The following is a 55001-nucleotide window of genomic DNA, read 5'->3' as shown; positions in this document are numbered from 1 at the left end:
GTGGCGGCGGCCACCGGGATGGGCACCGCGGCCACCCTGCGCCGCCACTTCAACCGCACCGTCGGGGTGCCGCCGGACGCCTACCGCCGGACGTTCAGGGCCGGGGGTGAGCGCCCCGGCGCCGGCCGGAAGGGGGCCGGGCCGGACCGGGCCTGATTCCCGGGGCGGGCGGGCCTGTTGTGCCGCCGGTAGGGTGCCGGGAGACTGCAGCGAGAGGGGCACCGGCGTGGGCGGCAGGTACAGGGACATCGAGGTCGCGGACATGCCCCCGCGCTCGCGGCGATTCTCGGGGTGATGCTCTTCGCGACCCTCTTCGCGGTGCTGTGGTACCTGTGGCGGCTCGATCACACGAGGCCGAGGGACCCGCGTGCCCGCGCGCGGGCCGAGCGGCGCAGGCAGAGCCGGAGGCGGCAGCGGAAGCTGCGTGCCCGGCGCGAGGCCCTGCAGCGCAGGGCCGCCCGCCGGGACGAGGCCGCCTGAGCCGGGCGCGGGTTCCGCCGCGGGCCCCGCGGTGCGGCCGCCGTGGGGGCGGTGGGGCCGGTCCCCCTCGCGCGGGTTCGGGCGGGTGCCGCGGGGAGGCCGGAGCCGTCGGCTCACGGGCCAGGCCGGCCGTGGGTGGTCGGGCGTGCGGAGCCGGGGGGTGTGGGGACGGCTCCCGCACGGCCGGGTCCTCGCCGGTCGGGTCCTCGCCGGTCGGGTCCTCGCCGGTCGGGTCCTCGCGGCCGGTCCTCCCGGTCGGGTCGTCGGGTCAGATCGTGCGGAAGAGGCCGGCGGCGGACCGGACGTCGGTGAGGTCCTCGATGGAGCGGAGGTTGTCGCACAGGACCTCGAGGACCGAGCCGGCCGCGGCGGCGTGCGCGGCGCCGACGGCCACGCCGAAGACCCGGAAGCCCAGCAGGCGCTTGGTGTCCCTCCAGCCGCGCATCCACTCCTCGGTGACGCCGCACTCGTCGTCGGTGATCAGCACGATGTCGCCGCCCGTGCGGGAGGCGCCGCCGCACTCCTCCCGCAGCAGTTCGCCGGCCGCGGTCAGCGGCGTCTCGTAGCTGGTGCCGCCGCCGAGGAAGGTCTCCGCGAACTCCAGGACCCGCTCGATCCCGGCGGGCCCGGCGGCCGGGAAGCGGAACACCCGGAGGCGGCCGGCGGAGGAGAACAGGATGCCCACGAAGTCGCGCTTGGCGGCGCGGGCCTGATCCAGCAGCGCCAGGGCGCAGGACTTGGCCCACGCCTCCCGGGTGACGCCGCCGGGCCCGGCCTCGTACATGGAGTGCGAGGTGTCCACGCACGCGATGACGGCTCCCCTGCCGGTGGGCTGCTCTCCCCTGCTGTCGTAGAGCATCAGCTCCCCGGCGGCGTGGCGCGCGGCGAACACCGCGCGGGCCCCGGGCAGTCCCAGGCCGGTCAGCTCGGAGGGAATGAGGCGGGAGAGGTCGTTGCCGAGGGTGACGCCGATCAGTTCCCCGGTGGCGTTCTCCACCTTGCGGGCGCGTTCCCCGCCGGCCATCTGCCGGAAGCGGCCGATGAGTTCGGCCCACCGGGCGAGGCGGCCCGAGCGGAGCCGTTCGGCGAGTTCGGCGCGGCGGCCGAACGGCATCCGCTGCAACTCGCCGTGCCCCACGCCCCATGCCCGCATCAGCGCCGCCTCCTCCCGCACGGCCTCGGCGGCCCGGGCGGCCGCGCCGCGCGCCTCGGCGCGGAGGGCGGAGGCCGCCGTCGCGAGGGCCCCGGCGGCGCCCTCCGGCGCGTTCCCTGCGGTGTTCCCCGCGGCCTGCGCGGCGTTGCCCTCCGCTTCTTCCGCGGCGCTCGCCGCGTCGTGGGCGGCCTGCGGGGCGTGCGTGGACTGCCGGGCCCGTTCCGGTTCCGGGTGGAGGCGCCGCAGCAGCCGGCGCAGGGCGGCGGCCTGGGCGAGTACGGCCATGGCGGCGGCGTAGGGGTCGCCCGCCGTCTCCCGGCGCAGCGCGGCGAACTCGGGTGACTCCACGAGGGCGGTGACGATCCGGTGGTTGACCAGCAGGGCGGGGTCCATCTCCGCTCGTTCGCGCAGCCGCGGGCGGCTCTGGTAGGCGGCCAGGAAGGCGTCGGCCAGCAGGTCGCCGGCGTGGGGCCAGCGCCCGTTCAGCTCCTCGGCCACCTCCCGCAGCCCGGCCGACTGTTCCAGGGTGTCGCGCCACGTGATCCGGTCGAAGCGGTCCGCGGCCACCGCCGCCGGCTCCCCTGACCTGCCCGGTGTCGTGCCCATGCGCCTCTCCCCCGGTCTCAGAGCTGGGCCTGCACCATGCTCGCGTCCATGCCGAGGGCCTCGGTGAGGACGCGGGCGCGCACGGCGCGCTGGCGGCCGGTGACGCGGTCGATGGCGGCGGTCGAGCGGCCGGCCAGCGCGGCCTCCTCGCGCAGCTGCTCCAGCCGCTTCCCCGCCATGGCGAGCCTGTGGTGGGCCTTCTTGATGACCCACTCGCTCAGCGCCTCGCGTGACTGCCCGGCCATGGCGTCGAGTTGGGCTTCCAGTTCCTCGATGGTGTCGGCCAGGTCGAGCGCCTCCCTGGCGTCGGGGTTGACCAGGTGCAGCACCTCGCGCTCGACGGCCGGGCGCTGTGCCGGGGAGTCCCACAGCACGTGCGTCAGGACCTGCAGGTCGGTCTCGGCGACCGCCTGCCGTCCGTCGAGGTGGGCGGATGCCTGGAGCAGGCCCACCGCCTGGCGCCAGCGGCGGTCGGAGGCGATCAGTTCCCGGCGGCGGAGGGCGGCCCGCAGCGTGCAGACCGCGTCCACGATCGGGTCGGGCACGTCGACGGCGGGGACGGCCCGGGTCACGGCGTGCCGCAGGTCGGCCAGGTCCACCGTGGTCCTCTTCGGTGCCGCCCGGGGCCCGACGGCGGAGCGGACCAGGGCGGCGAAGTTGGCGGGGTCCTCCAGGTAGCCGACCTCGATCCGCACCAGCAGCCGGTCGTAGATGGCGGCCGCGTCCTCCTCGCCCGGGAGTTCGTTGCTCGCGGTGATGGCCCCGATCAGCGGGCAGCGGATCGGCTGCCCGCCGCTTTCCGGGTGGTAGATCCGCTCGTTGAGGTAGCCGAGCGTCTCGTTGAGCGCCGCCGTGGAGCACTTGAAGATCTCGTCGATGAACGCGATGTGCGCGGTCGTGGCGCGGCCGTCGTAGACCTGGCGGTACTCGCCCCTGGCCAGCGCGGCGACGTCGATGGGGCCGAACATCCGCGTCGGCGCGGTGAATTTCGACAGGAGGATCTCCCAGTAGGCCGCGCCCTCGACCCGGCCCGCGAGTTCCCTGGCCATTTCGGACTTGGCGGTGCCCGGCGGGCCGAGGAGCAGCGAGTGCTGCCCCGCCAGCAGCGTCACCAGCAGCGTCCGCACCACGTCGGCGCGTTCGTAGAAGCGCTCGGACAGTTCTTCGCCGATCGCCCGCAGCCTGGCGGCCGTTTCCTTCGGGTCCGTCACGTCCGCCGGGCCCCGCCCGTCCGGCGTGTCCGGTGTGTCCATCTCCAGCCCCCTGTCCGCGGCGATCCGTTGGGCCGTGCGGCGGCCCGTGTCCCCCCGAAGCTAGACGAAGCGGTGCGCGCGCCGCGCACCGGCCGCTCGTGGCTCCCGGCTTCCGGCGCCCGGCCGGCGCCGGTGGCGGCCGCCTTGTGAATTACCCGAACACGTGGCTAGGTTGCTTTCCCCTCGTCCGATTCTCACCGGGGTGACAACGGCCATGCGGCACCGGCACAAGACCTTCCAGGCGATCGAGGTCGGCGACGGCGGCGACGGGCGGTGGGCCGCCCACGCCCGGGCCCTGTGGCCGGAGATGGCGGGCCTGCTGACCGAGGAGGGCCGCACCCGGCAGGGTGCGGACCGGGTCCGGGCGCTGTTTCGTGCGCACATGCCGGAACTGGTCCCGGTCCTGGAACGCCTGGCCGGCCGGCTCGGCCGGCCCGGGGCGGAAGCCTTCCTCACCCACGCGGCGCTGCGGCCGTTCTCCCCGGCCTGCACCCAGATCGGCGACGGGGGCACGCTGCTGCGCAACTACGACTTCCCGCCGGAGCAGTGCGAGGGCACCATCGTCTCCTCCTGCTTCCTGCGCCCCGTGATCGGGATGCAGGACGTGCTGTGGGGCCTGCTCGACGGGATGAACGACGCCGGTCTCGCGGTGTCGCTCACCTACGGCGGACGTTCCGTTTACGGACGTGGCTTCGCCATTCTTCTCATCGTGCGCTACCTGCTGGAGACGTGCGGCACCGTCGACGAGGCGCTCGGCAGGCTGCGGTCCCTGCCGGTCGCCGTCCCCCAGAACCTCACCCTCGTCGATGCCGCGAAGGCGGTGACGGTGTTCGTGGGGCCGGACATGCCGCCGACGGTGGCGCCTGATGCCTGCGCGGCCAATCACCAGCACCTGCCGGTGACCGAGGAGCAGGAGCGGGCCTCGCGGACGCAGGAGCGGCTGCGCGCCATCCGCGCCGCGGGGGCGGACGTGGCGGCGATGCTGAGGCCGCCGCTGTATCGCCCCCTCGACGCGCAGGGGCTGGGAACGCTCTACACGGCGCACTACCGGCCCGCCGAGGGCCTGGTGACGTACCACTGGCCCGGTGCCTCCTGGCAGCAGTCCTTCGGCGACTTCGCACCCGGGTCCCGCACCGTGGCCCTGGGGCGGGCCGGCTGAGCGGCGGTGCGGTCTCCCGCCCGGCCCGGCGCGGAGATCCGGCAGGCACGTGCATCCCCCGGCGGCGGGCGGGCCGTTCCCCGGCCCCCGGCCCGGCCGCAGGCGCCGGGGGGGCGGCGGCGCGTGGGGCCGTTCAGTGGGGAATCACCCAGTCCGGTAGCCAGGTTCCGGCGGCGTCCCGGTCTGCCGTCGTGGCGGCGAGGTGGGCGCGGAGGGTGGCCAGGGCCGGGTGGGGGTTGTCGCGGTGCCACAGCAGCGAGTGCGGGTAGACGGGGGTCGGGCCGGTCACCGGGATGCGGCGCAGGCCGTGGCCGGCGGGCCAGATGAGGCGGGTGTGCTCGCCCATGAAGGTGGCCAGGGCGGGGGTGTCGCAGATGGTGTCGAGGAGGGCGTCGGAGCCGAAGTTGGGTCCGGTCGCCTCGATGGTGAGGCCGAACGCGGCGACGAGGTCCTCGTAGTACGCGGCCCACTCGGTGCCGGGGGCGATGCCGGGCATCCAGATCCGGTGCCCGGCGAGCTGCGCCAGGGTCACCGACCCGGCGCCCGCCAGCGCGTGGGCGGGGCCGGTGAGGAGCTGGAGCGGCTCGTCGAGCACCCGGCAGGACTCGATGTCCTCGGGGAGGGGCCGTCCCGGCGCGGCGACGGCGCGGAAGGTGGCGTCGATCGCGCCGGAGCGAAGGGCGGTGAGGGCGGTCTCGATGTCGAAGAGCATCATCACGTCGAGGTCGATCTCGGGGTGTGCGCGGTGGAAGCCGCGCAGCAGGCCCGACTGCGCGCTGCGCGAGGCGATCACGTCGACGCGCAGCGGGCGGCTGCCGGGGCGCACGGAGGCGCCGGCACGCTCGGCGGCGCGCAGCAGCTCGCGCGCGTGGGGCAGGAACGCCTGCCCGTCGATGGTGAGTTCGGCGCCGCGTGGGGTGCGGGTGAACAGCCGGACCCCCAGGCCGCGTTCGAGTGCGCCGATGCGTTTGGAGACGGCCTGCTGGGTGAGCGACAGGTCGGTGGCGGCGCGCTGGAACTGGCCCGCCTCCGCGACGGCGACGAAGGTGCGTACCGCTTCGAGATCCACGCCTGCCCACCCTAGTGAACAACCGGGAGTTGTGGAGTTCCGGCGGATCGGTTCTCTGACCTGCCGCTGTCCTGGCCGCTTTCCTCTCACCGGTCAACGCCGGTTTGTTCGGCTGGGGGCCACAAGGGGGCGCCCGGCATGTGGGGCAGGAGACGGCCGGGCCGGGAGGTCCGTCACGACAAGGCGGATGCACCCTCCCGCTCGGGTTCCCCGGATGCCGGGCGGGCAGGGCCTCCGGCCGGGGCGGCGGCACGCAGCGCCGCTTCGACCCGGCGGTTGCCGGTCAGGGACGCCGTGACGGCCGTCATCGCCAGCAGGAGGACGGCGGCGGCGTACAGCGGGGTGCGGATGTCGTAGGCGGTGGCCAGCCAGCCGCCGAGGAAGGCCCCGACGGGGGCGGCGCACATGGCCAGCATGCGGGAGGTGGAGGCGACCCGGCCCATGAGGTGGGCCGGCACGATCGCCTGCCGGAGGGAGGGCCCCAGGACCATCGTGGCGCCCATGCCGGCTCCGCAGGCGGCGAGCGCCAGCCCGGCCGGGTACGGGTTCGGGGCGGCGGCCAGGCCCAGGATGGCCAGCCCCTCGACCGCGGCCGTGCAGGTCAGTGCGGTGCCGGTGCCAAGTCGCCGGCCCAGGGGGGAGGCGATGCCGGCACCGAGCAGCCCGCCGGTGGCCTCCGCGGTGAGGAGCAGGCCGAACCCGTAGGTGCCGATGCCGAGGCGGTCGTGTGCGAAGAGGGCGAGGACGGTCTCCACGGCGAGGAAGGCGATGTTCCCGACCGCGGGGCGGAGCGCGAGCCCGAGCAGCAGCCGGTCCCGGAAAACGTACGAGGCCCCGGCCCTCGCCTGCCGGAGCAGCGACTCGCGGGCCTCGGGCACGGGCCGGGGCACCGCGGGCAGCGTGCGTACGAGGAGCGCGGAGAGCAGGAACGACGCCGCGTCGGCGAGCAGCGGCACCGCCCTCCCGAGCGCGAGCAGCGCGCTGCCGGCGGGCGGCCCGGCGAAGCCCGACATGGCGGTCTGGGCGCCGCGCAGGCGGGAGTTGGCGCGCTCCAGGAGCGTGGGGTCGCGGCCGGGCAGATCCGGCAGGCAGGCCGTGGCGGCGGTGTCGAAGAAGAGTCCGCCGAGGCCGTGCACGAAGGCGACGGCGGCGAGCAGCGGAATGCTCAGCGCGTCGAGCGCGTCCGCTGCCGCGGGTATCGCGAGCAGCGCCGCGCGCGCCGCGTCCATGACCCACAGGGTGCGCCGGCGGTCCCAGCGGTCCACCAGCGCGCCACCGAGCACCCCGAAGAGCAGCCACGGCAGCGTCCCGGCGGCGGTGACGGCGGCGAGCGCCATCGGGTCCCGCGTCAGCGTCAACGCGAGCAGCGGCAGCGCGGCATGCGACACCCCGTCACCGAGCGAGGACACCGTCTGCGCGGTCCACAGCCGTCCGAACCCGGCCGGCAGCCTCCGGCTGCCCGAGGTCATCTGGCGCTCCCCTCGGCCTGCCCGCCCGGTGCCGGGTGGAACAGTGCGAAGACGAGCGACGCGTCGGGCAGCGAGGGATCGGACAGCTTTTGGTACTCGTCCGCCAGGGCCTGCAACCGCGCCGCCAGCTGCGTGAACTGCTCCGCGGTGAGGCGCAGATGGGCCATCCGTACGTGCCGTTCTTTCCTCGGCGACGCCTCCAGGTCCGCCAGCGCATGGCGCATCAGCACATCCGGTCCTCCCTCACCGGGGTCCGGCAGCGAGATCGACCGGGCGGCCAGCGCGTAGTACCGCTCGGTGACCCCCCGCACCTTCCGCGTCCGAACCACCTTCACCAGGCCGGCCCGCTCCAGCAGCCGTACGTGATAGCTGGAACTCCCCTTCGCCAGGCCGACTTTCGCGGCGATCTGCGTGATCGTCGCGGGCTCGAAGCGGAGCGCGGCCATGATCCGGTGGCGCGTGAGGTTGGAGACGGCGCGCAGCTGCTCGCCGGTGGTGACGTGGAACGTCTCCGGAAGATCGTCGGTGGGCATGCGGGCAATGGTCAACGACTCTTGACCATTGCGCAAGGGGGTTTCGCCCGGTGACCGCGAGCCCCGCGGCGCGCGTGCGGCCCGCCCCGGCGGCCGGAGATCCGAGGGAGTGCCCGTCGTGCCCCCGTCACCGGCGGCCTTCCGGCGGCCGTGCCGCCCCTCGCCGCGCCGCGGCGATCGCGGCGGGCGGCAGCTGGCGTCCGGCTCAGCGGGCGTCCGGCTCGGCGGGGCCGGCCGGGGACGCGGCGCCGGAGGCGAGGAGGGCGCGGACGCGGCTGGGGGTGTGGCCGAGTTCGCCGCGCATGACCCGGGTGAGGTGGGCCTGGTCGCTGAAGCCGAGGCCGACCGCGAGCGCGGCGAGGTCGGTCTCGCCTTGGTCGATGCGGGTCAGCGCGCGGCTGATCCGCACGCGATTGCGGTAGCGGCTCACGGACATGCCCACGTGGTGGCGGAACGTGCGGCTGAGGTGGGAGGGGGAGGTCCCCAGCAGGCGGGCCAGCGCCACCAGGCCGGCGCCGCCTTGCCCGTCGGCGAGGATCGCCTCCCTGGCGCGCTCGGCCAGTTCTTCCCGTCCCGGGGTGGGCGTGTCCCCGGGCTGCGTGCGGAGGGCCAGCCGCAGCAGGTTCAGGACGGCCTCGGCGGCGGCGCCGTCGGGATCCTCCGCGCCGGTGCGCAGGAGCAGGCGGTGGGCCAGTTCGAGCCGTGCGTCCGTGCGGACGGCGGGAGTGCGGGCGGCCTCCAGGCCGGCCGTCAGCGCCTCGCCGAGGAAGGTGACCGACGTGCACACGTCGCCGCCCGCGGGGTGGGCGAACCGTATCTCCTCCCCCGGGCGGTGGAGGTAGCCGGTGGTGGGGTCGGCCGTGACGCGCCGTCCCTGGCAGTCGACGCGGAACCGGCCCTGCCTGACCAGGATGATCTGCGCGTCGGCTGCGGTCTCGGGAGCGGACCAGCGGGCATGGTCGTCCGCGCACTCGACCGCGCGGATCACGAAGTGCGGGCTTTCGACGACCTTTTTCACGGTACGCGCCACGCGGCCTTGTCTATCAGCCCCGCCCGCGGTCCGCATATTTCTTCAAGACCCGGCAGGCACGCACGGCCGATGCTCTGACGCGTGCCCGCTCCCGCTCCCAGGTCCGGTGGCCTCTGCCGCCCGGTCCGGCCCGCTCTCCGGGGTGCCCGGACGCCTGGGCGGCGGGCGGGCACGCCGCTCGGCCCTGCGGCCGGGTCCTCGTGCCCGGACCTGCCGCAGGACCGGCTCCCCGCGCTGGAAACCGACGTGGAAAGCCCCGCCGCCATGACCGACGAGAAGTCGCCCTCCGCCGCGCCGCGCGGCATGCTCACCGTTCTCCTGATCGCCCAGCTCATGGCGAACATGGACAATTCGATCACCACGGTGGCGACGGAGACCCTCAGGGAGGATCTGCACGCCACCGGATCGGTGATCCAGTTCGTGATCTCCGGGTTCACGCTGGCGTTCGCCGTGCTGGTGGTCACCGGCGCCCGGCTGGGCGGCCACTACGGTCACCGCAGGATCTTCCTGGCCGGCCTGGCCGGATTCACCGCGACCTCCCTGGCGTGCGGGCTGGCCCCGGGAGCGGTCGTGCTGGTCGCCGGGCGGGGGCTGCAGGGCGGGTTCGCCGCGCTGATGGTGCCGCAGGTGCTGTCCTTCATCCACCTCGGCTACCGGGGCCGGGCCCGCGCCCGGGCGGTCGGCCTCTACTCGATGATCCTGGCACTGGGCGTGGCGTCCGGGCAGATCATCGGCGGGCTGATCGTCGGGATCGACGTTCTCGGGTCGGGCTGGCGGGCGGCATTCCTGGTGAACGTGCCGGTCGGCCTCGTGCTGTTCGGGGTCGCGCGGCGCATCCTGCCGCACGCTTCGACCGGGGGCAGCGAGCGGCTGGACGTCGCCGGGGTGGCGATCCTCGGGCTGAGCATGACGGCGTTCACCGCGCCGCTCGTGGTCGGCCCCGGCCACGGGTGGCCCTGGGGCGCGTGGGCGGTGCTGGCGGCGGGGGCGGCGGGACTGGCGGCGTTCCTCTGGTACGAGCGGCGGCTGGCGGCGTCGGCGCGGCGCCCCCTGCTCGACCTCGGGCTGCTGCGGACGCGCGGCATCCGCCCGGGGCTGCTGGCCTGCTGCGTGCTGAACTTCGGCTACGCCGGTGTGGTGTTCACGGTCACGCTGTACCTTCAGGGCACGCTGCACTACGGGCCGCTGGAGGCCGGGGTGGCCTTCGTGCCGTATCCGGCCGGATTCGCGACCGTCAGCCTGACCTGGGCGAGGCTTCCCGAGCGGGTGCAGCGGCTGCTGCCGGCCGCCGGGCCGCTGGGCTTCGCCCTCGCGCTGAGCGCGTTTCTGCTGAGCGTGCAGGACGGGTGGCCGGCCGTGGCGGCGATCGCGCTGTTCGCCGTGGCGGGTGCGGGGCAGGCCGCCGGGTACAGCCCGCTGGTCGCGCGGATCTCCGACCGGGTCAGGGCGGAGCACGCCTCCGACCTGTCGGCGGCGCTGTCGACCGGGACGCTGTTGTCGAGCGTGCTGAGCATCGCCGTGACCGGTGGCGTCTTCCTCGCCTGGTCGGATCGGGGAGCGGACGGCGCGCGCACCGGGCTGAACCTGGCGCTGTGCCTGCTGATCGTGCTGCTCCTGGTCGCCGCGGCCTGCGCCGCGCGCGCCGTCATGGTGCTGGGGCGGGGGGCGCCGGGAGGCGGGGACGGAGCGGTGGCCGCCGCGCCGGACGCCGGGGAGGCCAGGGGGACGAGGGAGGCCGGGGAGGTCGGGGAGCGGGTGTGAGGGGCGGGCGCCTCTCGGGGCCCCGCGGGCGCCGGGCGCGGTCAGATGCGCCAGGAGCGGATGCGGTCGGCGGCGGCGTAGATGTCGGCATGGCCGCCCAGGACGTCGCGGGCGAGGTCGACCAGGGCGCCGTAGGGCGGGTCGATGCCTTCGCCGGAGAGGTGCATGTAGGCGACGGCCGTGGCGCAGGCGAACCGCACGTTGGCGGCCGGCAGCGGCCTGAGCAGCGCGAGGGTGTGCAGCAGGGCGGCGGCGCGCCAGGCCGCGTCGGAGTCGGTGCCAAGGCGGGGCGGGTCGACGCGGTGGCGGGCCACGGCGGCGACCAGCGCGGAGAAGTCGGCGACCGTGGGCTGCTTGGGCAGGACCTCTTCGTGGCGCTGGAGCAGCCAGGGCACGTCGATGTGGATCACGGGCGGCATGGGTCAGGCGGCCTGGGTCCCGGAGGCGTCCGGCAGCCGCTCGTCGTCGGGGAACGCGGCGGCGAACTCGTCCGCGTGCGCGGTGAAGAAGCGGCGGAAGACGTCGGCGCCTTCCTTCAGCGCGCGGTGGCGCTCGATGTCGGCGGTGGTGGCCTCGCGGACCAGGGCCTTGAGGGTCACCCCGCGCTCGGTGGCGATGGCGCGGAGCGCTTCGAGCTCCGCCTCGCTGAATTCCACATTGAGAGCCGGCATGGCCCCCACCCTAGCGGCTCGGTACCCCGTGGCCAATACCCGCAGGTCAGTGAGCCCATGGCGAGGTACCGGGCAGGTCCGCGGCGAGCCGGGCGAACGCCCCGGCCGCATCCACCGCGCCGCGCCGGGCCCGGCCCGTGCAACCTGCCCGCGCACGCCGGCCGGTACCGCGCCCGCGCGGACGTGACGTGCGTCCCGTTCGCCGGCGCCCCGCCGTACGCGTGGGGGCCGGGCCGGCGCTCCAGCGGCGGAACGGAACGCCTGCGGCGGGCGGGCGACTTGGGCGTAGCACAATGGCGCGAGGGAGGGCGCCGGGGCGGCCGGCGCCCGGGACGACGCGGGAGTGCTGGGCACATGGCGAACCGATGGGCCGGGGTGACCGTCGACTGTCTCGACGTGGAGCGGATGGCGCGCTTTTGGGGCACGCTGCTCGACCGCAGGCCGGGGCCGTCCGAGCCGGGCTGGATCTACCTCGGGCATCGCGACGACCCGCAGCCCCGCCTCGTCTTCCAGCCCGTCACCGAGCCGAAGCGCGGCAAGGTACGCCTCCACCTCGACGTCGTCGTCGACGACATCGACGAGGGCATCGCCCAGGTTCTCGCGCTGGGCGGCCGGTCCACCGGGGAGAGGCACGAGTACGAGGAGGGCGTGGTCGTCGTGATGGCCGATCCCGAGGGGCACGAGTTCTGCCTGACGCAGTACTTCTGACCGGCGGACGCCTCCCGCACCGCGGCCGCGGGGCGCGCGGGCCCGGCGCGCGGGCGGGCTCCGCGCCTTGCGTGCGCCGGGGAGCCGCCGGCGTTGCGGATCGTGTGCCGGGGCACCTGCGGGGTGGTGGCGTAGCGGGAGAGGTGCGGGGTGGTCATGGGCGTGCTCCGTGGTGATCGTCGGCTCGGGCGACCGTGGAACGTCACGCGAAGGTGACGTCGGGACAGTGGGGCGGAGCGGGCGGGCGGCGCGGCACCGAGTCAGCCGGTGCCGCGCCACGCTTCCCCCTGCCCGCCGCGTTTCCCCCGAGGCGGGCGGCAGCAGAAGCCTCACCCGGCGAAGGGCGCCGGTGCAATGCCCGCCCACGTCCGGGACTGTCCGGGACAGCGCCGGCCGGCGGCAGGCCTGGTCAGGGCCGGTCTCCGCGGCGAGCGATTCCGGCCGCGCTCTTGGGGCCGGTGCTCGCCGTGGCGCGGCGTCAGCGGGCGGTGGCGGGGGGCGGGGGCGCGGTGGTGGAGCGGACGACGAGTTCGGTGGCGAGTTCCACGCGCGGGACGTCGAGGCGGTCGCCGCGGGAGAGCCGCCGGAGGGCGCGGAAGGCGACCGCGCCCATCTCGCGCAGCGGCTGGCGGACGGTGGTCAGCCGGGTCGCGGGCAGCCGGGTGGCGGGCAGGTCGTCCAGGCCGACCATGCTGACGTCCTGGGGAACCCGCAGCCCGAGCCCGCGCAGTGCCTCCCTGGCGCCCAGCGCCATCTCGTCACAGGAGGCGAACACGGCGGTCGGGGGCTGCGGCAGGGCCATGAGCCGGCGGCAGGCCTCCAGGCTGGAGCGCGGGTCGGCGTTGGCGTAGTCGGCGCCGACCGTGAGGCGGTCCTCGACGGGGAGCCCGGCGGTGCGCAGCGCCTCTCGGTAACCGGCCTGGCGGGCCGTGTTGCAGGGCAGCCTCGGGGGGCCGGCGATGAAGCCGATCCGCCGGTGGCCCAGCCGCAGCAGGTGTTCGGTGGCCGTCCGGCCCGCCGCCCAGTTGGTCGCGCCCACGCTCGGCAGTTCCGCGCCGGACCAGCCGACCAAGTCCACCATCACCAACGGGACGCCCAGGCGGCGCAGTTCACCGTGGAGGGCGGGGTCGAGGCCCCAGGTGGCGAGGATGACGCCGCTCGGCGCGCGGCGGCGCAGGCCGGCGAGCCACTGCCGCCGGTCGGGGCCGGTCGTCTCGTAGGGGACGACGGAGACGGCGGTGCCGATGCCGGCGGGGGCGGCGGTCCGCTCCACGCCGCGCAGGATCTCCCCCGCGTGCGGGCCGAGTTGGTGGAAGACCACCTCGACCAGCGCCGCCCGGCCGCGGCGGGTGCCCGCGCGGGGGCGGTAGCCGTGGCGCCGCAGCAGCTCCTGCACCCGTTCCCTGGTCTGCCGCCCGACGTCGGCACGGCCGTTGACCACGCGGGAGACGGTGGCCACCGACACGCCCGCCTCGCGGGCGATCGCCGTGATCGTCACCTTGGTGTGCGCCATCGCTCCCCCGGTTCTTCGCTGCGGTGCTCGGCCGGCGCGAGCAGGGCCGCCCGCGTCGAGGTCGCCCTTCACGGTGCTGGACCAATCCCCCGGGGTCAACTCGATGCCGGGGAAATCCTCGTGGGGCCGCAGCGCGGGTGGCGGGCGGCTGGGCCGGTGGCGCCCCGGCACGCGGCCCGGAATGGGGGGCGTGCCGGGGGCCTTCGGGCGGCGGTGCGCCGCCGGCCGGTCGGCCCCGGCGCCGGGGTGGTCGGCCCCGGCGCCGGGGTGCGCAGGGCGCCGGGGCCCGGGGTCAGCAGGGGCAGGAACAGGTGGTGACCTGCACGTCGTCGATCACCGGTCCGTAGGCGCTGTTCGCCGTGGTGCTGGCGAAGCCGAGCGTGGTGGTGGCGGTGGTGGCCACGAAGGTCGCCTGCCGCTTGATGTAGCCCATGTCGGTGTACGTCTTGCCGGTGACGTCGAAGGAGAAGTCCTGGATGTCCTGGCCGTCGAGGAGCACCCGGCCGGTGCGCAGGGCCGGGCCGCCTCCCGGGTTTCCGGCCAGCGCGTAGGTGACGGTGTAGGTCTGTCCCGGGGTGGTGGTGAAGGTCTGCGCCACCGTTCCGGGGACGGTGGCGTTCAGGTCGAGGGACTGGTTGCCTTCCGCGGCCTGCCAGAACCCGTCGTCGACGAGGTCCACGGCGCCGCCGGTCACCGTCCAGGGCCCGATGGCCTGCCCCGCCTGGTAGGTGGTGAACGCGTCCGCCCTGGCGATCGGGTACTCGAAGCTGCCGTCGTCGAACCGGCTGACGAGGATGGTGGCGTCGGTGGGACCGGGCTCCTGGGCCGGGGCGGCCAGGGCCGTGCCGGTGCCGCAGGCGGCTATCCCGGCGAGAGCCAACGCGGCGATGAGGGAACGCTTCGCTGCCAAGTTTCCTCCTCGGTGTGCGTCCCCCGCGGCACCTCGCCGGGGGGACGGGCGAGTCAACTGTCGCCGCGGCCAAGTCAGTTGGCCATATCGGGGAGGAAGGGCACGGAGGCGCGCGGCGGGGGTGTAAAACCGCAGGCAGGCGCGTTTCCTCGCCGCACGCCCGCGCGCACTCCGCCCTGCCCGGCGGATGCACGCTCCCCGGTCACGTGCCCGCTCCCCGATCGGGGCCCGGTCCGGGCCCCGATCGGGCCCGGCCCGGGGGGCGTGGCCGATGTGGGGGGCGGCGCCGCCCGGGGTGGGGCAGCCGGTCAGCGGTCCAGCGGCTCGTAGTCGAACCAGTCGAAGTGGACGGTGCCGTCCGCGGCGTACATGCCGAGGACGCGGCCGGTGAAGCCGCCGGCGACCTCGGTGGACAGGTACCGTCCGTCGAGCGTCGCCAGCGCGGTGAACCCGCCCTCCTCCTCGATGCCGAGGGCGAGGACGTCGGGCCCGGTCCGCGCGTCGCGCACCTCGCGGGTCGCGGTCGTCTCAAGGCCCAGGACCACGGGGCCTGGGGGCGCGGGCCGGGAGGCCAGCACGGTGCGCAGCGGCCCGACGCGGGCGAGCACCCGGATCTCCCGCGGGTCCGCCTCGATCTCGTAGTGGTGGGCCTCGTCGAGGCGGACGGCCAGGCCGCCGCGACCCGCGGCCGGGTCGAGCAGGGTGCGCACGCGGCAGGAGAGGTGCTGCTGGCGCCGGCCGAGGAAGGTGACGTCCGGCTCGTCGAGCGAGTGCCCCGCCGCGTGCAGGGTCAGCCAGCCCGGGCGCTGATTCGTGGTGCAGTTCCGCGGGTGGCGGTGGCGTGGCGAGATCCAGCGGGGGGCCGGCTCCTGGGCGTCGAAGTCGTCGCGCGCCGGGGCGGGCGGGGCCGGCCGGAGCGGCCAGGGCGGAGCGGGCATGTCCGGCCCCGGCTCGCCGACGGCCGGCCAGCCGTCGGCCCAGCTCACCGGGGCCAGGAAGGTCTCGCGCCCCAGCACGTGCCAGCCGGGGGTGCCGCCGAGCGGGCGGACGCCGAGCAGCAGCATCCACCAGGAGCCGTCGGGGCCCTGCACCAGGTCGGCGTGGCCGGTGTTCTGGACGGGGTGGTCGGTGCCCCGGTGGGTGAGGATCGGGTTGGCCGGGCACGGCTCGAAGGGGCCGTTCGGGGTGCGGGAGCGGGCGATGGACACGGCGTGGCACCGCTCGGTGCCGCCCTCGGCGATCAGCAGGTACCAGTGGTCCCCGATCCGGTACAGGTGCGGCGCCTCGGGGGCCTTGGCGCCGGGGGCGCCCGACCACAGCCGGCGGGGCGGGCCGAGGACCCGGCCGGTGTGGGGGTCGAGGGGTACCTGTTCCACGCCGGCGTAGGTGCACCAGCAGGTGCCGTCCTCGTCCCAGGCGAGGTCGGGGTCGATGCCCTTGACGCCGGGCAGCCGGATCGGGTCGCTCCAGGGGCCGGCGGGGTCGGCCGCGGTCACCAGCAGGTTGCCGCCGTCGCTCACATTGGTGGTGATCAGCCAGAACCGGCCGTCGTGGTGGCGCAGCGTGGGTGCGTAGATGCCGCCGGAGGAGGGGGTGCCGGGCGGCAGGCGCAGCTGGCCGGGGCGGTCCAGGGCGTTGCCGATCTGGGTCCAGTGCACCAGGTCGCGGCTGTGGAAGAGGGGCACCCCCGGGAAGTATTCGAAGCTGGAGCAGGCGAGGTAGTAGTCGGGGCCGACCCGGCAGACGCTCGGGTCGGGGTGGAACCCGGGGAGCACGGGGTTGCGGAACGTGTCGGGCTTTTCTTGCATGCTCCTCGTCGAATCCTTTCGGGGGTGGGGGCCGTTGCGGCGGTGGGCTCGCCGGCGCGTGGTGCGCGCCGGCGTGCCGCCGTGGTGCGCGCCGGTGTCATGCCTCGGTGAGCGTGAAGTTTTCCGGTGGGGCGTTGCCGCCGTCCCGGGCGCCGGTGAACCCGATGCGCACCGAGCCACCCGCCGGGATGGCGCGGTTCCAGTCGGCGGGGCGCACCGTGACCGCGGCGCCGGACTGGGTGAAGGTGCCGCCCCACAGGGAGCGGATCGTCTGGCCGTCGGGGAAGGCGAAGGCGAGCTGCCAGCCGTCGAGCGCGGCCGTGCAGGAGAGGGTGATCTCCCCCTGGAACCCGCCCTGCCACTGGCCGGCCACCCGGTAGTCGACGGTGCAGGGCAGGTCCGCGCCGCCGGCTTCCAGGTGCACGACCACGATGCCGTAGGCCGGCACGGTCTGGGTGGCCGCGCTGCCCGCGGGGGCCGAGCCGATCGAGCTCGCGTTCTTCAGGTAGGAGTACACGGTCGGGGTGGCCCGGGAGGGCGTGAACCCGTCGTAGGTCAGGTCGACGGTGGCCTCGTTCGCGGGGTCCTCGTTGATCAGCATGACGTTCAGGTCGCCGTCGGCCTCGCGGGCGGCGTGGGCGGCCACCTGCGGCGTCGAACTGCGGGTGGGCACGAGCGTGTCGCCGGGCGAGCCGAGGTGGGTGATCATGCGGGCGCCGTGGTAGGGCGGGAAGGGCGTGTTCAGCGGCGGCTCGCACGCGGCGCCGCTGGAGAGGATGCCGCCGTCGTCGTAGTCGGTGGCGCCCTCGACCTCCGTGAGGTTGCCGCAGTCGGTGCCGTTGTGGAGGTTCCACCAGTCCAGGGTGAACGCGCCCTGTTCCAGCCAGGTCAGGTACTCGTCCGCGGCGAACAGGCCGCTGGGCGAGGTGTTCTTGTAGCCGGTGGCGGCGGCCTCGGTCACGGCGATGCCGATCTCCGGGGCGCGTTCCCCGGCGTACCGGTCGATCAGCGACCGCAGGGCGGCGGCCATCTGCGGGATCTCGGTCCGCGGCGCGTCCAGCAGGTCGGCCTGGCCGGTGGCGCTCGGGTAGTGGTGCACGATCACGAAGTCGATCTCCTGGCCGGCGATCGACATGACCGTGTTGTTCCAGTCCATCGCGTCGCCCTCGCCGACGATGCCGTCCGGCCAGGAGCCGGGGGTGGTCAGCACCGCGCCGATCCGGATGGTGGGGTCGACCGCCTTCATCGCGGAGGCGTACTCCCGCAGGTTCGCCGCGTACGCCGCCGGGGACTTGTCCTCGTGGTGGTCGGTCTCCCAGGTGGCGCCGTAATGCCCGTTCCCGTAGACCTCGTTGCCGATCTCCCAGTACCTGATCCCGTAGTCGTGGGTCACGTTCGCGTACCGCACCCAGCCCGCGGCCTCCTCCGGCGTTCCCGAGCCGTAGTTGGCGGTGATGATCGGCTGGGCGCCGGTGGCGTGCGCCGTGTCCACGAAGGCGTCGAACTCGGTGCCCGGGGCGACGTAGCCGCCCTCGACGGTGTGCGTCTCCCAGTGGTAGCCGTCCGCGTAGCTGCCGCCGGGGTAGCGGATCATCCCGACGCCCGCGTCGGCGAGGAGGGCGGGGACGTCCGGGTGGTTCATGTTTCCGTCGTAGACCGCGACGTTCATGCCGATGCCGGTGCCGGGGATCGTCGCCAGCGCCCGGCCGGCGTCGACCGTCACGGTCGCGGTCGCCGCAGCGGCGGCGGGGGCGGGCTCGGATCCTGCGGTGGCCGGGCCCGCGGCGGCCGGGCCCGCGGCGGTCAGCGCGGTGGCCGCGACCAGTCCGGTCCATGGGGCGAATCTCCTGCGAACCACTCTCCACATGAGCACCTCCGGCACGGCGACCGGGGGCGCTTCGGGGCGAGTCCTGTGCCTCGCCCCCGGGTCCCGGACGCGTGCGAGCATCGGCGAAATGAGGGAAACTTTCGCATGGTTGAGCCCGACAGTTTCTCGGAGAGGGTAGCGACGGCCCCCACCGCGGTCAACGGCCCGCGCTCCCGCCCCTTCGCTTTCGGCCGCGGGCCCGCGCCGGCGGGAGGCCGCCGCCGCTTGTGGGGGCGCGGCACGGGCGGGCGCGGGAGGTGGGGGTGAGGGGCGGGGCGAGAGGGGCGGGGTGAGAGGGGCGCGGGCGGCGGGCGGGGGTCAGTTCCTCGGCGGGGCGGTGCTCTCGCGCACGGTCAGGGTGGTGGCGATCTCGAGACCGGTCTGCGGTGCCCGCTCGCCCCTCCCGAGGGTGAGCGCCAACTCGGTTGCCGCCACGGCCATTTCGGTCAGCGGCTGGTGCACGGTGGTCAGCGGCGGGTCGACCCAGGCGACCACGGGCAGGTCGTCGAAGCCGACGACGCTGAGGTCGCCCGGAATGCTCAGGCCCGCCTCGCGGGCGGCCTGGTAGACGCCCAGCGCCTGCAGGTCGTTCGCGGCGAAGATCGCGGTCGGGCGATCGGGGCGGGCCAGGAGCCGGCGCGCCGCGGCGCAGCCGTCCTCTCGGGTGAGGTCGGCGTGCACGACGAGCCCGGGATCGGCCGGCAGGCCGGCCTGCCGCAGCGCGGAGCGGTGGCCGTCCAACCGGGCGCAGCAGCACAGCACGTCCTCGGGCCCGCCGATCATGGCGATGCGGCGGTGCCCGAGCGCGGTGAGGTGGCGGGTCGCGGCCCGGCCGCCCGACCAGTTCGTCGCGCCCACGAACGGCACGTCGTCCGGCAGTTCCGCGGTCGGGTCGAAGACGACGAACGGGATGCCCTTGGCCCGCAGTTGCTCGCGCTCCTCCGCGGAGAGCTGGGCCACGGACAGCACGCAGTTCGGCCGCCGGGAGACGGTGTCGTCCCAGGTTCTCGGGGTGGAGTCGTGCAGCCCGAACTCGGACACCATGACCCCGACGCGGTGCTCGCGGGCGACCCGCTCGACGCCGCGGATGATCTCCACCGCCCACATGCTCTTCAGCTCGCGGAACACCAGCTCCACGACGTTGCTGCGGCCGGCGCCCGTGGGCTTGCGGTAGCCGTGCCGGTTGACCAGCTCCTCCACCCGGGCGCGCGTCTCCGCGGACACCCCGGACTTGCCGTTGATCACCTTCGACACGGTGGGGACCGACACCCCCGCCGACTCGGCGATGTACGCGATGGTGACCGGCCTGGACGCGTCCGGCCGCCGGGGCGCCGCGTCCACCGTTCCTTCAGAGCCGCCAGCCAAGGTCACCTTCCCGCTCACCCGCCCGGCGCGCGCCCGCCCGCGGGGCGGGGCGGGGCCGGGACTTCCCCCAGTGCGTGCCCGTACGGACGCCATTGTGGCACCTCGGGAACGCACGGCCGCCGGCCCGGCCGTACGTGAACTCTCCACTCCCATACCGCGAAAGTTTCCACGGTGGGGGGCACGGTCCGGGCGTGCGGGGCCCAGGGTGGTGGTGCGGCCGCGGGCGGGCAGCCGGCTGGTCCCCGCGCGCTCGCCCGGACGAGCCAATCCGGGGTGGGGCCCCCATCCGGCGGCCGTGGGCGGGGCACTCTCCTGCCGACACGAGCACCGCCGAGGAGGCAGCCTCATGCGCATTCCCACCACCCTGGCCGCGATCGGCCTCATGGCCGCGTCGGCCCTGCTTCTGCCCGCTCAGCCCGCGCAGTCGGCGCCACCGCCGCGGCCCACGGTCGGCTGCGCGAACCTGGCCGACGGCGGCGAGGGCTGGGCCGACCTCTACAACAGCTGCTCCTACTGGATTCAGGCCACGGTCGCGACGGACCGCGGGGTGATCACCGACTGCGTCGCCGTCCCGCCCAAGGGCTTCGCGAAGATCCTGTTCGACGGCGGGGTGCCGATCGATGCCTACGAGTGCCGCTGAGCGCGTCCGCGGCCACCCCTCCCGGCCGACCGGGACCGAGGGTGACCGGCCGGGGGCGTGGCCCGCTGCTCAGAAGTCGGCGGGCCGGCCCGTGTCCGCGTCGAACCATTCGGTGCCGCCGATCAGGTAGCCCCACTCGGTCTGCCCGCTGACGGCGCTGGTGCGGAACGGCCGCCCCTCGTCGTCGACGCGGAGGGTGCCGGAGTCCTCGCCGCTTGACCAGTCGAGTTCGAGGTACCAGCTGACGTCCTGGCTGTCGGTGTGGGCGTCGACGTAGAAGACGAGCGGTTCGCTCTCGTCGACCCACAGCGGGAGGTCGTCCTGCCCGTCGGCCGCGGCCGGCCGGGGCGCGGCGGCGTCCAGGTCCACGTCGAACGCCGCGGTCCGCACGGGGCCGCCGCCGCAGGCGGAGTAGCCGCCGTAGAGCTGCCAGGGCAGCGGCTCGCCGCTCTCGGTGACGCGCAGGCGCAGGTCGCGCAGGACGACCGTCTCCTGTCCCGTGCCCTGGACGGTGAGCTCCACGAGCTGCTCCCCGGCCGGCACGGCTCCCAGGGCGCGGGCCCAGCCGGGGGCCTCCGTCTCGGAGGGCGGGGGCGGCACCTGGGACGGCGGCCGGTCGACGAGGTAGCGGCCCTCGCACTGGTCGAGCGCGTAGGGGCGGGTGGCCACGGCCAGCGGGGCCGTCCCGGTGGCGCCTTCCGGCGCGCCGGCCGCGGCGCCCCCGCCGTCGCTCCCCTCCCCGTCCTGGGTGCCGCCCCCGCCGGTGAGGAGGCCGGTGAGCAGGGCGATCGTCAGGACGGCGGCGAGCACCCCCGCCGCGGCCAGGGCGATCCGCGGCCAGGCCCTGCGGGTGGCGGGCGGCGGCCCGTCGCCCGCCGCGGCGAGCCGGACCGCGCCCGGCCACACCGCGGCCGGCTCCCCGGCGGACGGCCCCGTCACGGACGGCCCCGTCACGGACGGCCCGGCAGCGGGCGGTCCCGCGGCGGGCGCCACGGGGGCCGGGCCTTCCGCCGGCTCCGGGGTGGCCGGGGGGACGGGCGGGCGGGGGCGGGCGCCCTTGCGCTCCCGCTCGCGCGCCGTGTCGGCGGCGATCCACCGCCGGTGCAGCTCGGCGTGCTCCTCGGGCGTGGCCCGGCACAGCCGGGCGAACCGCTCCACGGTCGCGAACTCGGGCGGCAGCGCCTCGCCCCGGCAGTAGCGGTGCAGCGTGGACGCACTCGCGTGCAGCCGCTGTGCCAGCACTCCATAGCTGAGCCCCGAGCGGTTCTTCAACTCCGTCAGCAGCGCGGCAAGATCCGCCGTCTCCGCACCAGGCACCGCCGTTCCCCCGTCCCTCGCGTCCCGTCCCGGCATCCCATGCGCCCAACATTCTCGCAGGTCACCCTTGGTGCATCCGTCCCAGCCCCCCGAAGTGACCGGTGACCGGCTGCGGTTGGGACGGAGCCCGGGCAATGCTTCGGTCGTCCGGGCCACCGGGTCCGGCGGATGCCCGCATCCGACGAGAACGACGAGAAAGCAGCATCACGATGACCGCCAATGCACTGCGCCGCCGCACCCGCCTCCTGGCCGCCGTCGCCGCGCTGGGCGCGACGTTCGCGCTCACCGCCTGCCAGGACGAGGAGGCGGGCGCCTCCGCCTCCCCCTCCTCCGGCGCGCATTCGCCCGCGGAGCAGGACGGTGGGGACGCCGCCGGGGGGACCGAGGGCGCCGGGGATTCCGAGCAGGCCGGAGACGCGCAGGAGGCCGGGGAAGGGGAAGAAGGCACGCAGGAGGATGGGCAGTCCGGCTCGGGTGCCCCGGGCGACGGGACGTCGGCAGGCGGCGCCGGGGAGTCGGCGGAGGACGCCGCCCCCTGCACGGACGCGAACACCGAGCTGACCGTCACCGCGGTCGAGCGGCCGATCAACCACCTGCTGCTGACGGTGACCAACACCGGCAGTGGCACCTGCTACGCCTGGTACGCGCCCTTCCTGCGCTTCGGCGACGCCCAGGCCTCCGTTCCCCGCATCGAGGAGAGCGCGCCGCAGGCCGTCGTCGCGCTCGCCCCCGGCGAGAGCGCCTACGCCGGCATCGCCACCTCCTCGGCCACCGGGGAGGAGGAGGGCTACACCGCGACGAGTCTCGGCGTGCAGTTCGCCGGGGCCGACGGCCATGGCGCCGGCGACATGACGGAGGTCGCACTGCCCGGCGGCGAGGTCTACGTCGACGCCGCGGCGCAGGTCACGTACTGGCAGACCTCGCTGGACGAGGCGCTCACCTGGTGACCCGCGGCGGGCGGGCCCCGGACCACCCACCGGCCCGCTCCCCCGGGGGGAACGGGACGTCCCGGCCGCGCGGGGGGCGGCCGGGCCGGGACCGGCGGGCTGTCGGCCGGGGCCTGCGGGCGGCAAGGCCGGATCGGCGGGCGGTCAGGCGGCCGGCTCGGTGAGGTAGTCGCCGTGCTCCAGGTCGTCGAGCAGCGAGGGATGGGTGGGCGACCAGCCGAGCAGTTCCTGGGTGTGCGCGCCGGAGACGGGCGCGTCGTAGCCGTAGACGGCGGCCATGAAGGGGCTCGTGAAGTGCGCGGCGGCCTCGTCCGGGGTCAGTGAGGACGTGGGCAGGCCGAGGACGCGGCCGATCGTCTCGGCGACGCTCCTCAGGGGGACGCCGCTCTCGGCCACGCCGTGCAGCACGCTGCCCGCGGGCGCCTTCTCCAGCGCCAGCCGGAACAGCACCGCCGCGTCGCGCCGGTGCACCGCGGGCCAGCGGTTGCCGCCGTCGCCGACGTAGGCCGACACGCCGGTGCGCCGCGCGGTGGCCACCAGCATGCCGATGAAGCCGTGGTCCTTCGGGCCGTGGACGGTGGGCGCGAGCCGGACCACGCTCGCGCGCACCTGCCGGGCGGCGAAGCCCAGGCAGGCCCGCTCGCCCGGGACGCGGAAGGCGGCCGGCCCGTCCGCGTCGGGCTCGTCCTTCTCGGTGCTCAGCCGTCCTGCGGGCATCACCAGGGTGCCGGAGGTGCTGACGAAGGGCTTCCCCGTGTTTTCCAGGGCCCGGCCGAGCGTCTCGATCGCGGTCAGGTCGCGCCGCGTCAGGTCCTCGGGGTCGGCGAAGTCGCCGCCGAAGGCCATGTGCAGGACGCCGTCGGCGGCCCCGGCACCGCGACGCAGGCTGTCGAGGTCCTCAAGACTGCCGCGGAGCGGGGTGGCGCCGAGCGCCTTGAGCCGGGCGGCGGCGGCATCGGAACGCGCCAGGCCGGTGACGGTGTGGCCGGCCGCGAGGAGTTCGGCGACGACGGCGGGGCCGGTCAGCCCCGAGCCGCCGGTCACGAAGACACGCATGACATTCTCTCCCAGTTAACGCCAGTGACTGGCACTACTTAGCGCCAGTCACTGACTCTACAGGTAATGTCAGCGACTGGCGCAACGTGACGCCAGTCGCTGACACCTGCGGTACCCTCGGGGCGTGCCACGGAGCGGAGCAGAAGCGCGCCGCCGCCTGCAGCAGGCGGCTCTCGAGCTGTACCGGGAGCGCGGATTCGACCGGACCACCACGGCCGAGATCGCCGCCAGGGCCGGCGTCAACGAGCGCACCTTCTTCCGGCACTTCCCGGACAAGCGCGAGGTGCTCTTCGACGGCGAGCCCGAGCTGCGTGCCGCGCTGATGCGGGCGGTGGCCGAGGCGCCCGGGGACCTGGAGCCACTCGACGTGCTGCTCTTCGCCTTCCGGAAGGCCGGCCGCATCCTGGAGGAGAACCGCCCGTTCTCCGAGCCGCGGCTCGCGGTCATCGCCGCGACCCCGGCGCTGCGCGAGCGCGAACTGGCCAAGGCCGCCTCGCTCACCGAGGCCGTGGCGGAGGCGCTGCGGCGCCGCAACGTCGCCGCCCGGCCAGCCGAACTGGCCGCCCACGCCGGCTGGGCCGCCTTCCACCAGGCGGCCCAGGACTGGCTCGCCGACGACTCCGCGCAGAGCCTGGACGCGCACCTCCTGCAGACCTTCGACGAACTGCGCGCCCTCTCCGGGCCCCGGCCCCCGGCGGCGGCCCGCGCCGGGGACTGACCGCGCCCGCTGGCGGCCCTCGCCGGTGAGCCGCCGGGCTCGGCGGCGAGCGGCCGACGCACCCCCATCGCCCCGATGCGCACGTGCCCCACGACTCCGCGGAGTCGTGGGGCACGCCCGTATCAGCCGCCGGTTGCCTCAGCCGGGCAGCTCCCCGCGCTTCAACGCGTCAACGAACGCGGACCAACTGCCGGCGGACAGCCGAAGCGTGGCCCCCTGGGACACCTTGCTGTCCCTGACGGGCACCACATCCCCGGACGGCAGCCGGCACTCCACGCACTCACCACCGGAGGAGCTGCTGTACGAACTCCGAATCCAAGTGGGGACTTGAGTGCTCACCGGGTGACCTCCTCGCGTGCAGCCTGGATGAGAGCTACTGAGTCTGTAGGGGAAGCCGCGTGTGCCCTCAGTCGATCATAGAAGCGAACGCAGCTCTCGACGGCTTGCCCGGAGCGGAAGAGCCTCCCACCCTGCGGATCGTCGGTGTACAGCACCGGAGAATCCCCATCGACCGTGAGAAGGGTAAAGGGGCCCACGTGCGCGCCCTCTGCGCCGGCTTCGAACGTGATCACCTGAATATTCACCCCCGGTCGCGCCGCCAGGTGCACCAGGCGGTCCAGTTGCTCGGCCATCACTTCCGGTCCTCCCACACGCATGCGCAGGCACGATTCGTGGAGGATCAGCCACAGTCGCGGGGGGCGCTTCTTCGCAAGAACGTGCTGTCTCCGAATACGCAACGCCACCTTGTCCTCGATCACCTCGTCCGGCTCGTCGGACCAGCCCGCCCGGAAGATGGCCCGCGCGTACGCCTCGGTCTGCACGATTCCGGCGATCCTGATGTTGGAGAAGGCGCAAATGACCCGCGCCTGCGCCTCCAGTTGGACGAAGGGCATGAATGCGCTCGGGTGCTCCCCCTGTTCAAGTCGGTGGAGCAGCCCGGTGAACAGCCCGTTGGTGCCGAACACTTTGTCGCAGCCCTCGGCAAATCGATGGCTCGGCGTGAGGTTGCCTGATTCCACGCCGCTCACGTAAGCCACCGAGTAGCCGACGCCCTGGCCCAGCTGCGCCTGCGTCAGGCGACGCCCCAGCCGCACTCGCCTGACGTCCGCTCCGAAACGCCGCAGGGGGCTGAAGTCTTCGCCTGGCTTCTCCTCCGCCACCGGTTTGGCCTGCCCTTTTCCTCCACCGGATCGACTTCTCGCCCGGCGCAGCTTTTCAGAGGTTTCGCTGAACACTATCCATCCTACTGCGAGTTGCGTTGGTCTGGTTACCGGCAGCGAGCAATGTGCCGGTTGGGCCTTGGTGGCGAACGGCAAGACCTGACAGGAGGAAAGATGGATCTTCAGCCATGTGTTGAAGCACGTGATGCAGCGGTGAGTGAGCGGTGACGACCACGCCCACGCCTTCCAGGGGACCGGAGCGAGGGAAGCGAGAGGCGCAGGAGAGCCAGGGGAGGAAGCCCCGCTCAGATATACCGCAATCGCCGCAGGAGAGGCAGCCGAAAGAGTTTTCGGGGGCTCCCCCTTATGGTGGCGGCGCCCCGCCTTCCGAAAACGCGGACCCGGCCGGGCAGGCATGCGAGGACAGGCCGTCGCTGGCCGAACTCCGCGCGCAATTCGCCCGGTTGAGCGCGGTCGTGCGTGAACACCTGGAAGGCGGGCGGGACTCGCGATCGGGCGGCACCAGGCCCGCCTGCCGCCCGGGAGGGCCGTGCACGGGCCCTTGGCCGCAACTCCCGCTGCCCGATCCGGAGGACCCGACCCGATGCCCGAGATCCTGACCTGGGGGCCCAACCGGCTGCCCGTGCCGTATGTCGCCAAGTGGAGCGGGGAAGAGGTCCTCGCCGGTGGGGCGCTGGGCCTGCGGCCGGGCGGGTGGGGCCTCGCCTACCGGGACGAGGCGGCCGCAGACCGGGACCGCCACGGCGTGCTGTGGGCCCGGGTCGGCCACGCCCCCGGCAGCGGACGCCCCGACTTCCGCGTCATGCACCCGGCCCGGCAACGCCACGCCATGCAGCACCGCCTGTGCCAGGTATGCGCCCGGCCCGCGGACCGCAACGGCAAAGGATGGCTGTTCGCGCTGCGCCGGCCCGACGCCGCCGACGCGCTCCCCGGCTGGCCCGAGGGACTGCTGTCCACCAAGCCGCCGGTGTGCGCGCCCTGCGCACGGCTGGCGACCGAACACTGCCCCCACCTGGGCGAGCCCGTGTTCGTCCGGGTGCGCAAACCGCGCGTGTGGGGAGTGTTCGGCGGGGCCTTCGGACCAGGGCTCACCCCAGGACCCGACGACTACCTCCCCTACGGCCACCCCGCCACACCCGCCTTCCTCGCCAACCAGCTCGTCACCGAACTCACCCGCTGCACCCTCACCCCGGCGCCATAGCCACCAGGCCGCGGACCGGGGAAGGGGGCGGCCGCTCCCCCGCGGTGGGGGGGGAGCGGCCGGGTGCGAGGGGGTGGGGGTCAGGGGTAGGAGGTGACCGTCGAGGGGATGGTGTCGCTGCCCGAGGTGGGCGAGCCGGTGTCGTTGATCACGTGGTTGTACTGGCCGTAGCCGCCCAGGGAGACCACCAGCAGGTTGTGGAACCGCACCCCGGACGTCACCGGTGCGCTGAAGCCGTGGTCCTGGCGGATGCTCGGGTCGGCGCTGTAGTAGCAGTAGCTGCCCAGCGCCCAGCCCTCGTGCACGTCCACCGAGTCGTCGACCCGGTAGGCGGCGTAGCCGAGGGTGCTGCCGTCCTGGACGGCGGCCTGGTTCGGGGCGTCGTACGCCTTCTCGTTCTGGAAGAAGATCGTGCGGCCGCGCTCGCCGAACCACTCGACGTCGTACTTGTTGAAGTGCTCCACGAACAGGCCGGCGGCCAGCACGTCGTCGCCGTGGACGCGGATGCCGTAGTCGGCCCGGTTCGTCTCCCAGCCGACGCCCGTGCCGTGGTCGGCGCGCCACACCCAGGTGTGGTCGATCAGGGTGTCGTCGGCGTTGATCTCCATCGCGGTGCCGGCCCGGCCGGCGCCGGCCCCGCCGACGCGCACGAAGACGTCGTGCAGCGAGATCGGGTTCGCGCCGTGGTCCGCGGAGGAGCCCTCGGGGCCGACCTCGATCAGGGTCTCCGAGGGCGTCGGCCCCGCGTCGATCAGCAGGCCCGCCAGCTTCACGCCGTCGACGTCGCCCACCCGCAGCGCCGTCACCCCGTTGTCCGGGACGAGGGTGGCGAAGCCGAGGCCGAGCACCACCGTGTCGGGCCGGTCGATCTCGATCGTGTGGTCCACGTGGTAGATGCCGGGGGTGAACAGCAGGTGCAGGCCCTGGTCGACCGCCGCGTTGATGGTCGCGGCCGAGGTGCCGGGGCGTACCACGTAGAAGTCGTCCAGCGGGATCGACTGCCCCTCGGGAGAGCCGTCGGCCCAGGTGGTGCCGCGCGCGTTGTGGCGCAGCGCGGGCACGAACACCGCGTAGTCCTGGCCGTCCAGGTACAGGAAGGGCTTCTCGCGGGAGAGGGGCGTGGTGTCCAGGGTGGTGTAGGGCGGGTTGGGGAAGGAGGTGGCGGGGGCGCCCTCGACGCCGGAGAAGGCCATGTTCCACACGCCGTTGAGCCAGCCGCCGACGCTGCTGTCCCTGGTGTACCACTGCTGCTGCGAGTACGGGCCGACCGTGCCGTCGATCCTGCTGTCCGCGATGAACCCGCCGCTGGCCCAGCCGTAGCCGTCGGGCGCGAGGTTGAGGCCGCCCTGGACGTGCATGCGGCGGAACGGCGCCGCCTGGGAGACCGCCCACCGGTCGGTGCCGTTGACCGGGCTCAGCGACAGGTTCTCCGCGGAACGCCAGAAGTTCTGCGTGGCGTTGCCGTTGAACCAGCCCGCGTCCACGGTCACGTCGCCGTTGAAGTGGGTGTCGTCGGGTGACAGGCCAAGGCCCGCGATCTGCGTGTAGAAGCCGATCTGGGCGTTCAGGCCGCTGTAGTTGCCCGGCCGGAACAGCAGGGCGTACCGCCCGTTGCCGAACTGCGCCGACTCCTGCTGCCGGAAGACCTCGTCGAGGGTGGCCTGGATGTTCGGGGTGCCCGGGTCGAAGACCAGCACGTTGGGGCCGAGGTCCCCGCCGCCCGGCAGGGTCGGGTCGCCCGATCCGCCGCTGGTGCCGTACACCTGGAACTCCCACAGGGAGTAGCCGTATCCGGTGGACCTGGCGGTGCCGTACATCCGCACGTAACGGGCGCTGCCGGTGACGTTCACGGTGTCGGTGCCGCCGTTGCCCGCGGTGGTGGACCAGGCCGTCGTCCAGTCGCTGCCGTCGGCGGAGAACTGGATCTGGTACGCCGTGGCGTAGGCCGCCTCCCACTGCAGGACGACCTGGCTGATCTCGGCGGAGGCGCCGAGGTCGACCTGGAGCCACTGCGGGTCCGAGAAGGCGCTCGACCAGCGGGTGCCGGTGTCGCCGTCGACGGCCTGGGCGGCCGTCGTCCCGGCCTGTTCCTGGCTGGAGGCCGTCGCGGGCCTGCCCTGGGAGAGCAGGGTGGGTGCGGCCTGCGCGGGCGCGGGCACCGTCAGCAGGAGGGCGGAGCACAGCGCGGCGAGCAGGGCCGCGACGAGTCCTCGCCGGTGCGGCGGCGAGGCCCCGCGGCGCCGGCGGGGCCGGTTTCTGGCAGCGTGCATGGACAAACTCTCCAGACGGTCGTCGGGGTGGGGGGTGGTCGGGCGAATCCGGCCTGGCAACTGGCCGCACCGACCCGGGAGAGCGCTCTCCCAGCATGTTTCTGGGGGGTGTCGGCGGCGTCAAGAGCCGTGCGCGCCGGGACGGTTCCGGAACAGCCCGCGGCCGAGGGGGGTTTGGCCGCGGTGTGGGGCGGAACCGGCGGGCCCGGGGAGCGTGGGAGATGCCCGTTCCACCGAACGTTCCGAGCCGGCGCGGCCCGGGGCCGGGGGTCCGGGGGGCCGGAGGCGGGTGCGGCGGGGCCCGGCCTCACGCGGCCGGTGCCGCCGTACCCGCTGGTGTACCCGGCGGAGGGCGCGGCCCCGGCCGAGGCGGGCGAGCGCCATCTCGCCGGGTACGGGGAGCGGGCGGACGTGGCGGACGTGGCGGACGTGGTGGCGGCCCTGCGGGAGCCGGGCTTCGTCCGTGGGGAGGGTGAGTCCGCGTGGGCGCCAGGGCCGGTGCGCCGGCAGCGGCCCCCAGGCCGGCCGGCGGGGCGCGGGGGAGCTTCCGCCCCCGGGCGGGTCACGAAATGGCGCGCAGGTGGCCGTGGGTGGCGCCGCGGAGCCCGTCGACGGCCTCTGCCGTCGCCTCGTCCGCCGGCAGGAAGACCACCAACTGCTGTGCGTCGTCGATCAGTTCGAGGGTCTCCCGCTGCAGCCTGAGGGTGCACCCCGAGGGGTGGGCGAGCCGCAGGACCCCCCGCCGGGGAACCACGTGGCGGTTCAGGCGCCGGGTGAACTCGGGGCCGGCCTGGGAGGCGAGTTCCGCGGAGAACCACTCGGAGTTCTCGATGGAGGGCCCCAGCCACAGGTCGAATGCCTGCTCGTCGGCGACCTCGTCCCAGTCGGCGAAGAAGGCCCGGGCGCGGGGGTCGGTGAAGACGTAGCGGGTGAGGTTCGGGGTCTCGCCGTCGAGCAGCCCGGTCCCCTCGGTGACCACGGCGAATCCGCCGGTGTGGGCGAGGAGGTCGCCCAGCCGGTTGGTCACCACGGCGATGCCGGGTTCGAGGAGGTGCAGCGTCCGCAGGACGGAGGGGCGCACCTCCCGGCGCGGCGGCGCGGGCCTGGGGTGGACGGCGCACTCGCCGCCGGTGATCTTCGCGAGGTAGCGCAGGTGGCCGCGCTCCGCGGAATCGAGGCTGAGGGCGTCGGCGAGCGCGTTGACCACGGCGACCGAGGGATTGCGGTCGCGGCCCTGCTCGATGCGGGTCAGGTATTCGACGCTGATGCCGGCCCGCGCGGCCAGATCCGAGCGCCGCAGGCCGGGCGACCGGCGGCGGCCGCGCTCCGGCAGGCCCAGCGTCTCCGGCTGGATGCTGTCGCGTTTGGCCCGGACGAAGTCCCCCAGTGGCGTGCCCATGCCCCGAGCATAGGACGTCCGCGCCGGTCGCGGATCGCCTCAGGCTGGCCCTGCGGGGGCCAGCCTGAGCACGGTCTGGCTCGGTCCGTTACGCCGCCCGATCGTGGTGGGCATGGCAGAGAACAACACATCCGCAGCAGTCGGCGGCAACGGCAGGAACGGCGCGCCGGGCAGGCACCGGCTGGTGGTGCTGGTCGGCAGCGTCCGGGAGGGCAGGTTCGGCCCGGTCGTGGCCTCGTGGGTCGCCGAGCAGGCCCGGCTCCACGGGGGTTTCGACGTCGAAATCCTCGACCTGGCCGAGGTGGAGGTCCCGCTGGAGCTGCCCGCGGTGTCGCCGAAGGCGGCCGGCGGGGACTATCCGCGTCCGGCCGGGATGGCGCCGCTGACCGAGGCGCTGGAGCGGGCCGACGCCTTCCTCGTGGTCACCCCGGAGTACAACCACAGCTACCCCGCCTCGCTGAAGGCGGCCATCGACTGGCACTTCACCCAGTGGACGGCCAAGCCGGTCGCCTTCGTCAGCTACGGCGGCGCGGCCGGTGGGCGGCACGCGGTGCTGCACCTGGAGAACGTGCTCACCGAGCTGCACGCGGTGACCATCCGCGACGGCCTGGCCTTCCCGAACTACTTCACCTCCTGGCAGGACGGCCGCCCGCAGGACCCGGACGCCCCGGCGTACGCCAAGACCCTGCTGGAGCAGCTGGCCTGGTGGGCGGGCGCGCTGCGGGCGGCGCGCGAGGCCGTCCCGTACCCGGCGTGAGGCGGCGGCCCGGCCGGGGAGGAGACGCCCCCGGCCGGGCCGCCGCCCGGGCAGTGCGCGGTCAGGCGCCGATGCGGCCGCCGTGCTCGCGGGTCACGTTGACCACGGAGGGCCGGGCCAGGTGCCCCGGGCCGTCCGGCCACACCGAGCCGGGGTTCTCGGGCGTGGCGCCGTCGAGTTCGCCCGGGTGCTGGACGGCGACCAGGACGCGGTCCTCCTCGACGATCGGGCCGCAGGTCTCCGCGCCGATCGGGACGGTGAGGAACTGCTTGACCTGGCCCCGGTTTTGGCCGTCGAGGGCGACCCCGAAGAGGCCGTCGTTGGAGCCGAGGGCGTTGCCGTCGGTGGCGATCCACAGGTTGCCGTGCGGGTCGAAGGCCAGGTTGTCCGGGCAGGAGATCGGGCTCACCTGGTCCTTGGGGAAGCCGGCGAAGTAGGTGCCGGGGTCGGCGGGGTCGCCGCACACCAGCAGCAGGCGCCAGGAGAACCGCGTGGCGGCCGGGTCGTTGCGCGACTCCATGACCTCGACGACCTGGCCGTGGCGGTTGGCGTTGCGCGGGTTGACCTCGTCGGGGCCCGGCTGCCCGGCGGCGCCGCGGTTGCTGTTGTTGGTCAGCGCGATGTAGACGGTGCCGGTGGACGGGTGCGGCTCGACGTCCTCGGGCCGGTCCATCTTGGTGGCGCCGACGCGGTCCGCGGCGAGCCGGGTGAAGACGTACACCTCCTCGGCGGTCATCCCGGGCACGAAGGAGCGGGTGCCGCTCGCCAGCGGAATCCACTCGCCGGTGCCGTCGAACTCGCCGTCCTCGGGCAGCGCGCCGGTGCCGTCGATCTGCCCGGCGGGGCTGTTGCCGGTGAAGCGGGCGACGTAGAGGGTGCCCTCGTCCAGCAGCCTGCGGTTGTGGCGCCGCGCGGCGAGGCCGTTGCCGCTGTGGACCCGGCCGTCGGAGACGTACTTGTAGAAGTAGTCGAACCGCTCGTCGTCGCCCATGTAGATGACGACCCGGCCGTCGCGCGTCAGGCGGGGCTCCGCGGCCTCGTGCTTGAGCCGGCCGAGCGCGGTGAGCTTGCGGGGCCCGGACTCCGGGTCGAGCGGGTCGATCTCGATGACCCAGCCGTAGCGGTTGACCTCGTTCGGCTCGCGCGAGACGTCGAACCGCTCGTCGAACCGCTCCCACTTGCGCTCGCTGGCGCCGCCCGCCAGGCCGTAGCGGGCGAGCCGGGCCGCGGTCTGCCGGTCGGTGACCGCCTCGGCGTTGGCGAAGTACTGGTTGAAGTTCTCCTCGCCGGAGAGCACGGTGCCCCAGGGTGTCTTGCCGCCGCCGCAGTTGTTGAGGGTGCCGAGCACCCTGGTGCCGGTGGGGTCGGCCGAGGTGCGCAGCAGGCTGCTGCCCGCCGCGGGGCCGGTGAACTCGAAGGGGGTGGTGGCCGTGATGCGCCGGTTCAGCCGGTGCCCCGCGACCGGGCGCAGCGCCCCCGAGCGCCGTTCCTCGTCCAGGACGACGACGGACATGCCGTGGGCGGCCCAGGCGATCTCCACCTGCTCGCGGGTCGGGTTCTCCGGGTCGTACCCCGCGAACATCAGCTCCTCGTCGGTGTACTCGTGGTTGGCCACCAGCAGGCGGCGGCTGCGCTCCGAGGGCAGGTCGAGCAGCGCGAGGTAGTCGCAGTTGTAGCCGAACTGGGCGGCCTGGGCGGCGGCGCGCTGCCGGGCGGGGTCGAAGGCGGGGGCGCCGCGCAGCACCGGGTCGCCCCAGCGGATCACCACCTGCTGCTCGTATCCGTCCGGCACGGTGACGGCGTCGGCGCGGTTGGCGGCCACCGGCCGGAAGTCGAGCCCCCGCGGGGAGCGGCCCGGGTGGCGGCCCGCCGCGGCGGCGCCGGGGGTGGCCGCGGCGGCGCTGCCGGTGAGCGCGCCGGTCGCGCCGGCGGCCAGCGAGACCACCGCGCCCGCGAGCAGCAGGGAACGCCGGGAGACGGCGTGGGCGATCACGTCGCCGAGGTAGGCGTTGTCCGAGGTGTTGGGCACCGGGTGGTCGCAGGCGTTGCCGCAGCGGTACTGGCAGGTGCGCGCCGAGCGGCCGCCCTGGTGCGGGGCCAGCAGGGGCAGCGACACGACGCGCCGCGGCTCGTCGGGGGAGGATGGGTGCACAACGTCTCCAAGCAGTTCTCGGGGGCACGCGGCCGGCCGCGGATGGATCGTTCGATCCCGAGGGAGGACGTTAGGCACTCACTCGCCCGTCTCCGTCAACGGACACATGAACAACGGGTGAAGCCCTGACGTGCAGGTTTGGGCCGGCCGGGTGCCGCCCGCGGAGGGCCAGGCGCCGGCCGGGCCCTCCGGGGGCGCGCCGTCAGGGGACGGTGAGCACGCACTTGCCGCGCGCGTGGCCGCCCTCGACGTGGCGCATGCCCTCGGCCGCGCCGGACAGCGGGTAGGTCCGGTCGATCACCGGGGTGACGCGGCCGGCCTCGACCAGCGCGGCGACGGCGAGCAGGTCCTCGTGGGCGGGCCCGGAGGGAACCGAGGGGCTGAGGGTGCGCAGCCGCTGCCGGGCGAAGGCGTTGGCCGCGGTCACCCGCAGCATGGCGCCGATCGCCCCGAAGGCGTGTCCCGGGGTGCCGCCGGCGTTGGCCACCAGGGTGCCCGCCGGGGTGAGCGCCCGGCGCAGGCGGCTCAGCGGGCGGTTGCCCACGTTGTCCAGGATCAGGTCGTAGCGGGCGCGTTCCCCGGTGAAGTCCTCCCGGGCGTAGTCGACGACGTGCGCGGCGCCCAGGGCGCGCACCAGGCCGGCGTTGCGGGCGCTGCACACGCCGGTGACCTCCGCGTCCAGCGCCGCGGCGATCTGCACGGCGAACGTGCCCACGCCGCCGGCGGCCCCGTTGACCAGCACCCGCTGCCCGGCCCGCAGCCGGCCCACGGCCCGCAGCCCGCGCAGGGCGGTCACCGCGCCCATCGGCACCGCGGCGGCCTCTTCGAAGCTCAGCCGCGCGGGCTTGGGCACCAGCAGCCGTGCGGGGGTGCACGCGTACTCGGCGAAGGCGCCCCGGCAGAAGCCCAGGACCTCCTCCCCCGGCCGCAGGCCGCGCACCCCGGCGCCGACGGCGGCCACCCGCCCGGCCGCGTCGATCCCGGCCACCCGGGACCTCGGCCGGGTCAGCCCCATCGCCCCCGTCAGGCGCGCCACGTACGGGTCGCCGCGCATCATGTGCCAGTCGTAGGGGTTCAGCGCTGCCGCGTGCACCCGCACCAGCACCTGCCCCGGGCCGGGCTCGGGACGGTCGGTGTCCGTCAGCCGCAGGACGTCCGGCGGTCCGAACCGTTCCTGAACGATCGCCTGCATCGGGTCGCCCCCTCTCCGCGGGCCGGGCGCCACCGCGGCGTCCGCGGGCTGCCGCCGGCCTGCGAGTCCGGAGGTGTACGGCGTACACCCCTCCCTCGGCACGCTAGGTGTACTGCGTACACCGGTCAAGGGGCGGGGCGGAGCCGGGCGGGGAAGGGGGGCGCATTCCGGCCACGGGGCGGCGGGGGCCGGCGGGGCGCGGATCAGGCCGCGTTGCGGAGCCGTTCGAGGCCGTCCAGCGTCAGGTCCAGGGCGAACTCGAACTCGTACTGGTCGTCGCAGCCGGGGCCGACCACGGAGTCGGGGTCGTGGGCGACGGCCGCCGCCAGCTCGGTGAGGTGCGGATAGCGCGCGGCCATCTCCTCGGGCGGCGGGGCGTCCGGGTCCGGCTCGCGGCCCGGGCCGTCCTCGAACAGCTCCTGGGAAAAGCCGAGCAGGCGGCTGCCCATGACGTGCATCGCGTGATGGACCAGGTCGATCGGGAACCCCCCGGCCCGGAAGATCCCGACCATCGAGTCCAGGTACGCCATGACCGCGGGGGTCGGGGTGGCCCGCGCCTTCATCCGCGACTCGATGACCTCGGCCGCCCACGGGTGCCGCAGCAGCATCCGGCGGGCGGACAGCACCCGGCGGCGCACGGCCGTCTTCCAGCCGGCGTCGGGGGCCGGCGGGTCGATCTCGCGGAGGAGGACGTCGATCATGCCGTCGAGCAGGGCGTTCTTCCCGGCCACGTGCTTGTACAGGGCCATGGGCACGACGCCGAGGGCTTGCGCGATCCGCCGCATGCTGAGCGCCTCGGCCCCGCCCTCGTCCGCCAGGGCGACGGCGGCGCCGAGAACCCGCTCCCGGCTCAAGGGGGCGCGGGGCTGCACGAGGGCACCGGCCTGCGTGGCGATCTCCACCATCTCCTCCCGCCGGGGGCCGGGGCCGGCCCGCGGTCCCGTTCTCCCCGACGAATGTAACAGCGGCCACCCGGCGCACCTCCGCAATGCGCCCGCAGCACCGGCCCCTTGACGGGCGCGGCCGGGGCGGGCCCGGGCCCGGGCGTGGCGCCGGTGGCCGGTAAATGCGGTGGCCGCGCCGGGGGCGCGCCGCTAGGTTCGCGACGTGCCCCTGATTCCCTGCTCCGACCTGTCGCCGGCCGACTGGATCGTGTCGAGCGAACTCCCGTGGGACCGGCTGGTCGGATTCGGCCCCTCCGGTTTCCCGGCCTACGCGCGGCTGCGTTTCCTGCCCGACCCCGCCTTTCCCGGGCAGAGCGAGAACGACGTCGAGGCAGTCGGGGACGAGACCGAGGAGGAGCGGCTGCGGGCGCTGTTCGGCCTGCTCGCGGCGCACACCGGGACCCCGGAGGACTGCTGCTTCTGCCTGTGGGACGGCTACGGGGACATCTACGGTGGCGATGCCGTGTCCGTGCTGGTCGTCGGCGAGGACGGCGGGGAGCGGCCCGTGCCCCGGGTGGCGCCGGCCTTTCCGCCCGAGGTGCTCGGCGGGCCGAAGGTCGTGATCCCGCACCGCTCCTACTTCCTGTTCCGCGGGCCGCTCTCCGCGGCCTGCGACTGGGGCGCGGCGGAGATGTGGCCGGGGCAGCCCCGGCTGGACATGCCGGGGCCCGCCTTCGCCTGGCCCGCCGACCACGCCTGGTGCGTGGCCCACGACGTCGACCCGCACTGGGCGGGGATCGGCGCGGACGCCGGGACCATCGACCGGCTGCTGGCCGATCCCCGCCTCGACGTGGTGCCCGCCGACCCCGGCCGCACGCAGCCGGCCTACCGCTGAGCGCGCCGCGCCCGCCCGCCGGCCCGGACCGCGGCGGGGGAACCGGACCGCGGCGGGCGGCGCCTACCGCGGCGGGCGGAAAGGTTGCAGACTCCTCACATGACTGACATGGGGGCCTTCCGGGAGGCGGTCACGGCGTGGGCGGCCGGGGGTGCCGCGCGGGCCGGGGATGCCGGGGTCGCCGCGCGCGAGCTGGCCGCGCGGCTGCCCGTCCGGGTGGCCGTCCTGCTGGAGGGCCCGAGCGACGTGGCGGCGGTCGGCGCGCTGGCCGCGCGCCGCGGCCGGGACGTGGCGGCGGAGGGGGTCTGCGTGCTGGCGATGGGCGGCGCGATGAGCGTCGGGCGCTTCGCCGGCCTCCTCGGGGCGCCCGGCCTCGGCCTGCGCCTGACGGGACTGTGCGACGAGGCGGAGCGCGAGTACTACGCCCGCGGGTTCCGGCGGGCCGGCGCGGCACCGGACGGGTTCTTCGTCTGCGCGGCCGACCTGGAGGACGAGCTCATCCGGGCGCTCGGCGTGCCGCGGGTGAAGGAACTCGTCGAGGCGGAAGGCGACCTGCGTTCCCCGGAGACCTTCCTGCGGCAGCCCGCGCAGCAACACCGCAGCCCCGAGCAGCAGTTGCGGCGCTTCCTCGGCACCACGTCGGGCCGCAAGATCCACTACGGCCGGGTTCTCGTGGAGGCCCTCGACCCCGGCCGCATACCCGCCCCGCTCGACGGCCTCCTCGCCGTCCTGTGAACCCTTCCCCCTCGCCGAACACGGTGCCCGCCGCCCCGCCGGGCCGTTGCTCCTCACGCGCCGTCAGGAGCCGCGCGGCGCATACATGATCAACGCCATGCCGGCCAGGCACACCAGCGCGCCGATGACGTCGAAACGGTCGGGACGGTAGCCGTCGGCGAGGACGCCCCAGGCTATCGATCCGGCGACGAAGACCCCGCCGTAGGCGGCCAGGATGCGGCCGAAGTGGTCGTCGGCCTGGAAGGTGGCCACCAGGCCGTACAGGCCGAGCGCGACGACGCCGGCGCCGGCCCAGATCCAGCCCCGGTGCTCGCGCACTCCCTGCCACACCAGCCAGGCACCCCCGATCTCGAACAGGGCGGCGACCAGGAACAGGGCGACGGAGCGGACGACGAGCACGGCGGGTCCTTCTGCGGGGAGGCGGGGGTGGGAGGCGGGCGGGGGCGGCGTGCGTCAGGCGGCGCCTGCGAACAGTTCGGCCAGCAGTCCCGCGCCCTCGGCCGGGGCGCGCACCTCCAGGTGGAGGTCGGGCCCGTCGAGGTGGAGGCGGAAGTCGAAGAACGCGCAGCAGCCCTGCTCGGCCGCCGCCAGCCCGGCGACGGCCGCCGCGCGCGAGGCGGGCAGCGTGAGCCGCAGCCCTTCGGGGATCTCGCGGCGGGGCGCGCCGGTGAGGACCCGGTGCCAGGCCGCGACGCGCTCGGTCATCCGCTCGCCGGTCAGCGAGCACGCCACCGGCGCCGTGCGCCACCGCTCGCGTTTCTCCTCGGCGGCGCGGCGGCCGGGCGCGGCCACGGGCTCCGGCCCCGCGCCGGGCCGGGAGGCGCCAGGCTGCCCGGTGGTGGGCCCGGTGGGGGTGAGGAAGCCGCATCCGGGATCGCACCGGCCGGTCCGGTCCGGCAACGCGTCCAGGCGCGCAAGCGCCGCGCGCAGGGTCGCGGCGAACGCCGCCGACTGCACCGTGCGCTCCTCCACGGCCGCCAGGCGGGCGCTGAGTCTGGGGCGCAGGCCGGCCTTCACCTCCCGGCACGCCCCCGACTCCCACACGTCCAGCAGCTCGGCGATCTCCTCCAGGGTCAGCCCCAGGTGCTTGGCCGCCCCGATGAACGCCAGCCGCTCCACCGCGTCCTCGCCGTAGATGCGGTAGCCGGAGGCCGTCCGCCCGGCGGGCAGCAGCCCGGCCGTCTCGTAGAACCGCAGCGTGGTCGCCGGAACGCCGGTGCGTGCCGAGAGCCGGGAAATCCGCATCACGCTCATACGGCCGACCGTAGACCTTCGACAGGACTCGAAGGTCAACGGCCGGCGGCCACGCCTGCCCGTCCGGCGCCCGCGCGCCCGCCCCCGCGGGGGCCGCGTGCCGGTGGCGGCACCCCGCGGCGGAGGCCGCGCCGGGGCGCTGGGTATCCTGCGCCGGGCTCGGTCGAACGGAATCGAGTCCCGGCTCTGCCCAGGGGGACTTCGTGACCATGGCCAAGCCGCGGGCCCGGATCGTCGCGACCGAGGACGGCCACCGGGTGACGCCCGCGGAGCTCTTCTTCGACCTGGTGTTCGTGTTCGCGATCACTCAGGTCACCGCCCTGCTGGCCGCCGACCCCTCGGGGCTGCGGCTGCTCGGCGGCATGGTGGTGCTCGCGCTGCTGTGGTGGTGCTGGTGCTGTTTCGCGTGGCTGGGCAACGTGGTGCGCGCCGACTCAGGGGCGATGTTCGCGGTGCTGGTCACGGTGATGGCGGTGCTGCTCGTGGTGTCGCTGACCGTGCCCGAGGCGTTCTCCGACATGCCGGGCGGGCTGTTCGCGCCGCTGCTCCTCGCCCTGTGTTACGGCGCGGTCCGGGGGCTGCACCTGGTCACCTACTGGCTGTCGAGCGCCGGAGACCAGGCGCTGCGCGCCACGCTGCTGCGGACGGCGCTGCTTTCCGTGGCGCCGCCGTTCGTGCTGCTCCTGGCCAGCAGCGCGCTGCACGGGGCGGCGCAGGTCCTGGTGTGGCTGGGCGCGGTGGTGATCGACTACCTGGCGATCTTCGTCACCGGCGCCTCCGGCTGGCGGGTCAACTCCCCCGGCCACTTCGCCGAACGGCACGGCCTGATCCTGCTCATCGCGCTGGGCGAATCGTTCATCGCGATCGGCGTGGGAATGACGGGGCTCCCGGTGAGCGCCCCGATCCTGGCCGCCGCCACGGCCGGCCTCGCCGTCGCCGCCGGGCTGTGGTTCCTGTACTTCCGCCAGATCAGCGGCCCGGTGGAGCAGGCGCTGGCGCGCGCCGAGGGCGACGACCGCACCCGGCTGGCGCGCGACGCGTACACCTTCCTGCACCTGCCGCTGGTCGCGGGCGTCGTCCTGTGCGCGCTGGGGATCAAGAAGGTGCTGCACCAGGTCGCCGACGCCGGGCACTACGAGCTGTCTGACCCGCTGCACGGCGTGGTGGCCTGGGCCCTCGCGGGCGGCGTCGGGGTGTTCCTGCTGGCCGCGGCGGGGCTCGCGTTGCGGACGGCGGGGCCACGGCCCCGGGCGCTGGTGGTGGCCGGGCTCTACTGCCTGTGCGCGGGCCCGCTGGTCGCCGTGATCCCGGCGCTGCCGGCGCTGGCCCTGCTGGCCGCCGGGGTGACGGCGACGGTGTGGCTGCACGGGCGTGCGGCCCGGGCCGCCGGGGTCGCCCCGGCGTGAGGCGCGCCTGCCGCGGGCGCGGGCGGCGCCCCGCGGGTTGAGCGCGCCCCGGGGCGGCGACCTCGGCCTGCCGACGAGGAGTTGACGGGGCATCGGATCGAGCCGGAAGGCCGCCGCCCCTGGCGTACTCTCCCGGCCCCATGTAATGATTGAACGGTCAATGATTGAACCGTCAACTAGATCGGCCGCCCGGCCGCGGCATGCCCCGCCGCGCGGCGCGCTTCCGCCGGACCGGCAGCCGATCGGGCCACCTCGGCCGGAAAGGCCGGGAAGGAGCACGCGTTGACCATCGCACTCATTCGCAACCCGGGCGAAGGCACGCCCTACCGCTACTTCAGCAGCGTGCAGGAGCAGGTGGTGTCGACCACCGAGACCGAGGGGGCGGTCACCGCCCTGCGCTTCACCATGCGCCGCGAGGACGCGCCGCCCCTGCACGTGCACACCCGAGAGGACGAGAGCTGGGTCATCCTCTCCGGCCGCGTCAGGTTCTGGATCGGCTCGGCCTCGCTGGCGGAGTGCCAGGTGCACGACGCCGGGCCCGGGGCGTACGTCTACAGCTCCCGCAACATGCCCCACACGCTCCAGCCGCTCACAAAGACGGCGGAGATCCTCGTCATCAACAACCCCGGCGCCATCGAGGGCTACTTCCGCTCCGTGGGAGCGGCCGACGCCCGCCACGACGCGGCGCACGCCGCCGACCTGGCCGCCTACGGCGTCTCGCTGCTGGACGACCCGCCGCCGCACACGCCCTGACGCCCCGCCCGGCGGGCCCCCCGGCGTGCGGCGGTGGGCCGCGCGCCGGGGCCCGCCCCCGCCGCGCCCTCCCGCACGCGGGGCCGGGGCACGGGGCGGGGCGCCCGGGGATCAGCGGGCGCCGGTGGCCCCCCGGGGGCGCCGGGCCGGTGGTGTGCTGGAAAAGGGCCGGGCGGAACGGGGGCCACGTTCCGCCAACTCCTTTGCCAGGGCCCCGGCTTCCCCTGGCGCCCCGCCTTCGGCGCGCTCGGCGCCCCGCCTTCGCGAAAGAGGTTCCCTCATGCCTGCCGCGCCGGGCACGAGATCGCCGGGCGCATCGACGCGCTCGGGGAGGGCGTCGAGGGGTGGGAGGTGGGCGAGCGGGTGGCCGTCGGCCGGTTCGGCGGCAGCTGCGGACGCTGCCCGGCCTGCCGTGCGGGCGCCCTCATCCACCGCGCGCGCCTGCGGGTTCCCGGCGGGGCCTGTCCCGGCGGCTACGCCGAGGCCGTGGTCGTTCCCGCCACCGCGCCGGCCCGCATCCCCGACGAGCTCACCGCCGTCGAGGCGGCCCCCATGGGCTGCGCCGGCGTGTCCGCCTTCCGCGCGCTGCGGCGCGGCCCGGCCAGGCCGGGCGACCTCGTCGCCGTGCTCGGCCTGGGCGGACTCGGCCACCTGGGCGTGCAGTTCGCCGCCCGGCTCGGATGCGAGACCGTGGCCATCGCCCGGGGCGCAGGCAAGGCCGGGGCGGCCAGGCGGTTCGGCGCCCACCACTACCTCGACAGCATCGAGGGCAACGTGGCCGGCCGGCTGCGGGCCCTGGGCGGCGCCGCGGCCGTGCCCGCCACCGCATGGTCCTCACCACCGGCAGGTGACCCGCCCGGCCGCCGGCGAGGGGGGTGCCCGGGCGCGGGGGCGGGCGCCCGGCCGGCGCCGCCGCCGCGCCGCTGCGGCGGGCGGCTCAGGCCGGCGGGGCGGCCGGTCCTGTGCTCTCCCGGACGGTCAGCCGGGGGGTGGCCAGGGCGTGCGGGCCGACGGGGGCGCCCCCTTCGATGAGGCCGTGCAGGCGGCCGAAGCAGACGCGGCCCACCTCGTGGAAGTCCTGCCTGACGGTGGTCAGGGCGGGGGCGAGGTAGGCGGCGTGCGGGGCGTCGTCGAAGCCGACGACGCTCACGTCCTCCGGGACGCGGCGGCCCGCCTCGTGCAGGGCGCGGAGCAGGCCGAGCGCCAGGTCGTCGTTCCCGCACAGCACGGCCGTCACGCCGGGGTCCGCGGCCAGGCGGCGGCCCGCCGCGTAGCCCTCGGCGGGGGTCCAGCCCGCCGCCACGGGCTCGGGGACGGCGGCCGAGGCGCGGGTGAGCGCCTCCCGCCATCCGGCCGCGCGCTGGGATCCGCCCCGGCTGCGGGTGGTGGAGGGGATCGCCAGGTAGTGCACGGTGCGGTGGCCCAGGCCCAGGAGGTGTTCCGTGGCCTCCCGGGCGGCCCTCCGGTCGTCGGTCCACACCCAGGGGCTGGCGGCGGGGGGCGCCGCGGCGGGGGTCTCCACCGCGGCGACGAGCGGCAGCCCGGCGGGGGCCTGTTCCAGCGCGCGCAGGCCCGGCTCGTCGTAGGCGATGACGATCAGCCCGCCGCCGGCGTCCGTCGCGCGGTCCAGTGCGTCGCGCACGGCGCGGGGCTCCTCCGACTCCACCACGCAGATGCCGACCGCGTAGGACGCCGCCCGCGCGGCCTCCTCGACGCCGCGCAGGAGGGCGGCGCGGCCGTAGTGCGTGGTGTTCGCGGTCAGCACGGTGACCGACCTGGTCCGGCCGCTGGCCAGGGCGTGTGCGGCGACGCTGCGCCGGAAGCCGAGTTCCGCGATGACGGCCTCCACCCGGGCCCGGGTGGCGGGCCGCACGCGGGGATGGCCGTTGATGACGCGCGAGACGGTCTGGTGGGACACCCCGGCCGCGTTCGCGACGTCCCGGATGCTCACCGACCGCGGGGCACCCGGCCCCCTTGGGTGACCTGCCACAGGCATGCCCAGGATGGTGACCGGTCACATGCGGGCCGTCAAGCGGGCGGCAGGCGCGGCCGGGAGGGCGGATTTCCGCGGTTACGGGCGCGGATGCCCCAGGCCGCCCGCACCGGGGCGCCGGGGTTGCCCCGCGCCCTCGTGCCAGGGAGCGGCGTGCCCCGACTCGGCCGGGCGGCCGGGCACTTGGGGTGCGCCCGCGCCGCTCGGCCGCCCCGGAGGGCCGTCAACGCCGCGCGGCGCCTTGCCCGTTGGGCGTTCCGCCGGGCCGCGGGACGCCGCCACAACGGCCGGGAACGTTCCCCTTCGCGGCGTGCGGGAGTGCTTGACGGCCCCTGCGTGACCGGTCACAATTCCCCACCGGCAGCGGTGTGACCGGTCACACGGCGCCCGGAAAATGTCAGGTTCATGATCGGAGGCACGCATGAGCCCACCCCTCCCCCCGCTCGCTCCGCGGCTCCGGCGCCCGGCGGCCGGCCGGCTCCTCACCGCCGCGCTCGCCCTCTTCGCCATGTTCGCCCTCGTCCCCGGCCCGCCGCCGGCCGCCGCGGCGGCGATGCGGCTGGTGGACGCCAACTCCGGCCGCTGTCTCGACGTCTCGGGCAACACGGACGCCCTGGGCACGGCGTTGGCGATCTGGGACTGCAACGGGCAGGCCAACCAGCAGTTCGAGTTCACCGCCTCGGGCGAGCTGAGGACGATGAACGGAACCCGCTGCGTCGACGCGGACGACAACCAGACCGCGCCCGGCACCAAGGTCCTGATCTGGACCTGCAACGGCGGCGCCAACCAGCAGTGGCGGCAGAACGCCGACGGCTCCGTCACGGGCACCCAGTCCGGCCTGTGCCTGGACGTGGACCACGCCGGCACGGCCAACGGCACCCCGGTCATCCTGTGGACCTGCAACGGGCAGGCGAACCAGCGCTGGACGGCGCCCACCGCGGGCTCCGGCACCCTGGTCGTCGACGCGGGCTCCGCGATCCGGCCGGTGTCCCGGGTGGGCAACGGCACGCTCTACGGGCTGGCCGACGCGGACACCCCGCCGGTGTCGGTGATGCGGCCGCTGGGCCTGAACACCCTCCGGCAGCCTCCGCCCGGCCACGAGCACCGCCCCAACGGCTCCCCCGTGCCCATCGGGGACACCCTGGTGATCGCCCCGAACGCCATGGCGATCGGCGCGGACATCACGGTCGACATGGCCGACACCTTCGACGGCTTCCCCTACTGGTGGGAGGGCTGGGACGACTGGCTCTCGCGCGTCGACCGGATGATCGCCGACGTCCGGGCCAGGCCCGACATCACCGACATCACCGCCTGGGAGATCTGGAACGAGCCGGACTGGACGTGGCCGAGCTCGGCGGGCGGGTTCTTCGACGGCTGGGCCAGGACCCATCAGCGCATCCGGCAGAGCGACCCGGTCACGGACATCATGGGCCCGAGCTACTCCTTCTTCGACGTCAACCGGATGCGCGACTTCCTCACCGCGGCCAAGGCGTCGGGCACCGTGCCCGACGTGATCTCGTGGCACGAGCTGTCGGGCTGGCAGCGCGTCGGCGGCGACGTCCGCGCCTACCGGCAGCTGGAGCGCGAACTCGGCATCGGGCCGCTGCCGATCTCCATCAACGAGTACGCCATGACGAGCGAGATCGACGTGCCCAGCAGCGTGAACCACTACATCGCCCAGTTCGAGCGGGAGGGCGTGCGCGATGCGGAACGCGCCTTCTGGTACGAGGCCGGGACGCTGAACGGCCTGCTGCACAACGGCCGGCCGACCGCCTCGTACTGGATGTACGCGTGGTACGCCGGGCAGACGGGAGACATCGTCAGGGTCACCCCGACCGCCTCCAACGACGGCGTGGCCGCCTGGGACTCGTCGCGGCGCGAGCTCGACCTGGTCTTCGCCGGGCAGCAGGGCGACGGCACCGTGCGCGTGGACGGCATCGGCGCCCTGGGCTCCTCGGTGCGGGCCACCCTGGAGTACGTCCCCGGCAGCGGGCGCAACACCGAGGTCTCCGGGCCCACGGTCCTGTCCTCGGCCACCCACCCGGTCGACGGCGGCAGCGTCTCCGTGCCCATTCCCGGCCAGGACCCGCTCGGGGCCTACCACCTCACCCTGACCGCGGGCTGATCCGCGGGACCCGCCAGGCCGCCGGCCCCGTTCCCCCTCTCCCGGGCGCGGGCCGGCGGCCGAACCGCCCTGCGGCGCGCGGCGGTTCCGCGCCGGCACGCCGCGCTGCCGCGGGGCGGGGGCGAGGCGCAGGTTCAGCGGCTCACGGCGGTCTCCCGCGCCACGCGGGAGAGCTTCTGCGGATTGCGCACGTGGTAGAGGCCGGCGACGCGGCCGTTGGCGACCCGCACCGCGAGGACGCCGTCGATCTCCCCGTCGAGCCGGACCAGCAGCCCGGGGCCGCCGTTGACCTCGACCGGCTCGACCGTCCTCGCGGCCGCGCGCCGGTACCAGCCGGAGGCGAGCAGGCGGGCCACCTTGTCGGCGCCGAGGATGGGGCGCGGAATGGTGCGCCTGACCCCGCCGCCGTCGCTCAGGGCGACGACGTCGGGCGCGAGGAGGTCGAGCAGGGTCTGCAGGTCGCCGGTCTCGACCGCCCGCTGGAAGGCCCGCAGTACGGCCCTGGTCTCGGCCGGGGAGACGAGGCCGCGCGGCCGGCGGGCCGCCACGTGGGCCCGGGCCCGGTGGGCGATCTGCCGCACCGTGGCGGGCGTCCTGCCGACGGCCCCGGCGATCTCCTCGTAGTCCAGGTCGAAGACCTCGCGCAGCACGAACACCGCCCGTTCGGTCGGTCCCAGGGTCTCCAGCACCAGCAGCATCGCCATCGACACGCTCTCGGCCAGCTCGACGTCCTCCGCCACGTCCGGCGCGGTCAGCAGCGGCTCCGGCAGCCAGGGGCCGACGTAGGACTCCCGGCGCCGGCCGAGCGCGCGCAGCCGGTCCAGCGCCTGGCGGGTGACGATCCGCACCAGGTAGGCGCGTTCGTCCCGCACGGCGGCGCGGTCGACGTTCGCCCAGCGCAGCCAGCTCTCCTGCAGGACGTCCTCGGCGTCGGTGGCCGAGCCGAGCATCTCGTAGGCGACGGTGAACAGCAGGTTGCGGTGGGCGAGGAACGCCTCGGTGGCCGGGTCCGCGCGGCCCGTGCCCGCGGGCGGCCCCTGCCGCTGCTCCGCTCTCCGCGTTCCCCCGGTGGTCCCGGCTTCCTCGTCGCGCTCGCTCATGCCCGGCTCCCGCCCGTTCGCTCTCGGTTCCGCCACGGGCACAAGACGCCGGTCCCCGCCGCCGTGTGACAGGCGCCCGCGGTGGCCCTCGTCACACGGCCGCGCTGTCACGCGGGCCGCCGCGCCGGCGTCTGGTGTGCGTCGGGACGCCGCGAGGACGCGGCGCCGCGGGCCGGCCGGTTCCGTCGCATGTCGGGCGGCCGTCCCGCCGTACCGGTCAAGGGGCCTCGCCCGCCCATGGAACACCTTCAGGAAGGGCACGGAAGATGAGCAGAGAAGCGTTCGCCGGAGCGGGGGCAACGGGCGGGCCGGGAGGCCGCACCGGCCCCGGCGCGCCCACGGATGCGCCGGAAGGGGCCCCGCCGCCGAACCCGCGCCGCTGGTGGGGGCTGGTGGTCATCGCCCTCGCCCAGCTGATCGTGGTGCTCGACGAGCGCGACTGGGGCGACGCCCGGGTGCTGGCCCTGCTGATCGGCGGCGTGCTGATCCTCGGGATCTTCGGCCTGTGGCAGGCCCGCGCCAGGACGCCGCTGCTGCCGCTGCGGATCGTGCGGGACCGGCAGCGGGCCGGCGCCTACCTGACGATGGGCCTGGTGACCATCGCCATGTTCGGCGTCTTCCTGTTCCTGACCTACTACCTCCAGGGCATCAGGGGCTGGTCGCCGCTGAAGACGGGGGTGGCCTACCTGCCGCTGACCGCCTGCATGATCATCGGCTCCACGCAGATCTCGGCGCGGCTGCTGCACAGGGTGCCGGCCCGGGCGCTGATCGTGCCGGGTCTGACGCTGGCCACCGGCGGCCTGGCCTTCCTGGCCTCCATCGACGTGGACTCCACCTACGCGGGCCGCGTCCTGCCCGGCATCTGCCTGATGGGCCTGGGCCTGGGCACCACCTTCATGGCCGCCATCTCCACCGGCACGGGGCGCGTCGCCCCGCACGAGCAGGGGGCGGCCTCGGCGACCCTCAACACCATGCAGCAGGTGGGAGGTTCGGTCGGCACCGCGCTGCGCGTCCGGGGCGACCACGGACTGGCTGACGGAGCACCGGGTCAACCCGGCCGAGCACACGCCGCAGGCGATGGCGGCGCTGGCGCAGGCGACGGTGCACGGCTACTCCGTGGCCACCTGGGTCTCCGCGGGCATCATGCTGCTGGCCGCGGTGGCCGCCGGAATCCTCGTCAACGCCAAGGCGCCGGGCCGGCAGGCCGGCGCGGCGGCGGCCGGCCCGGCGGGCGGCGACCGCGGGGCCAGGGCCGTGCAGACCCCGATCCACGCGGGCTGAGCCCGCGGCGGCTCCCGGCCGGAGTGCTGCCGGGCCCGGCCCCGGCGCCACCCCGGCCCGGGGCCGGGCCACGGGCCCCCGGTCCGGGCCGCGGCCCGGGGCCGGACGGGCTGTCCGGGGCCGCCCCGGGGCAGTTCCCCTAAAGCGGATGGCCGTCGCTATAGTGGACGGCATGAGCGACGACATTGGCGGCAGCGACGGCAACGCCCTGTCCAGCGGGCTGTCCATGGCCGAGCTGGGGGCGAGGATTCGCGCCGAGCGGCAGGCCCGCGGCTGGGCCCTGGAGCGGCTGGCCGAGGCGAGCGGGGTCAGCAGGAGCATGGTCTCCGAGGTGGAACGCGGCACCAAGACGCCGAGCGTGCTGGTCCTGGACGGGCTGGCGACCGCCCTGGGCACCTCCATCGCCAGGCTCCTGGACGATCCGGTGCGCCCGGAGGTCGTCGTCCTGCCCGGCGACAGGCAGCGCGTGGTGCGCGACCCCGCCGGGTGGGAGCGGCGCATCCTCTCCCCCGCCCTGCCGGACGTGGAGTTCGAGTTCATGCGCACGACCCTCGGCCCCGGCGTCGACGCGGGCGAGTTCGCGCCGCACGCCCCGGGCTCCCACGAGTACGTGGCGGTGGAGCAGGGGAGTCTGCGGCTGACGGTCGACGGGGTGCCCCACCGCCTGGCCGCCGGTGACGCCGCCTATTTCCCCGGCAACCGCCGGCACGCCTTCGCCAACGACTCAGCGGGCGCCTGCGTGTACTACCTGGCGATGGCGCTGGGCCGGGCCGCCGGGGCGCACGGGCGTCCGCCGCACGCCGGAGGACACGGTGAGTGAGCTGCGGGAGGCGGGCCCGGCCGCCGCGGACCTGGCCGCGGGGCACCTGTCCTCCGTGGCCGCGGGGCCGGTGTGGCGGCCGGTGGCCGACGCGGACCGCTCCTGGCTCACCGGCCAGCCGCTGCCCGCGGCGGGGCGCCCCCTGGCGGAGCTGCTGGAGGACGTGCGGGAGCGGGTCCTGCCGTATCCCATGGGCAACGGGCACCCCCGGTTCTTCGGCTGGGTCAACTCCCCGCCCTCGCCCGCCGGGGTGCTGGTCGCCCCGCTGGCCGCGGCGCTGAATCCCAGCTGCGCCGGCGGGGAGCACGCCGGGGTCCTGCTGGAGCGCACCGCGGTGCGGTGGCTGGCGGAACTGGTCGGCTTCCCGCACCGGCCCGGCGCGGGACTGCTGACCAGCGGCGCCTCCATGGCCACCGTCATCGCCCTGGCCACGGCCAGGCAGCGGGCCCTGCGCGCCCAGGGCCACGACGTGCGCGAGACCGGCCTGTACGGGCACGGCCCGCTGGCGCTCTACCTCTCCGCCGAGGGCCACAGCTGCCTGCGCAAGGCCGCCGAGCTGCTGGGCCTGGGCACCCGGCACCTGCGCACCGTCCCGGTGGACGCCGCCTTCCGCATGGACACCGGCGCCCTGCGCCGCCTGATCGCGGCGGACCTGGCGGCCGGGGTGCGGCCCTTCCTCGTCGCCGCGAGCGCGGGAACGGTGAACACCGGGGCCGTCGACCCCCTGGCGGAGATCGCCGGCATCGCCGCGGAACACGGCCTGTGGTTCCACGTCGACGGGGCCTACGGCGCCCTCGGCGTGCTCGGCGAGGGCGCCGGGCCGCGCTATGCCGGGCTGGAGCGGGCCGACTCCCTCGCCCTCGACCCGCACAAGTGGCTGGGCGTTCCGGTCGACGCCGGCTGCGTCCTCTTCCGTGACCCGGCCGGGCCGCGCGACGCGTTCAGCCTGGTGCCGCCCTACCTGCGCGACGACGCGGCGGACGCGCTGGGCTGGTTCTCCGAGTACGGGCCGGAGCAGACCCGCCCGTTCCGCGCGCTGCGCGTGTGGGCCACCCTCTCCCACCTCGGGCGCGAGGGCGTCACCCGCCTCGTGCGCCACACCTCACGGCTGGCGCGCACCCTGGCCGGAATGGTCGAGGACGCGGGCGACTTCGAGTTGCTCGCCCCGGCCGTCACCTCCGTCGTCGCCTTCCGCCACCTGCCCGCCGGGCGCGCCCCCGGCGCCGCCGACGCGCTCAACGAGGCCATCCCCGCCGCCGTGCAACGCCGCGGGCGCGCGTTCCTCACCGGCACCCGGCTCTCCGGCACGGCGGCGCTGCGGGCCTGCGTCCTCCACCCGGAGACCACCGAGGCGGACCTCGGCGTCCTGCTGGACGAGATCCGCGCCGCGGCACGGGAGTTCGGCGCATGAGCGCCCGCCACCTCGTCCTCGACCTGGGCGGCGTCCTGTTCCGCTTCGACCACGCCCGGCGCCTGGACCGGCTGGCCGCCGAACTCGCGCTGCCCCGGGAGCGGGTGGATGCGCTGCTGTGGAAGTCAGGCTTCAGCGCGGACTGCGACACCGGCCGGTACGCGGACGCGGCGCAGGTGCGTGCCCGCATCCGGGAACTCACCGGCTTCGCGGGCGGCGACGAGCGCCTGGACGCCGCCTGGTGCAGCGCCTTCCGCCCCGACCCGCGGGTCTACGAGATCCTTCAACCGCACCGGGGCTCGCGGCCGTTCGCGCTGTTCACCAACAACGGCCCGCTGGAGGAGGAGGCGTTGCCGCGCCGGTACCCGGCCGCGTTCGAGGGCTTCGGGCAGCTGCTGTTCAGCCACCGCCTCGGCCGGCGCAAGCCGGACCCGGCGGCCTTCGGCGCGGCGCTGCGGCGGCTGGGGGCGGAGCCGGGCGAGGTGCTGTTCCTCGACGACAGCGCCGCCAACGTCGACGCGGCCCGCCGCCTGGGCTGGACGGCGTTCCGCTTCCGGGGTCCTGACGACCTCGCGCGGGCGCTGCGGTCCTGAGCCGGTCCCCGGCTCAGGCGCGGCGGACCGGGCGCGCGGCCCACCGGGCGCGGGCCGCGACGGTGCCGGGAAACCGTGCGCCGCGCCCTTGGGACGCGGGCCGCCAGGCCGGTCCCCGGGGCGGAGGGGGGTGCCCGTCCGGTTCGCGCAACGCGTCCGGTTCGTTCAAGCCCCGGGCGGCGGCGGGGGGCTACGGTCGCCCGCATGAACGCCCAACCCGGCGCATCGCGCCACCTCAGCGTCCACGTCGACCGGCCGGCCGGCGCCGTCTACGCCTACGCCTCCGACCCCGCCCACCTGCCCGCCTGGGCCCACGGCCTGGGCACCACCATCCGGCGGGTGGCGGGCCGGTGGGTCGCGGACTCCTCCCCGATGGGACGGGTGGAGGTCGCCTTCACGCCCCGCAACGAGCTGGGCGTGCTGGACCACGACGTCACGCTGCCCTCGGGGGAGACCGTCTTCAACCCGGTCCGGGTGATCCCCGACGGCGCCGGAAGCGAGGTGGTGTTCACGCTTCGCCGGCGGCCGGGGATGAGCGAGGCCGAGTTCCGGCGCGACGCCGGCATGGTCGCCGCCGACCTGGCGCGGCTGAAGGAGCGGGTGGAGTCGGCCGCGGCGGCGGGTTCCGCGGCGCCCTCCCGCCCGGGGGGCGGGGGCGGCGGGCCGTCGGGGCGGTGAGCCGCGCCGGCGGGCCCGTCCCCCCACGGGCGGGCGGCCACAGTTCGCGCCCCCGCCGGTCACCGGCGGGGGCGCGGCGGCTCATGCCCCCTGCCGCCGGGGCGGCTCCCCGGTGCGGATCGCGGTCAGGCCCCAGGTGGCGTACGGCAGCGTGATCGTGCCGCCCAGCTCGTCCAGCGCCGCGCTCAGGTCGGCCAGCACCTCCGCCACCTTGTCCGGTGGCAGGCTGCTGAGGCCGCCCGAGGTCGGCACCATGTCCAGCAACTCGTCGCGGGTGTAGGAGCGTTCCCAGTCGTGGCGCCACAGCTCGGGCTCGCCGAACCCGCCGGCCTCGCGGATGCCGTCCGCCGCCTTGGCGTACAGCCCGCGGTACGCGTCGAGGATCGAGCCCTGCGCCCGGTCGTGGCCGAGCGGCGAGTCGGGGGCCACCCGCCGGTACGCCGCGGCGAGGGCCTCGGCCACGGCGGGCGGCAGCTCGTACACGTGCCCGAAGGGGGCCAGCACGCCTCCCGGCCGCAGGACGCGCGCGGCCTTGGCCGCGCCCGCGACCGGGTCCACCCAGTGCCAGGCCGTTCCGGCGACGACCGCGTCGAAGGCGCGCCCGGCCGGGTCCCAGTCCTCGAAGGTCGCGACCTCGACCTCGATGCCGGTGCCCCGGGCGAAGCCGGCCATCCGCGCGTCCGGCTCCACGCCGAGCACCGCGCGCCCCGCGTCCCGGAACTGCCGGGCGACGATGCCGGTGCCGCAGCCGACGTCGAGGAGGCCGGGGCCCGGGCTCGCGGCCACGATGCGCTCGATAACGGCCCCGGGATACGGGGGGCGGGTGCGGTCGTAGCGTTCGGGGTCGACCCCGAACGACTCCGCCATCCGACGGTGCTGGTGCGGCTCGGGCCGGGGCCCCGGCGATATAGTGACCATGCGCCCACTCTAGTGGGCGCACGCCCACTAGAGCAAAACGGCAGTCGCCGCCGAAAGGAAGGGATGCACGGTGCCGACCGGGGTGGCGCTGCGCGATCCGCGTCAGCAGCTGTTCGAGGCAGCGGAGCGGGTGCTGGTCCGGGAGGGGGCCACGGGGCTCACCAGCCGCGCGGTCACCGCCGAGGCGGGCGTCGCCAAGGGGGTGCTGCACCGGCACTTCGCCGACTTCGACGCCTTCCTCACCGAGCTGGTGCTCGACCGGATCGCCGGGGTGAAGTCCCAGGCCGCCGCCCTGCGGGAGGCGGCGGGCACCGGCACCGTCGACGGCAACCTCGCCGGCGCGCTGACGGACCTGTTCGACCCGGTGATGGTGGCGATCGTGGCCCTCGTCGTCGGCCGGGACGAGGTGCGCAACCGGCTGCGCGCGGCGGGGACCGCCCGTTTCCCGCTCGTCGGCGAGGGCACGGCCGCCGTCGCGGGCTATCTGCGGGCCGAGCGCGACCTCGGAAGGATCGCGCCCGGCGCGGACGTCGACGCGCTCGCGCCCACCGTGATCGGGGCGGCTCATCTGCTGTTCACCGAGTGGCGGGGCAGCCCGCCCGAGCCCGGGGCGGTGCGCCGGGTCGTCACCACGGCGCTGGCCGGTGCCCTACGGTGGTGACCGGGGCTCGCGGCGGGGCGCGAGCGCCGTGGCCGCGAGGGGAGGGCAGGGGTGAGCCGCGCCGCCGAGGAGAGCAACCGCCGCATGCTGCGGGCCCGGGACGCGATGGACCGCGAGTACGCGCGTCCGCTGGACGTTCCGGCCCTGGCCCGGATCGCGCACGTGTCCCAGGCGCACTTCACGCGGACCTTCCGGGCCACCTTCGGCGAGACGCCGCACCGCTATCTGCAGCGCCGCCGGGTGGAGCGGGCGATGTTCCTGCTGCGGGAGACCGGCCGGAGCGTGACGGACATCTGCTTCGAGGTGGGCTTCGGCAGCCCGGGCACCTTCAGCCGCACGTTCCGTGACATCGTCGGCAGGTCGCCGCGGGCCTACCGCAGGGAGGCGGTGGCCGCGAGGGTGCCGACCTGCTTCACCATGGCGTGGAGCCGCCCGGGTTCCTGAGCCCGCCGGCGTTCCCGAGTCCGCCGCCGGGCGCGCCGATCGCCGCCCGCCGAACCGAGCAGTTTTGGATAAGTTTCCGACGGCCCCGGTCGGTAGCGCGACGCGCATGTTCAACGGCATCACGCATTCACAGATATTCGTTCTCGACCAGGACGAGGCCCTCGACTTCTACGTCGGCAAGCTCGGCCTGGAGGTCGCCGCGGACGTCGACATGGGCTTCATGCGCTGGCTGACCGTCAGCGTTCCCGGTCACCCCGAGCGGCAGATCCTGCTGGAGAAGCCGGGCCCGCCCTCCATGTCGGAGGAAACGGCGGCGCAGGTACGCGAGTTGGTCACCAAGGGCGCGACGGGCGGGTGGCTCATCCTGACCACGGACGACTGCCGCAAGACGTACGAGAGGCTCCGGGACCTGGGCGTGGAGTTCACCGAGGAGCCCACCGAGCGGCCGTACGGGATCGACTGCGGCCTGCGCGACCCCTTCGGCAACCGCCTCCGCTTCAGCCAGCTGACCTCCTGAGGCTCCCGGCGGGCCGCCTCGCGCGGCGCGCCGGGGCCCCGCCGCCCGCTCCTCCGGGCGCCTCAGGCGGCCCGCGCCAGGCTCCGGGCGGCCTCGCTCCGCCGCACGTGGCGGCGCAGCTCGGCCCAGCCCGCGGCCGACCGGCAGCCGGCCCAGTGGGGGTGGAAGGCGATCCGGCAGGACAGGTGCAGCAGCCGGCGGCGCAGCACCGCGTACTCCCCGGGCCCGCAGCCGGCGAGCTGCCGGTAGGCGCGGTTCCAGGCGTGCTGATCGCGGACGAGGTCCTCGGGGAAGCCAGGGTTCACCATGCCAGATATTCAATCACTTGTTCGAATACCTGGGCGGGAGCCACGCCCGGCCGCGAGCCGGGGCGGGTCAGGACTCCGGACCCGAGGGCTCGGGGCCCCCGCCGCCGCGGCGATCCGCTCCAGGGCCACGGCGTGCCGCCGGAACGCCTCCCGGGCCCGGCACCGCCGGGTCCCCGCCCACGGGTAGGATCGCCCGCAACAGCTTCTGAACTTCCCCTCCGCCCGGCGCCGGGGGCGGCGGCGGGGGCGCGTGCCCCGTCCCACCGCAGTCCTGGACGTCCTCTGGCGGGCTGCGGGCCGCACCTTTCCCCCTCACTCAGGCGCCGGCGGCCCCGGGCGGCCCACCCCGCCGGGCGGCGACCAAGGACACCCATGCCCCGCGTCGCCACCGGCTACCGTTCCCTGCTGCGCACCCCGGACGCCGCCGCCTTCTTCCTCGCCGCCGCCCTCGGCCGCGTCGGCATCGCCATGACCGGCCTCGGCCTGCTCTGGCTGCTGCACGCCCGCACCGGCTCCTACGGCACCGCGGGCCTGGCCGCCGCGGGCTTCTCCCTCGCCGAGGCCCTGATCGGACCCCAACTGGCCCGGCTCGTCGACCGGTTCGGCCAGAGCCGCGTCCTGCCGTACTGCCTGCCCGCCCACGGCGCCGCCCTTGCCTGCGTGCTCGCCGCCCCCGGCCCCGCCGTCGCGATCACCGCGGCCGGCTGCGCCGGAGCGGCGGTTCCCCAGCTCGGCGCCCTCTCGGCGGCCCGCTGGGCCCGGCTGCTGCGCGGGACGCGGGACGGCGAGTTGCCCACCGCGTTCTCCCTGGAGTCCCTGGCCAACGCCACCGCCTTCCTGCTGGGGCCGGTCCTGGTCACCTCGATCGGCGCCGCGGGGCACCCGGCCTGGGCAAGCGGCATCGCCGCGGCCCTGGTCCTCGGCGGGGGAGGCGCCCTGGCCGCCCAGACCCACACCGCGCCGCCGCCGGCCGGAAAGCCCACCGCCCGCGCCCGCTCCGGGCGGAGCCCGCGGCGGCCCCGCCTCCGCCCCGGTGCCCTCCCCGCCCTGCTCCTCGGGCTGCTGAACCTGGCCGTCGGGCTGTACTTCGGCACCATGGCCGTCTGCGTGAGCTCCTTCGCCATCGCCCACGGGGCCGCGGGCGCGGCGGCGCCGATCACCGCGGCCGCCGGCGCCGGCGGGCTCCTCTCCGGCTGGCTCTACGGGCTGCGGCGGCACCCCGCCCCGGCACGCCGCCAACTCGTCGTCGCCACCGCCTGCCTGACGGGCCCGGCGCTGCTGCTCCCCCTCGCGCCGTCCGTGGCCTGGCTCGGCGTGGCCGTGCCGCTCACGGAGGCGGCGGTGCCGCCCACGCTGGTCCTGCTGAACGTCCTCACGGAAAGGGCCGTCCGCCCGGCCGTCCTCACCCAGGCACTCACCTGGAACAACTCCGCAAGCGCCGCCGGTTCGGCGCTCGCGGCCTCCCTCGCCGGGCACACCGCCGACGCCTGGGGCCCCTCCGCCGCCCTCGCGCAGGCCCCGGCGGCCGGGCTGCTGCTCCTTCTCCTCGCCCTCGCCCTCTCGCGGGTCCTCGCGCCGCGCACGGCGGGCACACCGTCGCCGCCGGGACCGCACGCGGAGACCACGGCCGGCAGGCCGCGTCCCGGCGCGGGAGGCCCGAGCGGCCCCGGCGGCAGGGGGAAGCCGAACGCCGCCTTCCGGGCGGGCAGTTCGCACCCACCGCGCTGACCGGCGCGCCGGATGCCGCGCCCGCGTCTCCTCCCCGGTCCCCGGCCGGCCGGGGCCGCACGCCCGGCGCCAGGGTGACCCTGACAGGTGCACCCTCGCCGATTGCCCCGCCCGCGCCGCCGGCCGCAGCCTGAGGTGGTGACCGCCGAACGACTCGTCCCCGTCTCCGCACCCGTCTCCGCACCCGCCGCCGGCCCGGCCGCGCGATGGACCCTGTTCGCCGCCTCCTTCGGCTTCCTGATGGTCAGCCTCGACGCCACGATCGTGAACGTCGCGCTGCCCACGCTGGGCGGGGAACTCGGGGCGGGTCTC

At 75.5% G+C, this 55001-nt stretch carries 53 protein-coding genes and 1 pseudogene (2 of these 54 running past the window's edge); 26 read left to right on the top strand and 28 right to left on the bottom strand.

Going from position 1 to position 55001, the window contains the following annotated elements; all coding sequences use genetic code 11:
- Both D7294_RS08080 and D7294_RS08075 read left to right on the top strand, forming a co-directional pair.
- Nucleotides 1-156 carry the 3' end of a helix-turn-helix domain-containing protein gene (locus D7294_RS08080; protein WP_422070668.1) on the top strand. The gene continues 777 nt to the left of window position 1, outside the view, so the window shows 156 of its 933 coding nt (coding positions 778-933); its start codon lies beyond the left edge, outside the window; the stop codon is at nucleotides 154-156.
- Between the two features lie 138 nt (nucleotides 157-294).
- Nucleotides 295-480, top strand: a complete 186-nt coding sequence (locus D7294_RS08075) for a hypothetical protein (RefSeq protein WP_194117736.1) — start codon at nucleotides 295-297, stop codon at nucleotides 478-480.
- Nucleotides 481-748: 268 nt separating this feature from the next.
- Here the strand turns inward: D7294_RS08075 and D7294_RS08070 are convergent, their stop codons facing one another.
- Both D7294_RS08070 and D7294_RS08065 read right to left on the bottom strand, forming a co-directional pair.
- Nucleotides 749-2239 carry a VWA domain-containing protein gene (locus D7294_RS08070; protein ID WP_120677034.1) on the bottom strand — a complete coding sequence of 497 codons (1491 nt, stop codon included), beginning with the start codon at nucleotides 2237-2239 and terminating at the stop codon, nucleotides 749-751.
- Nucleotides 2240-2256: 17 nt separating this feature from the next.
- Nucleotides 2257-3492: an AAA family ATPase gene (locus D7294_RS08065; RefSeq protein ID WP_120677032.1), complete on the bottom strand. Its 1236-nt coding sequence runs from the start codon at nucleotides 3490-3492 to the stop codon at nucleotides 2257-2259.
- Between the two features lie 202 nt (nucleotides 3493-3694).
- Between D7294_RS08065 and D7294_RS08060 the strand changes: the two genes are divergently transcribed.
- Entirely contained in the window at nucleotides 3695-4651 is a 957-nt protein-coding gene (locus tag D7294_RS08060; RefSeq protein ID WP_241562184.1) for a C45 family autoproteolytic acyltransferase/hydrolase, read from the top strand.
- Nucleotides 4652-4784: 133 nt separating this feature from the next.
- On the opposite strand, the gene D7294_RS08055 is transcribed toward D7294_RS08060, so the two are convergent.
- From D7294_RS08055 to D7294_RS08040, 4 genes are all read right to left on the bottom strand, one after another.
- Nucleotides 4785-5720 (bottom strand): LysR family transcriptional regulator, encoded by a 936-nt coding sequence (locus tag D7294_RS08055; protein ID WP_120677028.1) that lies wholly within the window; start codon nucleotides 5718-5720, stop codon nucleotides 4785-4787.
- 173 nt (nucleotides 5721-5893) lie between these two features.
- Nucleotides 5894-7189, bottom strand: coding sequence for an MFS transporter (locus D7294_RS08050; protein WP_120677026.1), 1296 nt, complete (start codon nucleotides 7187-7189; stop codon nucleotides 5894-5896).
- Nucleotides 7186-7722 (bottom strand): ArsR/SmtB family transcription factor, encoded by a 537-nt coding sequence (locus tag D7294_RS08045; protein WP_120677024.1) that lies wholly within the window; start codon nucleotides 7720-7722, stop codon nucleotides 7186-7188. The genes D7294_RS08050 and D7294_RS08045 overlap by 4 nt, the downstream gene beginning before the upstream one ends.
- A gap of 205 nt (nucleotides 7723-7927) precedes the next feature.
- Complete coding sequence (locus D7294_RS08040) at nucleotides 7928-8752, bottom strand: helix-turn-helix domain-containing protein (RefSeq protein WP_241562183.1); 825 nt, start codon at nucleotides 8750-8752, stop codon at nucleotides 7928-7930.
- Between the two features lie 264 nt (nucleotides 8753-9016).
- Here D7294_RS08040 and D7294_RS08035 point away from each other — a divergent pair, with 264 nt between their 5' ends.
- Nucleotides 9017-10513 carry an MFS transporter gene (locus D7294_RS08035; protein ID WP_120677163.1) on the top strand — a complete coding sequence of 499 codons (1497 nt, stop codon included), beginning with the start codon at nucleotides 9017-9019 and terminating at the stop codon, nucleotides 10511-10513.
- Between the two features lie 41 nt (nucleotides 10514-10554).
- On the opposite strand, the gene D7294_RS08030 is transcribed toward D7294_RS08035, so the two are convergent.
- Nucleotides 10555-10932 carry a toxin Doc gene (locus D7294_RS08030; protein WP_120677021.1) on the bottom strand — a complete coding sequence of 126 codons (378 nt, stop codon included), beginning with the start codon at nucleotides 10930-10932 and terminating at the stop codon, nucleotides 10555-10557.
- Between the two features lie 3 nt (nucleotides 10933-10935).
- Nucleotides 10936-11184, bottom strand: coding sequence for a hypothetical protein (locus tag D7294_RS08025; RefSeq protein ID WP_120677019.1), 249 nt, complete (start codon nucleotides 11182-11184; stop codon nucleotides 10936-10938).
- 354 nt (nucleotides 11185-11538) lie between these two features.
- Between D7294_RS08025 and D7294_RS08020 the strand changes: the two genes are divergently transcribed.
- A complete protein-coding gene (locus D7294_RS08020; protein ID WP_120677017.1) occupies nucleotides 11539-11892 on the top strand; it encodes a VOC family protein in 354 nt (117 codons plus the stop codon).
- Between the two features lie 478 nt (nucleotides 11893-12370).
- Here the strand turns inward: D7294_RS08020 and D7294_RS08015 are convergent, their stop codons facing one another.
- The 5 genes from D7294_RS08015 to D7294_RS07990 form a co-directional block, all read right to left on the bottom strand.
- A complete protein-coding gene (locus D7294_RS08015) occupies nucleotides 12371-13405 on the bottom strand; it encodes a LacI family DNA-binding transcriptional regulator (RefSeq protein WP_120677015.1) in 1035 nt (344 codons plus the stop codon).
- Nucleotides 13406-13697: 292 nt separating this feature from the next.
- On the bottom strand, nucleotides 13698-14315 hold the full coding sequence (locus D7294_RS08010; protein WP_120677013.1) for a choice-of-anchor C family protein: 618 nt from the start codon (nucleotides 14313-14315) through the stop codon (nucleotides 13698-13700).
- 308 nt (nucleotides 14316-14623) lie between these two features.
- Nucleotides 14624-16123, bottom strand: a complete 1500-nt coding sequence (locus D7294_RS08005; RefSeq protein ID WP_120677011.1) for a glycoside hydrolase family 43 protein — start codon at nucleotides 16121-16123, stop codon at nucleotides 14624-14626.
- 97 nt (nucleotides 16124-16220) lie between these two features.
- On the bottom strand, nucleotides 16221-17990 hold the full coding sequence (locus tag D7294_RS32600; RefSeq protein WP_241562182.1) for a cellulose binding domain-containing protein: 1770 nt from the start codon (nucleotides 17988-17990) through the stop codon (nucleotides 16221-16223).
- Between the two features lie 318 nt (nucleotides 17991-18308).
- Nucleotides 18309-19331: a LacI family DNA-binding transcriptional regulator gene (locus tag D7294_RS07990; protein WP_241562181.1), complete on the bottom strand. Its 1023-nt coding sequence runs from the start codon at nucleotides 19329-19331 to the stop codon at nucleotides 18309-18311.
- A 370-nt stretch (nucleotides 19332-19701) separates the two neighbouring features.
- On the opposite strand from D7294_RS07990, the gene D7294_RS07985 reads away from it, so the two are divergent.
- Nucleotides 19702-19995, top strand: coding sequence for a hypothetical protein (locus tag D7294_RS07985; RefSeq protein ID WP_120677007.1), 294 nt, complete (start codon nucleotides 19702-19704; stop codon nucleotides 19993-19995).
- A gap of 69 nt (nucleotides 19996-20064) precedes the next feature.
- Here D7294_RS07985 and D7294_RS07980 read toward each other — a convergent pair whose 3' ends face one another.
- Complete coding sequence (locus D7294_RS07980) at nucleotides 20065-21312, bottom strand: helix-turn-helix domain-containing protein (protein ID WP_241562180.1); 1248 nt, start codon at nucleotides 21310-21312, stop codon at nucleotides 20065-20067.
- Between the two features lie 209 nt (nucleotides 21313-21521).
- Between D7294_RS07980 and D7294_RS07975 the strand changes: the two genes are divergently transcribed.
- Entirely contained in the window at nucleotides 21522-22259 is a 738-nt protein-coding gene (locus D7294_RS07975; RefSeq protein ID WP_120677003.1) for a DUF4232 domain-containing protein, read from the top strand.
- A 144-nt stretch (nucleotides 22260-22403) separates the two neighbouring features.
- On the opposite strand, the gene D7294_RS07970 is transcribed toward D7294_RS07975, so the two are convergent.
- A complete protein-coding gene (locus tag D7294_RS07970) occupies nucleotides 22404-23315 on the bottom strand; it encodes an SDR family oxidoreductase (RefSeq protein WP_120677001.1) in 912 nt (303 codons plus the stop codon).
- A gap of 124 nt (nucleotides 23316-23439) precedes the next feature.
- On the opposite strand from D7294_RS07970, the gene D7294_RS07965 reads away from it, so the two are divergent.
- On the top strand, nucleotides 23440-24033 hold the full coding sequence (locus D7294_RS07965) for a TetR family transcriptional regulator (RefSeq protein ID WP_120676998.1): 594 nt from the start codon (nucleotides 23440-23442) through the stop codon (nucleotides 24031-24033).
- Between the two features lie 138 nt (nucleotides 24034-24171).
- Here the strand turns inward: D7294_RS07965 and D7294_RS07960 are convergent, their stop codons facing one another.
- Both D7294_RS07960 and D7294_RS07955 read right to left on the bottom strand, forming a co-directional pair.
- Nucleotides 24172-24372, bottom strand: a complete 201-nt coding sequence (locus tag D7294_RS07960; protein ID WP_120676996.1) for a DUF397 domain-containing protein — start codon at nucleotides 24370-24372, stop codon at nucleotides 24172-24174.
- A complete protein-coding gene (locus D7294_RS07955; protein WP_241562179.1) occupies nucleotides 24369-25268 on the bottom strand; it encodes a DUF5753 domain-containing protein in 900 nt (299 codons plus the stop codon). The genes D7294_RS07960 and D7294_RS07955 overlap by 4 nt, the downstream gene beginning before the upstream one ends.
- A 529-nt stretch (nucleotides 25269-25797) precedes the next feature.
- Between D7294_RS07955 and D7294_RS07950 the strand changes: the two genes are divergently transcribed.
- Complete coding sequence (locus D7294_RS07950; protein WP_120676992.1) at nucleotides 25798-26415, top strand: hypothetical protein; 618 nt, start codon at nucleotides 25798-25800, stop codon at nucleotides 26413-26415.
- Nucleotides 26416-26495: 80 nt separating this feature from the next.
- Here D7294_RS07950 and D7294_RS07945 read toward each other — a convergent pair whose 3' ends face one another.
- Nucleotides 26496-28685, bottom strand: a complete 2190-nt coding sequence (locus tag D7294_RS07945; RefSeq protein ID WP_120676990.1) for a discoidin domain-containing protein — start codon at nucleotides 28683-28685, stop codon at nucleotides 26496-26498.
- A 562-nt stretch (nucleotides 28686-29247) separates the two neighbouring features.
- Complete coding sequence (locus D7294_RS07940) at nucleotides 29248-30084, bottom strand: helix-turn-helix domain-containing protein (protein WP_120676988.1); 837 nt, start codon at nucleotides 30082-30084, stop codon at nucleotides 29248-29250.
- A gap of 112 nt (nucleotides 30085-30196) precedes the next feature.
- Between D7294_RS07940 and D7294_RS07935 the strand changes: the two genes are divergently transcribed.
- Nucleotides 30197-30841 carry an NADPH-dependent FMN reductase gene (locus D7294_RS07935; protein ID WP_120677159.1) on the top strand — a complete coding sequence of 215 codons (645 nt, stop codon included), beginning with the start codon at nucleotides 30197-30199 and terminating at the stop codon, nucleotides 30839-30841.
- A gap of 61 nt (nucleotides 30842-30902) precedes the next feature.
- Here the strand turns inward: D7294_RS07935 and D7294_RS07930 are convergent, their stop codons facing one another.
- From D7294_RS07930 to D7294_RS07920, 3 genes are all read right to left on the bottom strand, one after another.
- The gene (locus D7294_RS07930) at nucleotides 30903-32993 is read right to left on the bottom strand and encodes a PhoX family protein (RefSeq protein WP_120676986.1); all 2091 of its coding nucleotides are present in this window, start codon (nucleotides 32991-32993) and stop codon (nucleotides 30903-30905) included.
- 202 nt (nucleotides 32994-33195) lie between these two features.
- On the bottom strand, nucleotides 33196-34185 hold the full coding sequence (locus tag D7294_RS07925; RefSeq protein WP_120676984.1) for an NAD(P)-dependent alcohol dehydrogenase: 990 nt from the start codon (nucleotides 34183-34185) through the stop codon (nucleotides 33196-33198).
- 203 nt (nucleotides 34186-34388) lie between these two features.
- On the bottom strand, nucleotides 34389-35090 hold the full coding sequence (locus D7294_RS07920; protein ID WP_120676982.1) for a TetR/AcrR family transcriptional regulator C-terminal domain-containing protein: 702 nt from the start codon (nucleotides 35088-35090) through the stop codon (nucleotides 34389-34391).
- 202 nt (nucleotides 35091-35292) lie between these two features.
- Between D7294_RS07920 and D7294_RS07915 the strand changes: the two genes are divergently transcribed.
- Nucleotides 35293-35964, top strand: coding sequence for a hypothetical protein (locus D7294_RS07915; RefSeq protein WP_120676980.1), 672 nt, complete (start codon nucleotides 35293-35295; stop codon nucleotides 35962-35964).
- 99 nt (nucleotides 35965-36063) lie between these two features.
- The gene (locus D7294_RS07910; RefSeq protein ID WP_120676978.1) at nucleotides 36064-36699 is read left to right on the top strand and encodes a TOPRIM nucleotidyl transferase/hydrolase domain-containing protein; all 636 of its coding nucleotides are present in this window, start codon (nucleotides 36064-36066) and stop codon (nucleotides 36697-36699) included.
- A 63-nt stretch (nucleotides 36700-36762) separates the two neighbouring features.
- On the opposite strand, the gene D7294_RS07905 is transcribed toward D7294_RS07910, so the two are convergent.
- Nucleotides 36763-37098, bottom strand: a complete 336-nt coding sequence (locus tag D7294_RS07905) for a YnfA family protein (RefSeq protein ID WP_120676976.1) — start codon at nucleotides 37096-37098, stop codon at nucleotides 36763-36765.
- A 54-nt stretch (nucleotides 37099-37152) separates the two neighbouring features.
- Nucleotides 37153-37953 carry a MerR family transcriptional regulator gene (locus tag D7294_RS07900; RefSeq protein WP_120676974.1) on the bottom strand — a complete coding sequence of 267 codons (801 nt, stop codon included), beginning with the start codon at nucleotides 37951-37953 and terminating at the stop codon, nucleotides 37153-37155.
- 209 nt (nucleotides 37954-38162) lie between these two features.
- Here D7294_RS07900 and D7294_RS07895 point away from each other — a divergent pair, with 209 nt between their 5' ends.
- The 3 genes and pseudogenes from D7294_RS07895 to D7294_RS32955 form a co-directional block, all read left to right on the top strand.
- On the top strand, nucleotides 38163-39359 hold the full coding sequence (locus D7294_RS07895; protein WP_120677157.1) for a low temperature requirement protein A: 1197 nt from the start codon (nucleotides 38163-38165) through the stop codon (nucleotides 39357-39359).
- Between the two features lie 282 nt (nucleotides 39360-39641).
- Complete coding sequence (locus tag D7294_RS07890; protein WP_120676972.1) at nucleotides 39642-40112, top strand: cupin domain-containing protein; 471 nt, start codon at nucleotides 39642-39644, stop codon at nucleotides 40110-40112.
- Between the two features lie 270 nt (nucleotides 40113-40382).
- A pseudogene (locus tag D7294_RS32955) lies at nucleotides 40383-40958 on the top strand (alcohol dehydrogenase catalytic domain-containing protein); the annotation flags it as partial.
- 91 nt (nucleotides 40959-41049) lie between these two features.
- Here the strand turns inward: D7294_RS32955 and D7294_RS07880 are convergent.
- Entirely contained in the window at nucleotides 41050-42063 is a 1014-nt protein-coding gene (locus D7294_RS07880; RefSeq protein ID WP_422070665.1) for a LacI family DNA-binding transcriptional regulator, read from the bottom strand.
- 463 nt (nucleotides 42064-42526) lie between these two features.
- Here D7294_RS07880 and D7294_RS07875 point away from each other — a divergent pair, with 463 nt between their 5' ends.
- Nucleotides 42527-44230, top strand: coding sequence for an RICIN domain-containing protein (locus D7294_RS07875; protein WP_241562178.1), 1704 nt, complete (start codon nucleotides 42527-42529; stop codon nucleotides 44228-44230).
- Nucleotides 44231-44364: 134 nt separating this feature from the next.
- On the opposite strand, the gene D7294_RS07870 is transcribed toward D7294_RS07875, so the two are convergent.
- Nucleotides 44365-45330: an RNA polymerase sigma-70 factor gene (locus D7294_RS07870; RefSeq protein WP_120676966.1), complete on the bottom strand. Its 966-nt coding sequence runs from the start codon at nucleotides 45328-45330 to the stop codon at nucleotides 44365-44367.
- A gap of 266 nt (nucleotides 45331-45596) precedes the next feature.
- Between D7294_RS07870 and D7294_RS07865 the strand changes: the two genes are divergently transcribed.
- From D7294_RS07865 to D7294_RS07845, 5 genes are all read left to right on the top strand, one after another.
- Entirely contained in the window at nucleotides 45597-46754 is a 1158-nt protein-coding gene (locus D7294_RS07865) for an MFS transporter (protein WP_241562177.1), read from the top strand.
- Nucleotides 46755-46783: 29 nt separating this feature from the next.
- Nucleotides 46784-47431, top strand: coding sequence for a helix-turn-helix domain-containing protein (locus tag D7294_RS07860; RefSeq protein WP_120677153.1), 648 nt, complete (start codon nucleotides 46784-46786; stop codon nucleotides 47429-47431).
- Nucleotides 47424-48842: a pyridoxal phosphate-dependent decarboxylase family protein gene (locus tag D7294_RS07855; protein WP_120676964.1), complete on the top strand. Its 1419-nt coding sequence runs from the start codon at nucleotides 47424-47426 to the stop codon at nucleotides 48840-48842. The genes D7294_RS07860 and D7294_RS07855 overlap by 8 nt, the downstream gene beginning before the upstream one ends.
- Nucleotides 48839-49435: an HAD family hydrolase gene (locus D7294_RS07850; RefSeq protein ID WP_120676962.1), complete on the top strand. Its 597-nt coding sequence runs from the start codon at nucleotides 48839-48841 to the stop codon at nucleotides 49433-49435. Before D7294_RS07855 ends, D7294_RS07850 begins: the two co-directional genes overlap by 4 nt.
- A gap of 204 nt (nucleotides 49436-49639) precedes the next feature.
- Nucleotides 49640-50113: an SRPBCC family protein gene (locus D7294_RS07845; RefSeq protein ID WP_120676960.1), complete on the top strand. Its 474-nt coding sequence runs from the start codon at nucleotides 49640-49642 to the stop codon at nucleotides 50111-50113.
- An 81-nt stretch (nucleotides 50114-50194) separates the two neighbouring features.
- Here D7294_RS07845 and D7294_RS07840 read toward each other — a convergent pair whose 3' ends face one another.
- Nucleotides 50195-51031, bottom strand: coding sequence for a class I SAM-dependent methyltransferase (locus tag D7294_RS07840; protein WP_120676958.1), 837 nt, complete (start codon nucleotides 51029-51031; stop codon nucleotides 50195-50197).
- A gap of 70 nt (nucleotides 51032-51101) precedes the next feature.
- Here D7294_RS07840 and D7294_RS07835 point away from each other — a divergent pair, with 70 nt between their 5' ends.
- The 3 genes from D7294_RS07835 (at nucleotide 51102) to D7294_RS07825 (ending at nucleotide 52653) form a co-directional block, all read left to right on the top strand.
- On the top strand, nucleotides 51102-51692 hold the full coding sequence (locus D7294_RS07835) for a TetR/AcrR family transcriptional regulator (RefSeq protein ID WP_120676956.1): 591 nt from the start codon (nucleotides 51102-51104) through the stop codon (nucleotides 51690-51692).
- 51 nt (nucleotides 51693-51743) lie between these two features.
- Entirely contained in the window at nucleotides 51744-52136 is a 393-nt protein-coding gene (locus D7294_RS07830; protein ID WP_206619477.1) for a helix-turn-helix domain-containing protein, read from the top strand.
- A gap of 106 nt (nucleotides 52137-52242) precedes the next feature.
- Nucleotides 52243-52653 (top strand): VOC family protein, encoded by a 411-nt coding sequence (locus tag D7294_RS07825; RefSeq protein WP_120676954.1) that lies wholly within the window; start codon nucleotides 52243-52245, stop codon nucleotides 52651-52653.
- Nucleotides 52654-52715: 62 nt separating this feature from the next.
- Here D7294_RS07825 and D7294_RS07820 read toward each other — a convergent pair whose 3' ends face one another.
- On the bottom strand, nucleotides 52716-52961 hold the full coding sequence (locus tag D7294_RS07820; protein WP_120676952.1) for a hypothetical protein: 246 nt from the start codon (nucleotides 52959-52961) through the stop codon (nucleotides 52716-52718).
- 372 nt (nucleotides 52962-53333) lie between these two features.
- Here D7294_RS07820 and D7294_RS07815 point away from each other — a divergent pair, with 372 nt between their 5' ends.
- Both D7294_RS07815 and D7294_RS07810 read left to right on the top strand, forming a co-directional pair.
- Nucleotides 53334-54689, top strand: coding sequence for an MFS transporter (locus D7294_RS07815; protein ID WP_120676950.1), 1356 nt, complete (start codon nucleotides 53334-53336; stop codon nucleotides 54687-54689).
- A 138-nt stretch (nucleotides 54690-54827) separates the two neighbouring features.
- Nucleotides 54828-55001 carry the beginning of an MFS transporter gene (locus D7294_RS07810; protein ID WP_120676948.1) on the top strand. It continues 546 nt past the right edge of the window, so the window shows 174 of its 720 coding nt (coding positions 1-174); the start codon lies at nucleotides 54828-54830; its stop codon lies beyond the right edge, outside the window.

Origin of the sequence: Streptomyces hoynatensis (assembly GCF_003626535.1) — a bacterium.
In the GTDB taxonomy this organism is placed as follows: domain Bacteria; phylum Actinomycetota; class Actinomycetes; order Streptomycetales; family Streptomycetaceae; genus Streptomyces; species Streptomyces hoynatensis.
This window is presented reverse-complemented; position numbering and strand designations above follow the sequence as displayed.

Bases quoted from the DNA above. Each gene is read 5' to 3' on its own strand.
- D7294_RS08075 (WP_194117736.1), top strand. From the start codon at position 295: ATGCTCTTCGCGACCCTCTTCGCGGTGCTGTGGTACCTGTGGCGGCTC.
- D7294_RS08070 (WP_120677034.1), bottom strand. From the start codon at position 2,239: ATGGGCACGACACCGGGCAGGTCAGGGGAGCCGGCGGCGGTGGCCGCG.
- D7294_RS08065 (WP_120677032.1), bottom strand. From the start codon at position 3,492: ATGGACACACCGGACACGCCGGACGGGCGGGGCCCGGCGGACGTGACG.
- D7294_RS08050 (WP_120677026.1), bottom strand. From the start codon at position 7,189: ATGACCTCGGGCAGCCGGAGGCTGCCGGCCGGGTTCGGACGGCTGTGG.
- D7294_RS08045 (WP_120677024.1), bottom strand. From the start codon at position 7,722: ATGCCCACCGACGATCTTCCGGAGACGTTCCACGTCACCACCGGCGAG.
- D7294_RS08035 (WP_120677163.1), top strand. From the start codon at position 9,017: ATGACCGACGAGAAGTCGCCCTCCGCCGCGCCGCGCGGCATGCTCACC.
- D7294_RS08030 (WP_120677021.1), bottom strand. From the start codon at position 10,932: ATGCCGCCCGTGATCCACATCGACGTGCCCTGGCTGCTCCAGCGCCAC.
- D7294_RS08025 (WP_120677019.1), bottom strand. From the start codon at position 11,184: ATGCCGGCTCTCAATGTGGAATTCAGCGAGGCGGAGCTCGAAGCGCTC.
- D7294_RS08020 (WP_120677017.1), top strand. From the start codon at position 11,539: ATGGCGAACCGATGGGCCGGGGTGACCGTCGACTGTCTCGACGTGGAG.
- D7294_RS08015 (WP_120677015.1), bottom strand. From the start codon at position 13,405: ATGGCGCACACCAAGGTGACGATCACGGCGATCGCCCGCGAGGCGGGC.
- D7294_RS08005 (WP_120677011.1), bottom strand. From the start codon at position 16,123: ATGCAAGAAAAGCCCGACACGTTCCGCAACCCCGTGCTCCCCGGGTTC.
- D7294_RS32600 (WP_241562182.1), bottom strand. From the start codon at position 17,990: ATGTGGAGAGTGGTTCGCAGGAGATTCGCCCCATGGACCGGACTGGTC.
- D7294_RS07985 (WP_120677007.1), top strand. From the start codon at position 19,702: ATGCGCATTCCCACCACCCTGGCCGCGATCGGCCTCATGGCCGCGTCG.
- D7294_RS07975 (WP_120677003.1), top strand. From the start codon at position 21,522: ATGACCGCCAATGCACTGCGCCGCCGCACCCGCCTCCTGGCCGCCGTC.
- D7294_RS07970 (WP_120677001.1), bottom strand. From the start codon at position 23,315: ATGCGTGTCTTCGTGACCGGCGGCTCGGGGCTGACCGGCCCCGCCGTC.
- D7294_RS07950 (WP_120676992.1), top strand. From the start codon at position 25,798: ATGCCCGAGATCCTGACCTGGGGGCCCAACCGGCTGCCCGTGCCGTAT.
- D7294_RS07945 (WP_120676990.1), bottom strand. From the start codon at position 28,685: ATGCACGCTGCCAGAAACCGGCCCCGCCGGCGCCGCGGGGCCTCGCCG.
- D7294_RS07940 (WP_120676988.1), bottom strand. From the start codon at position 30,084: ATGGGCACGCCACTGGGGGACTTCGTCCGGGCCAAACGCGACAGCATC.
- D7294_RS07935 (WP_120677159.1), top strand. From the start codon at position 30,197: ATGGCAGAGAACAACACATCCGCAGCAGTCGGCGGCAACGGCAGGAAC.
- D7294_RS07925 (WP_120676984.1), bottom strand. From the start codon at position 34,185: ATGCAGGCGATCGTTCAGGAACGGTTCGGACCGCCGGACGTCCTGCGG.
- D7294_RS07920 (WP_120676982.1), bottom strand. From the start codon at position 35,090: ATGGTGGAGATCGCCACGCAGGCCGGTGCCCTCGTGCAGCCCCGCGCC.
- D7294_RS07910 (WP_120676978.1), top strand. From the start codon at position 36,064: ATGACTGACATGGGGGCCTTCCGGGAGGCGGTCACGGCGTGGGCGGCC.
- D7294_RS07900 (WP_120676974.1), bottom strand. From the start codon at position 37,953: ATGAGCGTGATGCGGATTTCCCGGCTCTCGGCACGCACCGGCGTTCCG.
- D7294_RS07895 (WP_120677157.1), top strand. From the start codon at position 38,163: ATGGCCAAGCCGCGGGCCCGGATCGTCGCGACCGAGGACGGCCACCGG.
- D7294_RS07875 (WP_241562178.1), top strand. From the start codon at position 42,527: ATGAGCCCACCCCTCCCCCCGCTCGCTCCGCGGCTCCGGCGCCCGGCG.
- D7294_RS07870 (WP_120676966.1), bottom strand. From the start codon at position 45,330: ATGAGCGAGCGCGACGAGGAAGCCGGGACCACCGGGGGAACGCGGAGA.
- D7294_RS07865 (WP_241562177.1), top strand. From the start codon at position 45,597: ATGAGCAGAGAAGCGTTCGCCGGAGCGGGGGCAACGGGCGGGCCGGGA.
- D7294_RS07860 (WP_120677153.1), top strand. From the start codon at position 46,784: ATGAGCGACGACATTGGCGGCAGCGACGGCAACGCCCTGTCCAGCGGG.
- D7294_RS07850 (WP_120676962.1), top strand. From the start codon at position 48,839: ATGAGCGCCCGCCACCTCGTCCTCGACCTGGGCGGCGTCCTGTTCCGC.
- D7294_RS07845 (WP_120676960.1), top strand. From the start codon at position 49,640: ATGAACGCCCAACCCGGCGCATCGCGCCACCTCAGCGTCCACGTCGAC.
- D7294_RS07840 (WP_120676958.1), bottom strand. From the start codon at position 51,031: ATGGTCACTATATCGCCGGGGCCCCGGCCCGAGCCGCACCAGCACCGT.
- D7294_RS07825 (WP_120676954.1), top strand. From the start codon at position 52,243: ATGTTCAACGGCATCACGCATTCACAGATATTCGTTCTCGACCAGGAC.
- D7294_RS07820 (WP_120676952.1), bottom strand. From the start codon at position 52,961: ATGGTGAACCCTGGCTTCCCCGAGGACCTCGTCCGCGATCAGCACGCC.
- D7294_RS07815 (WP_120676950.1), top strand. From the start codon at position 53,334: ATGCCCCGCGTCGCCACCGGCTACCGTTCCCTGCTGCGCACCCCGGAC.